The organism is Achromobacter sp. JCM 18799 (assembly GCF_055395645.1).
On record NZ_AP043866.1, the window covers coordinates 115,343 to 168,927 of the forward strand.

59 protein-coding genes and 1 tRNA gene (2 of these 60 running past the window's edge) are annotated in these 53,585 nt (G+C 65.4%); 41 read left to right on the plus strand and 19 right to left on the minus strand.

What is annotated here, in order from left to right; genetic code table 11:
• From thrS to ptsP, 6 genes are all read left to right on the plus strand, one after another.
• On the plus strand, positions 1–997 hold the 3' portion of the coding sequence (gene thrS / locus ACZ5YA_RS00760; protein ID WP_059380525.1) for a threonine--tRNA ligase. The gene continues 956 nt to the left of window position 1, outside the view; 997 of the gene's 1,953 nt are visible here — the last part of the coding sequence; its start codon lies off the left edge, out of view; it ends in the stop codon at positions 995–997.
• A 20-nt stretch (positions 998–1,017) separates the two neighbouring features.
• Entirely contained in the window at positions 1,018–1,569 is a 552-nt protein-coding gene (gene infC, locus ACZ5YA_RS00765) for a translation initiation factor IF-3 (protein ID WP_080551054.1), read from the plus strand.
• 154 nt (positions 1,570–1,723) lie between these two features.
• On the plus strand, positions 1,724–2,695 hold the full coding sequence (gene gshB / locus ACZ5YA_RS00770) for a glutathione synthase (RefSeq protein WP_059380526.1): 972 nt from the start codon (positions 1,724–1,726) through the stop codon (positions 2,693–2,695).
• Between the two features lie 18 nt (positions 2,696–2,713).
• Positions 2,714–3,115: a PTS sugar transporter subunit IIA gene (locus ACZ5YA_RS00775; RefSeq protein WP_054458255.1), complete on the plus strand. Its 402-nt coding sequence runs from the start codon at positions 2,714–2,716 to the stop codon at positions 3,113–3,115.
• 109 nt (positions 3,116–3,224) lie between these two features.
• Positions 3,225–3,494 carry an HPr family phosphocarrier protein gene (locus tag ACZ5YA_RS00780; RefSeq protein WP_013392913.1) on the plus strand — a complete coding sequence of 90 codons (270 nt, stop codon included), beginning with the start codon at positions 3,225–3,227 and terminating at the stop codon, positions 3,492–3,494.
• A 154-nt stretch (positions 3,495–3,648) separates the two neighbouring features.
• Positions 3,649–5,307 (plus strand): phosphoenolpyruvate--protein phosphotransferase, encoded by a 1,659-nt coding sequence (ptsP, locus tag ACZ5YA_RS00785; protein ID WP_240633337.1) that lies wholly within the window; start codon positions 3,649–3,651, stop codon positions 5,305–5,307.
• 107 nt (positions 5,308–5,414) lie between these two features.
• On the opposite strand, the gene amt is transcribed toward ptsP, so the two are convergent.
• Positions 5,415–6,653: an ammonium transporter gene (gene amt / locus ACZ5YA_RS00790; protein WP_013392915.1), complete on the minus strand. Its 1,239-nt coding sequence runs from the start codon at positions 6,651–6,653 to the stop codon at positions 5,415–5,417.
• A 28-nt stretch (positions 6,654–6,681) separates the two neighbouring features.
• Positions 6,682–7,020, minus strand: coding sequence for a P-II family nitrogen regulator (locus tag ACZ5YA_RS00795; RefSeq protein WP_054458254.1), 339 nt, complete (start codon positions 7,018–7,020; stop codon positions 6,682–6,684).
• Between the two features lie 540 nt (positions 7,021–7,560).
• Between ACZ5YA_RS00795 and ACZ5YA_RS00800 the strand changes: the two genes are divergently transcribed.
• From ACZ5YA_RS00800 to ACZ5YA_RS00845, 10 genes are all read left to right on the plus strand, one after another.
• Entirely contained in the window at positions 7,561–7,974 is a 414-nt protein-coding gene (locus tag ACZ5YA_RS00800; RefSeq protein WP_464091868.1) for a DUF5339 family protein, read from the plus strand.
• A gap of 180 nt (positions 7,975–8,154) precedes the next feature.
• Positions 8,155–8,406, plus strand: coding sequence for an accessory factor UbiK family protein (locus tag ACZ5YA_RS00805; RefSeq protein ID WP_054458252.1), 252 nt, complete (start codon positions 8,155–8,157; stop codon positions 8,404–8,406).
• Between the two features lie 183 nt (positions 8,407–8,589).
• The gene (locus ACZ5YA_RS00810) at positions 8,590–10,119 is read left to right on the plus strand and encodes a YifB family Mg chelatase-like AAA ATPase (protein WP_464091869.1); all 1,530 of its coding nucleotides are present in this window, start codon (positions 8,590–8,592) and stop codon (positions 10,117–10,119) included.
• A gap of 342 nt (positions 10,120–10,461) precedes the next feature.
• Positions 10,462–10,659, plus strand: a complete 198-nt coding sequence (rpmI, locus tag ACZ5YA_RS00815) for a 50S ribosomal protein L35 (protein WP_006218740.1) — start codon at positions 10,462–10,464, stop codon at positions 10,657–10,659.
• Between the two features lie 17 nt (positions 10,660–10,676).
• A complete protein-coding gene (gene rplT / locus ACZ5YA_RS00820; RefSeq protein ID WP_006218741.1) occupies positions 10,677–11,036 on the plus strand; it encodes a 50S ribosomal protein L20 in 360 nt (119 codons plus the stop codon).
• Between the two features lie 75 nt (positions 11,037–11,111).
• The gene (gene pheS / locus ACZ5YA_RS00825) at positions 11,112–12,134 is read left to right on the plus strand and encodes a phenylalanine--tRNA ligase subunit alpha (RefSeq protein WP_118933318.1); all 1,023 of its coding nucleotides are present in this window, start codon (positions 11,112–11,114) and stop codon (positions 12,132–12,134) included.
• 13 nt (positions 12,135–12,147) lie between these two features.
• Positions 12,148–14,565, plus strand: a complete 2,418-nt coding sequence (pheT, locus tag ACZ5YA_RS00830) for a phenylalanine--tRNA ligase subunit beta (RefSeq protein WP_280016720.1) — start codon at positions 12,148–12,150, stop codon at positions 14,563–14,565.
• 3 nt (positions 14,566–14,568) lie between these two features.
• Positions 14,569–14,910, plus strand: coding sequence for an integration host factor subunit alpha (locus ACZ5YA_RS00835; RefSeq protein ID WP_054458248.1), 342 nt, complete (start codon positions 14,569–14,571; stop codon positions 14,908–14,910).
• Between the two features lie 57 nt (positions 14,911–14,967).
• Positions 14,968–15,399 carry a MerR family transcriptional regulator gene (locus ACZ5YA_RS00840; RefSeq protein ID WP_059380532.1) on the plus strand — a complete coding sequence of 144 codons (432 nt, stop codon included), beginning with the start codon at positions 14,968–14,970 and terminating at the stop codon, positions 15,397–15,399.
• Between the two features lie 220 nt (positions 15,400–15,619).
• Positions 15,620–15,696, plus strand: a tRNA-Pro gene (locus tag ACZ5YA_RS00845).
• Between the two features lie 145 nt (positions 15,697–15,841).
• On the opposite strand, the gene ACZ5YA_RS00850 is transcribed toward ACZ5YA_RS00845, so the two are convergent.
• Complete coding sequence (locus ACZ5YA_RS00850) at positions 15,842–16,279, minus strand: acetyltransferase (protein WP_464092886.1); 438 nt, start codon at positions 16,277–16,279, stop codon at positions 15,842–15,844.
• A 142-nt stretch (positions 16,280–16,421) separates the two neighbouring features.
• Between ACZ5YA_RS00850 and ACZ5YA_RS00855 the strand changes: the two genes are divergently transcribed.
• A complete protein-coding gene (locus ACZ5YA_RS00855) occupies positions 16,422–16,868 on the plus strand; it encodes a hypothetical protein (RefSeq protein ID WP_464091870.1) in 447 nt (148 codons plus the stop codon).
• Between the two features lie 102 nt (positions 16,869–16,970).
• On the opposite strand, the gene ACZ5YA_RS00860 is transcribed toward ACZ5YA_RS00855, so the two are convergent.
• On the minus strand, positions 16,971–17,207 hold the full coding sequence (locus tag ACZ5YA_RS00860; protein ID WP_306637601.1) for a hypothetical protein: 237 nt from the start codon (positions 17,205–17,207) through the stop codon (positions 16,971–16,973).
• On the opposite strand from ACZ5YA_RS00860, the gene ACZ5YA_RS00865 reads away from it, so the two are divergent.
• Complete coding sequence (locus ACZ5YA_RS00865; protein WP_464092887.1) at positions 17,181–18,236, plus strand: rhomboid family intramembrane serine protease; 1,056 nt, start codon at positions 17,181–17,183, stop codon at positions 18,234–18,236. The two genes, ACZ5YA_RS00860 and ACZ5YA_RS00865, sit on opposite strands and share 27 nt — an antisense overlap.
• 105 nt (positions 18,237–18,341) lie before the next feature.
• Positions 18,342–19,094, plus strand: a complete 753-nt coding sequence (locus tag ACZ5YA_RS00870) for an SDR family oxidoreductase (protein WP_118933337.1) — start codon at positions 18,342–18,344, stop codon at positions 19,092–19,094.
• A 28-nt stretch (positions 19,095–19,122) separates the two neighbouring features.
• On the opposite strand, the gene ACZ5YA_RS00875 is transcribed toward ACZ5YA_RS00870, so the two are convergent.
• Entirely contained in the window at positions 19,123–19,989 is an 867-nt protein-coding gene (locus ACZ5YA_RS00875) for a spermidine synthase (protein ID WP_464091871.1), read from the minus strand.
• A gap of 239 nt (positions 19,990–20,228) precedes the next feature.
• Here ACZ5YA_RS00875 and ACZ5YA_RS00880 point away from each other — a divergent pair, with 239 nt between their 5' ends.
• The 4 genes from ACZ5YA_RS00880 to ACZ5YA_RS00895 all read left to right on the plus strand — a co-directional run bounded on the left by ACZ5YA_RS00880 (position 20,229) and on the right by ACZ5YA_RS00895 (position 25,619).
• On the plus strand, positions 20,229–21,167 hold the full coding sequence (locus tag ACZ5YA_RS00880) for an SMP-30/gluconolactonase/LRE family protein (RefSeq protein ID WP_118933313.1): 939 nt from the start codon (positions 20,229–20,231) through the stop codon (positions 21,165–21,167).
• A gap of 36 nt (positions 21,168–21,203) precedes the next feature.
• On the plus strand, positions 21,204–22,130 hold the full coding sequence (locus ACZ5YA_RS00885) for a 3-hydroxyacyl-CoA dehydrogenase family protein (RefSeq protein ID WP_059380538.1): 927 nt from the start codon (positions 21,204–21,206) through the stop codon (positions 22,128–22,130).
• A gap of 721 nt (positions 22,131–22,851) precedes the next feature.
• Positions 22,852–23,862, plus strand: a complete 1,011-nt coding sequence (locus ACZ5YA_RS00890) for a Bug family tripartite tricarboxylate transporter substrate binding protein (protein ID WP_118933312.1) — start codon at positions 22,852–22,854, stop codon at positions 23,860–23,862.
• 20 nt (positions 23,863–23,882) lie between these two features.
• On the plus strand, positions 23,883–25,619 hold the full coding sequence (locus ACZ5YA_RS00895; RefSeq protein WP_251880861.1) for an IlvD/Edd family dehydratase: 1,737 nt from the start codon (positions 23,883–23,885) through the stop codon (positions 25,617–25,619).
• Positions 25,620–25,621: 2 nt separating this feature from the next.
• Here ACZ5YA_RS00895 and ACZ5YA_RS00900 read toward each other — a convergent pair whose 3' ends face one another.
• On the minus strand, positions 25,622–26,515 hold the full coding sequence (locus ACZ5YA_RS00900; RefSeq protein WP_464091872.1) for a LysR family transcriptional regulator: 894 nt from the start codon (positions 26,513–26,515) through the stop codon (positions 25,622–25,624).
• Between the two features lie 134 nt (positions 26,516–26,649).
• On the opposite strand from ACZ5YA_RS00900, the gene ACZ5YA_RS00905 reads away from it, so the two are divergent.
• On the plus strand, positions 26,650–27,639 hold the full coding sequence (locus ACZ5YA_RS00905) for a 2-hydroxyacid dehydrogenase (RefSeq protein ID WP_464091873.1): 990 nt from the start codon (positions 26,650–26,652) through the stop codon (positions 27,637–27,639).
• Between the two features lie 19 nt (positions 27,640–27,658).
• On the opposite strand, the gene ACZ5YA_RS00910 is transcribed toward ACZ5YA_RS00905, so the two are convergent.
• Both ACZ5YA_RS00910 and ACZ5YA_RS00915 read right to left on the minus strand, forming a co-directional pair.
• Positions 27,659–28,297, minus strand: a complete 639-nt coding sequence (locus tag ACZ5YA_RS00910; RefSeq protein WP_464091874.1) for a hypothetical protein — start codon at positions 28,295–28,297, stop codon at positions 27,659–27,661.
• A gap of 86 nt (positions 28,298–28,383) precedes the next feature.
• Complete coding sequence (locus ACZ5YA_RS00915) at positions 28,384–28,815, minus strand: hypothetical protein (protein ID WP_464091875.1); 432 nt, start codon at positions 28,813–28,815, stop codon at positions 28,384–28,386.
• Between the two features lie 141 nt (positions 28,816–28,956).
• On the opposite strand from ACZ5YA_RS00915, the gene ACZ5YA_RS00920 reads away from it, so the two are divergent.
• Both ACZ5YA_RS00920 and ACZ5YA_RS00925 read left to right on the plus strand, forming a co-directional pair.
• Positions 28,957–29,862, plus strand: a complete 906-nt coding sequence (locus tag ACZ5YA_RS00920; protein WP_306633152.1) for a PhzF family phenazine biosynthesis protein — start codon at positions 28,957–28,959, stop codon at positions 29,860–29,862.
• Positions 29,863–30,111: 249 nt separating this feature from the next.
• Complete coding sequence (locus ACZ5YA_RS00925; protein WP_059378415.1) at positions 30,112–30,546, plus strand: GNAT family acetyltransferase; 435 nt, start codon at positions 30,112–30,114, stop codon at positions 30,544–30,546.
• Positions 30,547–30,576: 30 nt separating this feature from the next.
• On the opposite strand, the gene ACZ5YA_RS00930 is transcribed toward ACZ5YA_RS00925, so the two are convergent.
• Together ACZ5YA_RS00930 and ACZ5YA_RS00935 are read right to left on the minus strand one after the other, a co-directional pair.
• Entirely contained in the window at positions 30,577–31,530 is a 954-nt protein-coding gene (locus ACZ5YA_RS00930) for a M14 family metallopeptidase (RefSeq protein WP_464091876.1), read from the minus strand.
• 11 nt (positions 31,531–31,541) lie between these two features.
• Positions 31,542–32,540, minus strand: coding sequence for a Bug family tripartite tricarboxylate transporter substrate binding protein (locus tag ACZ5YA_RS00935; RefSeq protein ID WP_464091877.1), 999 nt, complete (start codon positions 32,538–32,540; stop codon positions 31,542–31,544).
• A 117-nt stretch (positions 32,541–32,657) separates the two neighbouring features.
• Here ACZ5YA_RS00935 and ACZ5YA_RS00940 point away from each other — a divergent pair, with 117 nt between their 5' ends.
• The 3 genes from ACZ5YA_RS00940 to ACZ5YA_RS00950 all read left to right on the plus strand — a co-directional run bounded on the left by ACZ5YA_RS00940 (position 32,658) and on the right by ACZ5YA_RS00950 (position 34,687).
• The gene (locus ACZ5YA_RS00940) at positions 32,658–33,521 is read left to right on the plus strand and encodes a MurR/RpiR family transcriptional regulator (RefSeq protein WP_251880854.1); all 864 of its coding nucleotides are present in this window, start codon (positions 32,658–32,660) and stop codon (positions 33,519–33,521) included.
• Positions 33,497–33,973: a hypothetical protein gene (locus tag ACZ5YA_RS00945; RefSeq protein WP_464091878.1), complete on the plus strand. Its 477-nt coding sequence runs from the start codon at positions 33,497–33,499 to the stop codon at positions 33,971–33,973. The genes ACZ5YA_RS00940 and ACZ5YA_RS00945 overlap by 25 nt, the downstream gene beginning before the upstream one ends.
• A gap of 120 nt (positions 33,974–34,093) precedes the next feature.
• Positions 34,094–34,687 carry a BPSL1445 family SYLF domain-containing lipoprotein gene (locus ACZ5YA_RS00950; protein WP_059378409.1) on the plus strand — a complete coding sequence of 198 codons (594 nt, stop codon included), beginning with the start codon at positions 34,094–34,096 and terminating at the stop codon, positions 34,685–34,687.
• A gap of 68 nt (positions 34,688–34,755) precedes the next feature.
• Here the strand turns inward: ACZ5YA_RS00950 and ACZ5YA_RS00955 are convergent, their stop codons facing one another.
• Positions 34,756–34,989 carry a hypothetical protein gene (locus ACZ5YA_RS00955; RefSeq protein WP_059378407.1) on the minus strand — a complete coding sequence of 78 codons (234 nt, stop codon included), beginning with the start codon at positions 34,987–34,989 and terminating at the stop codon, positions 34,756–34,758.
• 100 nt (positions 34,990–35,089) lie between these two features.
• Positions 35,090–35,560 (minus strand): Lrp/AsnC family transcriptional regulator, encoded by a 471-nt coding sequence (locus ACZ5YA_RS00960; protein ID WP_006226939.1) that lies wholly within the window; start codon positions 35,558–35,560, stop codon positions 35,090–35,092.
• Positions 35,561–35,720: 160 nt separating this feature from the next.
• Here ACZ5YA_RS00960 and ACZ5YA_RS00965 point away from each other — a divergent pair, with 160 nt between their 5' ends.
• The 6 genes from ACZ5YA_RS00965 (at position 35,721) to ACZ5YA_RS00990 (ending at position 39,884) form a co-directional block, all read left to right on the plus strand.
• Positions 35,721–36,632: a DMT family transporter gene (locus ACZ5YA_RS00965; protein WP_059378405.1), complete on the plus strand. Its 912-nt coding sequence runs from the start codon at positions 35,721–35,723 to the stop codon at positions 36,630–36,632.
• A 98-nt stretch (positions 36,633–36,730) separates the two neighbouring features.
• Positions 36,731–37,477, plus strand: coding sequence for a sulfite exporter TauE/SafE family protein (locus ACZ5YA_RS00970; protein ID WP_059378404.1), 747 nt, complete (start codon positions 36,731–36,733; stop codon positions 37,475–37,477).
• Between the two features lie 70 nt (positions 37,478–37,547).
• A complete protein-coding gene (locus ACZ5YA_RS00975; protein ID WP_059378402.1) occupies positions 37,548–37,772 on the plus strand; it encodes a hypothetical protein in 225 nt (74 codons plus the stop codon).
• Positions 37,773–38,097: 325 nt separating this feature from the next.
• Positions 38,098–38,310, plus strand: a complete 213-nt coding sequence (locus tag ACZ5YA_RS00980) for a hypothetical protein (RefSeq protein ID WP_008159938.1) — start codon at positions 38,098–38,100, stop codon at positions 38,308–38,310.
• A gap of 148 nt (positions 38,311–38,458) precedes the next feature.
• Entirely contained in the window at positions 38,459–39,565 is a 1,107-nt protein-coding gene (locus ACZ5YA_RS00985) for an AGE family epimerase/isomerase (protein WP_059378425.1), read from the plus strand.
• A gap of 103 nt (positions 39,566–39,668) precedes the next feature.
• Positions 39,669–39,884, plus strand: a complete 216-nt coding sequence (locus tag ACZ5YA_RS00990; protein ID WP_042792993.1) for a hypothetical protein — start codon at positions 39,669–39,671, stop codon at positions 39,882–39,884.
• A 99-nt stretch (positions 39,885–39,983) separates the two neighbouring features.
• On the opposite strand, the gene ACZ5YA_RS00995 is transcribed toward ACZ5YA_RS00990, so the two are convergent.
• Entirely contained in the window at positions 39,984–40,916 is a 933-nt protein-coding gene (locus ACZ5YA_RS00995; RefSeq protein WP_118933303.1) for a LysR substrate-binding domain-containing protein, read from the minus strand.
• Between the two features lie 112 nt (positions 40,917–41,028).
• Here ACZ5YA_RS00995 and ACZ5YA_RS01000 point away from each other — a divergent pair, with 112 nt between their 5' ends.
• From ACZ5YA_RS01000 to ACZ5YA_RS01010, 3 genes are all read left to right on the plus strand, one after another.
• A complete protein-coding gene (locus tag ACZ5YA_RS01000; protein ID WP_054458219.1) occupies positions 41,029–42,018 on the plus strand; it encodes a Bug family tripartite tricarboxylate transporter substrate binding protein in 990 nt (329 codons plus the stop codon).
• Positions 42,019–42,020: 2 nt separating this feature from the next.
• Positions 42,021–42,890, plus strand: coding sequence for an N-formylglutamate amidohydrolase (locus ACZ5YA_RS01005; RefSeq protein ID WP_251880846.1), 870 nt, complete (start codon positions 42,021–42,023; stop codon positions 42,888–42,890).
• A gap of 72 nt (positions 42,891–42,962) precedes the next feature.
• The gene (locus tag ACZ5YA_RS01010) at positions 42,963–43,295 is read left to right on the plus strand and encodes a hypothetical protein (protein WP_059378397.1); all 333 of its coding nucleotides are present in this window, start codon (positions 42,963–42,965) and stop codon (positions 43,293–43,295) included.
• A 194-nt stretch (positions 43,296–43,489) separates the two neighbouring features.
• On the opposite strand, the gene ACZ5YA_RS01015 is transcribed toward ACZ5YA_RS01010, so the two are convergent.
• Positions 43,490–44,332 carry a LysR family transcriptional regulator gene (locus ACZ5YA_RS01015; RefSeq protein WP_118933302.1) on the minus strand — a complete coding sequence of 281 codons (843 nt, stop codon included), beginning with the start codon at positions 44,330–44,332 and terminating at the stop codon, positions 43,490–43,492.
• Positions 44,333–44,439: 107 nt separating this feature from the next.
• Between ACZ5YA_RS01015 and ACZ5YA_RS01020 the strand changes: the two genes are divergently transcribed.
• On the plus strand, positions 44,440–45,423 hold the full coding sequence (locus ACZ5YA_RS01020; protein WP_464091879.1) for a bile acid:sodium symporter family protein: 984 nt from the start codon (positions 44,440–44,442) through the stop codon (positions 45,421–45,423).
• 34 nt (positions 45,424–45,457) lie between these two features.
• On the opposite strand, the gene ACZ5YA_RS01025 is transcribed toward ACZ5YA_RS01020, so the two are convergent.
• Together ACZ5YA_RS01025 and ACZ5YA_RS01030 are read right to left on the minus strand one after the other, a co-directional pair.
• Complete coding sequence (locus ACZ5YA_RS01025; RefSeq protein ID WP_118933301.1) at positions 45,458–45,847, minus strand: Rieske (2Fe-2S) protein; 390 nt, start codon at positions 45,845–45,847, stop codon at positions 45,458–45,460.
• A 51-nt stretch (positions 45,848–45,898) separates the two neighbouring features.
• A complete protein-coding gene (locus ACZ5YA_RS01030) occupies positions 45,899–47,704 on the minus strand; it encodes an ABCB family ABC transporter ATP-binding protein/permease (RefSeq protein WP_165867890.1) in 1,806 nt (601 codons plus the stop codon).
• 335 nt (positions 47,705–48,039) lie between these two features.
• On the opposite strand from ACZ5YA_RS01030, the gene ACZ5YA_RS01035 reads away from it, so the two are divergent.
• Positions 48,040–48,867, plus strand: a complete 828-nt coding sequence (locus tag ACZ5YA_RS01035) for an aldo/keto reductase (protein ID WP_059378391.1) — start codon at positions 48,040–48,042, stop codon at positions 48,865–48,867.
• Positions 48,868–48,900: 33 nt separating this feature from the next.
• On the opposite strand, the gene ACZ5YA_RS01040 is transcribed toward ACZ5YA_RS01035, so the two are convergent.
• Both ACZ5YA_RS01040 and ACZ5YA_RS01045 read right to left on the minus strand, forming a co-directional pair.
• On the minus strand, positions 48,901–49,086 hold the full coding sequence (locus tag ACZ5YA_RS01040; protein ID WP_054458208.1) for a hypothetical protein: 186 nt from the start codon (positions 49,084–49,086) through the stop codon (positions 48,901–48,903).
• Entirely contained in the window at positions 49,083–50,258 is a 1,176-nt protein-coding gene (locus ACZ5YA_RS01045; RefSeq protein WP_059378389.1) for a PepSY-associated TM helix domain-containing protein, read from the minus strand. Before ACZ5YA_RS01045 ends, ACZ5YA_RS01040 begins: the two co-directional genes overlap by 4 nt.
• Positions 50,259–50,435: 177 nt before the next feature.
• Between ACZ5YA_RS01045 and ACZ5YA_RS01050 the strand changes: the two genes are divergently transcribed.
• Positions 50,436–51,149 (plus strand): metallophosphoesterase, encoded by a 714-nt coding sequence (locus ACZ5YA_RS01050; RefSeq protein WP_059378388.1) that lies wholly within the window; start codon positions 50,436–50,438, stop codon positions 51,147–51,149.
• Between the two features lie 36 nt (positions 51,150–51,185).
• Here ACZ5YA_RS01050 and ACZ5YA_RS01055 read toward each other — a convergent pair whose 3' ends face one another.
• Positions 51,186–53,585 carry the 3' portion of a penicillin-binding protein 1A gene (locus ACZ5YA_RS01055; protein ID WP_464091880.1) on the minus strand. The gene runs 198 nt beyond the window's last position, so the window shows 2,400 of its 2,598 coding nt (coding positions 199–2,598); its start codon lies beyond the right edge, outside the window; its stop codon occupies positions 51,186–51,188.

Genomic DNA, 53,585 nt, shown 5'->3' on the forward strand with positions numbered 1-53,585 from the left:
AAACATGTTCACGACGGAGTCCGAGAACCGCGTCTACGGCCTGAAACCGATGAACTGCCCGGGCCACGTGCAGATCTTCAATGCCGGCCTGCATTCCTATCGCGAGCTGCCCCTGCGCTACGGCGAATTCGGCCAGTGCCACCGCAACGAACCCTCGGGTTCGCTGCACGGCATGATGCGCGTGCGCGGCTTCACGCAGGACGACGGCCACATCTTCTGTACCGAAGAACAGTTGCAGGACGAGTGCGCCGATTTCACGGCGTTGCTGCAGAAGGTCTACCGCGACTTCGGCTTCACGGAAGTGTTGTACAAGGTCGCCACGCGTCCGGAAAAGCGCATCGGCACGGACGAAGTCTGGGATACGGCGGAAGCCGCCCTGATGGAGAGCCTGCGCCGCACGGGTTGCGAATTCGAGATCTCGCCGGGAGAGGGCGCCTTCTATGGCCCCAAGGTGGAATACACCCTGAAGGACGCCATCGGCCGCCATTGGCAGTGCGGCACGATCCAGGTCGATTTCTCCATGCCCGTGCGCCTGGGCGCCGAGTACGTGGACCAGAACGACCAGCGCCGCCCGCCGGTCATGCTGCACCGCGCGATCCTCGGTTCGCTGGAGCGTTTTATCGGCATGCTGATCGAAAACCACGCCGGCGCCATGCCTCCCTGGCTGGCTCCGGTGCAGGCGGTCGTGTGCTGCATTTCCGAACCTTCGGCCGATTATGCGGCTGAAATCACGCAAAGCCTGAAAAAACAAGGCTTTAGAGTAGAGTCCGATTTGCGCGGTGAAAAAATCACTCGTAAAATTCGGGAGCACAGCCTGCAAAAGGTGCCGTACATCCTCGTCGTCGGCGACAAGGAAAAGCAAAACGGCACCGTAGCCGTACGCGGACTGGGCGGATTGGATCTTGGAGCCATCGCATACGACGAGTTCGTCGCGCGTTTGTCCGAGGACGTTTCCACCCGTCGCGACGTCGTTCATCCTGATAGCAGCGCTGCTTAACATTTCTAGGAGCTTTCAACATCGCCACTGAAAAAGCCAATCGCATCAACGGTGAAATCCGCGTCCCCGAGGTGCGCCTGATAGGTCTGGACGGAGAACAGCTCGGCATCGTCAAGATTGCCGACGCCTTCCGTCTTTCCGAGCAAAGCGACGTGGATCTGGTGGAAATCGCGCCGAACGCCGAACCGCCGGTCTGCCGTTTGATGGACTACGGCAAATTCAAGTACCAGGAGCAGAAGCGCCAAGCCGAAGCTCGTTCCAAGCAGAAGGTCATCCAGGTCAAGGAAGTCAAATTCCGTCCGGCCACCGACGAGGGCGACTACCAGGTCAAGCTGCGCAACCTGCGCCGCTTCCTCGAAGAAGGCGACAAGGCCAAGGTGACGCTGCGTTTCCGTGGCCGCGAAATGGCTCACCAGGAACTCGGTATGCGGGTGCTTGAACGTGTGCGCGACGATCTGCTGGAACTTGCCCAGGTCGAAGCCATGCCGAAGCTCGAAGGCCGTCAGATGGTCATGGTGCTGGCGCCGAAGAAAAAGGCCGTGCCTGCGGGCAAGCCTGAATCGGCTGCCTGAGCTCCTGCCGTAGTCTCCCCAGGGAGGCTACGCCGCTTGTGCGATCTGCCGCCAGCCATGGCGCCGGCGGGTTCGCTAATTGGGCGGCTCTGCGCTACGATGTCATAAAGCCGCCTTCCCGCGAGGGAAGGCGGTGTCCGTTCAGGGTGTCGCGATGCATGTATTGTTCGTTTTGGATCCCTTGCCGCTGCTCAAGGCGTACAAGGACAGCTCTGTCGCCATGATGCGCGCCCTGGTGGCGCGCGGCCATACGTTAAGCGTGGCCATGCAGGGCGATCTCTATATCGAGGCGGGCACGGTCAAGACCGCGGCCACCCCCATCGAATTGGTCGCGGACGCCGATCTGCACGGCCACGACTGGTGGCGCGAGTCTGCCGCCCAGGATCTGCCGTTGGCGGAATTCGGCGCGGTGGTCATGCGCAAGGATCCGCCGTTCGACATGGAGTATGTCTACTCCACGCACCTGCTCGAGTACGCCGAGGCGCAAGGCGCCCGCGTCTTCAATAGCGGCGCGGCGATCCGCAACCATCCCGAAAAGCTGGCCATCACCGAAATCAGCGAGTTCACCGCGCCTACGCTGGTGACCCGCAGCATGGCCCGCCTGAAGGCGTTCCACGACGAGCATCGTGATGTCATCGTCAAGCCGCTGGACGGCATGGGCGGCACGGGCGTGTTCCGGCTGCAGCCCAAGGATCCCAATCTCAACGCCATCCTGGAAACGCTGACGGACAATGGCGCGCGCACCATCATGGCGCAGCGCTACATTCCCGACATCGTCAAGGGCGACAAGCGCATCCTGCTGATCGGCGGGGTGCCGGTGCCGTATTCGCTGGCCCGCATTCCGCTGGCCGGTGAAACCCGCGGCAACCTGGCGGCCGGCGGCCGCGGGGTGGCCCAGGAACTTTCCCCGCGCGACCGCGAGATCGCCGAGGCCGTGGCCCCCAAGCTGGCCGCCCGCGGCCTGCTGCTGGTCGGCCTGGACGTCATTGGCGATTACGTTACCGAAGTCAACGTCACCAGCCCCACCTGTTTCGTGGAAATCGCGGAGCAAACCGGTTTCGACGTCGCGGGCATGTTCGTCCAGGCGCTGGAAAAGGCCGTGGCGACCCCTGCCGCTGCCGCTTGACCCGCCAGGATTCCTGTCATGACCACCGGTATAGTCATCGTCGTGCACGCGCCCCTGGGCGCAGCGATACGCGATTGCGCCAGCCACGTCATGGGCAACCTGGACGGCATGCTGGCCATACACGACATCCAGCCTGAAGACCGGCCGGACGATCTGGCGCCGCAAGTCCTCAAGGACATCCTGGAGCAGGAGCACGGCGCGGGCGTACTGGTGCTGACCGACCTGATCGGCGCCACGCCCGCCAATATTGCCAAGCGCGCCGTCTCCGATGCCCAGGCCCAGGGCATTCAGTGCTGCGTGCTGGCCGGATTGAACACCCCGATGCTGCTGCGGGCCCTGACCTATCGCAATCTGCCCTTGGCCGAAACCCGCGAGAAGGCGCTGGCCGGGGGGCTTCAGGGTGTCTTACGTGTAGACTGACGGGCGGAAGTTTGCCCTATTATGTCGGCTATCCATTCAGGCCGATTGACGGTTCGACGGTTTGCTGTGATCAACACTGCGGCCTCATGCCGCAGCCATAATATTTCCTATGCCTAATACAGACATCGTCATCAGCAATAAACTGGGCCTGCATGCCCGGGCGGCGGCCAAGCTGACGCAGCTGGCCAGCAAGTTTTCCAGCGAGATCTTCATCTCGCGCGGCGCGCAGCGCGTGAACGCCAAGAGCATCATGGGCGTCATGATGTTGGCGGCCGGGCTCGGTGTGACGGTAAAGCTGGAGGCCTCCGGCAATGACGCCGATCAGGCCCTTTCTGAAATTCAATCATTGTTCGATAGCAAATTCGGTGAGCAGGAATAGAATTTCTTCCGAATCCGCCGGCCTGAGCATCGCCCAGGCCGGCGCGTCTACGACCCTCAATGATGCACCCAACGGGGCTGGCTTTGCCGGCCCCGTTGTCTGTTTGTACGGCAAAGGCGTCGCCAAGGGATATGCCATCGGCCGCGCGGTCGTCATGGGCGCGGCGGCGCTGGAGGTCGCGCACTACCGCATCTCGCCCGAGGATGTGCCTGCCGAAAGCAGCCGGCTCACCGATGCGCTGGCTTCGGCGCAGCAGGAACTGCTGCAGCTGGCCGATACCTTGCCGGCCGACGCGCCGCGCGAGCTCGGCGCCATGCTCAACGTGCACAGCCTGCTGCTGGGCGACCCGCTGCTGGCCGAGCAGACCCTGGCGCTGATCGCCGAACGCCACTACAACGCCGAATGGGCCTTGACGACTCAGGGCCAGATCCTGGGCCAGCAATTCGACGCCATGGAAGACGAGTACCTGCGCGAGCGCGGGGCCGACGTGCGCCAGGTCATCGAACGGGTACTGCATGTGCTGGCCGGCACCTCGGCGATCCTGCCCGACATGTCTCACATGGGCGGCGACGACGCGCTGGTGGTCGTGGCCCACGACATTTCGCCCGCCGACATGCTGCGCCTGCGCGGCGGCCGCTTTGCCGCCTTCGTGACGGACCTGGGCGGTCCTACTTCGCATACCGCCATCGTGGCGCGCAGCATGGCCGTGCCCGCGGTGGTCGCCATGGGCAACGTGCGGGAACTGGTTCGCGACGGCGACATGCTGATCATCGACGGCGCGGCCGGCGCGGTGATCGTCAATCCGTCCAGCCGCATTCTCGAGGAATACCGCCGCCGCCAGTCGGCCTATGCCGACGAGCGCGCCGAGCTGAGCCTGCTGCGCGACGAGCCTTCGGTCACGCTGGACGGCATCGATGTGGTGCTGCACGCCAACATCGAATTGCCTGAGGAAGCCGCGCTGGCGCTGGCTTCCGGCGCGCACGGCATCGGCTTGTTCCGCAGCGAATTCCTCTTCATGGGACGTCCGGACCTGCCGGGCGAGGAAGAGCAGTACGAAGCCTATTCGTCGGTGGTCAAGGTGATGGCCGGCAGGCCCGTCACGATCCGCACGCTGGACATCGGCTCGGACAAGACGCTGGACGGCGAGGCCACCGTGGCCACCAATCCCGCGCTCGGCCAGCGCGCCATCCGCTATTGCCTGGCGCGCCCGGAGATGTTCGCGACCCAGTTGCGCGCCATACTGCGGGCCTCGGCACACGGGCCCGTGCGCCTGCTGATTCCCATGATCGCGCACATGCACGAGGTGGTGGCGACCAAGGCTGCCATCGAATCCGCCCGCCGCGAGCTCGATGCGCGCGGCCAGGCCTACGCGCCCCACATGGACGTGGGCGCCATGGTCGAGGTGCCCGCCATCGCCATCGCCATCGAACCGTTCGCGCAGGCGCTGGATTTCCTGTCTATCGGCACCAACGACCTGATCCAGTACACGCTGGCGATCGATCGCGGCGACCACGACGTGGCGTCCCTGTACGATCCGCTGCATCCTGCGGTGCTGCGCCTGGTTGCGCACACCATCAATGCGGGCGAGCGCGCCGGCAAGCCGGTTGCCGTGTGCGGCGAGATGGCGGGGGATTCGCGCATGACCCGGCTGCTGTTGGGCCTGGGCCTGACCGAGTTCTCCATGCACCCCCAGCAGCTGCTGGACGTCAAGCGCGAGGTCCGGCGCGCGCACTCCAACGCCTTGCGCGTGAAGGTGGCCAGCGCCCTGAACCGCGCCTTGCCGGTGGACCTGGACACGCTGGACCTGGCCTGAGGCGGTTCGCCGCTGCATGAAAAAAGGCGCCGGGGCGGAATGCCCCGGCGCCTTTTTTATCCCCGCCCGCCCATGCCATCCGGCGGGCGGGGGGAGAGGCTTCTGACTTAGCTGTGATACGCCGATTCGCCGTGGCTGGTGACGTCCAGGCCTTCGCGCTCCTGGTCTTCCGGCACGCGCATGCCGCACAGGGCGTTGGCGATCTTGTAGGCGATCCACGCCACCACGCCGGACCAGACAATGGTCAGCAGCACGCCTTCCAGCTGGACCCACAGTTGATGGCCGATCATGCCCGGCTCGGCCAGGCCGGGACCGCCGAGGATCTGCGCATTGAACACGCCAGTCAGCAGGGCGCCCACGATACCGCCCACGCCGTGTACGCCGAATACGTCCAGCGCGTCGTCGGCGCGCAGCAGGCGCTTCAGGCCGTTGACGCCCCAGACGCAGACGATGCCGGCAATGACGCCGATGACCAGCGCGCCCACCGGACCCACCAGGCCGGCGGCCGGGGTGATGCCGACCAGGCCGGCGACGGCGCCCGAGGCGGCGCCCAGCATCGAGGGCTTGCCCTTGACGGCCCATTCGGTGAACAGCCAGGACAGCACGGCGCCGGCGGTCGCGATCATGGTGTTGAAGAAGGCCAGGGTGGCGTTCTCATTGGCGGCCAAGGCGGAGCCGGCATTGAACCCGAACCAGCCCACCCACAGCAGCGCCGCGCCCACGAAGGTCATCGGCAGGTTGTGCGGCTGCATGGCTTCGCGGCCGTAGCCGACGCGCTTACCCACCACGTAGGCGCCCACCAGGCCGGCCACGCCGGCGTTGATGTGCACCACGGTGCCGCCGGCGAAGTCCAGGGCGCCCTTGGCGTTCAGCAGGCCCGGCGCCGTTTCGGACGCGAACCAGACCATGTGGGCAATCGGTACGTAGGCGAACGTGAACCAGATCACCGTGAACACCAGCACCGCCGAGAAGCGGGCGCGTTCGGCGAAGCTGCCGACGATCAGCGCGCAGGTAATGCCGGCGAAGGTGGCCTGGAAGGAGGCGAACAGCAGTTCGGTCAGCGAGTTCGACATGGCGTACTTGCCGTCTGACGGGGTGAACATGCCGGAGAAGAAGGCGCGCGACAGGCCGCCGAAGAAGGCGTTGCCTTCGGTGAAGGCAAGGGAATATCCGTAGATGAACCAGAGCACCAGGCCCAGCACGAACGTGCACAGCACCTGCAGCAGCACGGACAACACGTTCTTGCTGCGCACCAGGCCGCCATAGAACATCGCCAGACCGGGTACGGCCATCATCAATACAAGCAGGGTAGAGACGAGCAACCAGGAGATATCTGCTTTATCCATTTTCAGGCTCCATTGAGTCTTTATTTATTTACAGCGCAGCTTCGCCGGATTCACCCGTTCTGATGCGGATCACTTGTTCGAGCGGCGCGGCGAAGATCTTGCCGTCGCCGATCTTGCCGGTGCGGGCCGCCTGTTCGATGGCTTCAATGACCTGATCGACCAGATGGTCAGGCACGGCGGCTTCGACGCGCAGCTTGGGCAGGAAATCGACGGCGTACTCGGCGCCGCGATACAGCTCGGTATGGCCCTTCTGGCGGCCAAATCCCTTTACTTCAGTGACAGTCAGACCCTGGACGCCGATCCCGGATAGAGCCACCCGCACTTCGTCGAGCTTGAAGGGCTTGATGATGGCGATGATGAGTTTCATGGCATTTCCTCTCATGGTTGCACGTTGGCCTCACCTATCAAGCAAATTCCATGCCATGTCGGACATGGCCCAGCGGAGGAGGTTGGTGCGCTGAAGGTGTGCCTGATTGCACCGATTTGGTGCTTCATGCACCTCTGGTCGGCTTCAAGTTGGTGCGCCGCGCCAGCCCTTGGGGCAAGCAACAAGATATGTTTCTCAACCAATATTTGTAGCAAATTGATGCGTGTTTTATTGCGTTTTATATTGGCATATCAGCTTATTTATAGAGCCATCGACGGACCGCCTGTTGCCCGCAGAGCCATGCGTGGCGCGCCTCTGGCGCAAATCGACAGACATGCGGCGAGACGTCGGAGCGCGCCGGAATCGGTGCGGCCGGCGCGGTCGCGTGATACGAGGGTTTACACCCGTCGGCTTGTTGCCGAAGAGCGGCTGCAGAAGAATCGATATCAGTTCAAGCCTGTCCCCAAACAGGCTGGGCCGCAGGCGGAGCCTCCGCGTCGACGGATCTCCAAGAGAAAGCAGGAACGGGAAGGGGTAGTCATGAAGATCCACCGCAAGGCTTTCTGCACTTTGGCCCTGGCCGCGTCGCTCGCCGCGCTGGCCGGTTGCAACAAGAGCGAAGAAAAGGCCGCCACGCCGGCCGCCACCGCTCCTGCGCCCGCACCTGCGGCTCCCGCGACGCCGCCTCCACCCGCAACTCCGCCTTCCTCGGCTGCTCCAGCGGCAGGCGCTGCAGCGTCCGTTCCCGCCGAGTGCGAGGCCTACGTCGCCAAGATCAATGCCTGCATGGACAAGCTCGGCAGCGGCAATCCGGCTGCCGCCGCGATCAAGGAGCAGCTTGACGCGGCCAGGGCGCAATGGGGTGCGGTCAGCGACAAGGCGCAGCTGGCGGCGCAATGCAAGCAGTCGTCGGATGCGTTCACGCAGTCGGCAAGCCAGATGGGTTGCCCGTAACGATGTTGGTAGGGGGTTGCCGCCATGGCAGCCCGGTTTTCTCCTGTGCTTTGAAGGGCGGTCACCGCATGCGGCCCGCCCTCTTTTTTTGGATCGAGGCGGCCCTTTTTTGCCGGACGGGTCCGGAAACGGCATTCCGACGCACTACACTTGAGGCATCAAGAACACAGTGAGGCCGTCATGAACAATCGCACCCAGTGGATGGAAGACATCCAGAAGAACATCTCCGACCTGATCGCCCGCAGCCCGGCCGCGGATGTCGAGCGAAACGTGCGCGCGATGATGACGCAGGCATTCTCCAAGCTGGATCTCGTCACGCGCGAGGAATTCGACGTCCAGGCCGACCTGCTGGCGCGTACCCGCGCCCGGGTGGATCAATTGGCCGCGCAGGTGCAGCAGCTGGAGTCGCGCTTGTCCGCGCTGGACAAGTAAGCGCTGGCGGCCGCATCGCGGCCGGCAGGGAACGCTTCCCGGAAACGGCCGCGATCAGCGGCCGTTTTCCATTTCCGCGTGCGCATCTGTGGCGGGCGGGCGTGATGCTTCTGTCACGGCCGCCGCCGCGGACGCCTCGCGTTTGCGGATACTGGCGGACCCAGCTCTTACTCGGAGGCCGCCTTGACGCTAGCCGTACTTGCCAGCCGCGCCCTGTGCGGCCTGGATGCCCATGCGGTCCGCGTGGAAACGCATCTGGGCCCGGGCCTGCCCAGCTTCAATGTGGTCGGCCTGCCCGATACCGAAGTGCGCGAAAGCCGCGAGCGCGTGCGCGCGGCCATCCTGAATAGCGGCTTCGAGTTCCCGCCGGGCAGGATCACCGTCAATCTTTCGCCCGCCGACATCCCCAAGGAGTCGGGGCGTTTCGACCTGCCCATTGCCCTGGGCCTGCTGCTGGCCTCCGGCCAGTTGGCCGCGCCGGCGGACGTCCGTGATCCGGAATCACCCGTTCGCGATCCGGCCCTGGCCGACCTGGTGCTGGCCGGCGAGCTATCCCTGACTGGCGCGTTGGTGCCGGTCGCGGCGCCGCTGGTCATCGCGCTGAGCGTCGCCCGGGAGGCGCCCGGCGCCACGCTCATCCTGCCTGCGGGCAGCGCCGAGCAGGCAGCCTGGGTTCCCGGGCTGCGCGTGCTGTCGGCGCGCACATTGGCCGACGTGGCTGCGCACGCCGCCGGTGCTTGTCTGTTGCCCAATGCCGTACCCCGGCCCTGGCCGGCGACTGCGCCCGGGCCGTGCCTGTCGGACGTTCGGGGGCAGCCGGGGGCGCGGCGGGCCCTGGAGGTTGCTGCGGCGGGCGGACATAGTCTCTTGATGATAGGGCCGCCGGGGGCGGGCAAGAGCATGTTGGCGGCGCGCCTGCCGGGGCTGCTGCCGCCGCTGGCGCGCGGCGAGGCGTTGGAAGTTGCCGCCGTTGCCGCGCTGGCTGGCTTGTCCGACGCGCCCGTGGGCCAGCCTCCGTTCCGGGCGCCGCACCATTCCGCCACGGCGGCGGCGCTGGTGGGCGGGGGGAGCCGTCCCCGTCCAGGCGAGATCAGCCTCGCGCATCATGGGGTGCTGTTTCTGGATGAATTGCCGGAGTTCAGCCGCCGTACGCTGGAGGCCCTGCGCGAACCCCTGGAGACGGGCAGGGTGGTCATCGCACGGGCGCTGCGCGCAGCGCAGTTTCCTGCCCGTTTCCAGTTGGTGGCGGCCATGAATCCGTGTCCTTGCGGTTGGCGTGGGCACCCGGGGCGGCCCTGCGCCTGCACGCCGGATCAGGTGGCGCGCTATGCAGGCAAGATATCGGGTCCGTTGCTGGACCGCATCGATCTGCACGTGGCCTTGCCGCCATCCGACCCCGAATGGATGGGCAAGCCGCCGGGGGAGGCGTCCGGCCCGGTCCGCGAACGTGTGGCGCGTTGCCGCCAGCGCCAGCAGGCCCGCCAGGGCAAGCCCAACGCCGCGCTGGCGGGAGCGGAACTGGACGAGCATTGCCTTCTGGATGACGAAGGCCAGGCCCTGCTGCTGCAGGCCATGCGCCGCCTGGCGGGCTCGGCCCGCGCCATGCACCGGGCGCTGCGGGTGGCGCGCACGATCGCCGATCTGGAAGGAGAGGACGCCCTGGGCGCCCGCCACATTGCCCAGGCGGTGCAGTACCGGCGGCCGGGCGTATGAGACTCCCTGCGGACGCCCAATGAGCCTGGGTTGCGCTTTGCCGGCTGCCTGGCTCGACAAAATGCAGGAAATCACCATATAATCAAAGGCTTTCCCGGATCCGGATCAGATTTGACCTGCTCTGGGGAGAATCCGCTTGGCAGCGATGCTGGCGGAAAGTACCCCGGAAGTACTTCGAGAAGTATCCCAAGAAGTACCCCCCGGAAGTACCCCAAGTAGTACCCCAAGAAGTGGCAACAGGTCTCCAAGTTTTGTCGCCATGGAAGGTTTCATCGGCCGTCCATGCGTCAAGCACCTGGTGTCATGCATATCAACAATGAGTGTTTAGTTTAGGGAATCAACATGCCCAAGATGAAAACCAAGAAAAGCGCCTCCAAGCGCTTTAAGGTTCGCGGCAGCGGCTCCATCAAGCGCGGTCAGGCGTTCAAGCGCCACATTCTGACCAAGAAGACCACCAAGGCCAAGCGTCAACTGCGCGGCTCGACGGCGGTCCATGAATCCAACGTGGCCTCCGTCAAGGCCATGATGCCTTTCGCTTGATCTAAGGGAGATCTACTATGCCTCGCGTCAAACGCGGCGTAACCGCCCGCGCACGTCACAAGAAAGTCATTGCCGCCGCCAAGGGTTACCGTGGCCGCCGCGGTAATGTGTTCCGTATTGCCAAGCAAGCAGTCATGCGCGCTGGCCAATACGCCTACCGCGACCGTCGTAACAAGAAGCGCACGTTCCGTGCTCTGTGGATCACGCGTATCAACGCCGCCGTCCGCGAACATGGCGTCAGCTACAGCGTGTTCATCGCCGGCCTGAAGAAGGCTTCGATCGAACTCGACCGCAAGGTTCTGGCCGACCTGGCCGTGCGCGACAAGGCCGGCTTTGCCGCCATCGTGCAGCAAGCCAAGGCTGCCTTGGCTGCCTGATCGCGCTTTAACTCATCGCGCATCGCTGCAAACGGGGCTGTAATGGCCCCGTTTGCGTTTTGAAGGCTGGATTTCATGACTCAAACGGTTGACGACCTGGTCTCCCAGGCGCAAGAACGCTTCGCCGCGGCCTCCGATGCCGCCGCGTTGGAAAATGCAAAGGCTCGGTTCCTGGGCAAGGAAGGCGCGCTGACGGTGCTGCTCAAAGCCCTAGGCAAGCTCGAACCCGAGCAGAAGCGCGAGATGGGCGCCCGGATCAATCAGGCCAAGCAACAGGTCGAAGAGCTCCTGAACCTGCGCCGCGCCGCGCTGGCACAGGCTGAACTGGACGCCCGCCTGGCATCCGAAACCATTGACGTCACCCTCCCGGGCCGCGGTCGCGCGCCGGGCGGCATCCATCCGGTGATCCGGACCTGGGAACGCGTGGAAGAGATCTTCCGTTCCATAGGCTTCGACGTGGCCGACGGCCCCGAAGTGGAAAACGACTGGACCAATTTCACCGCTTTGAACAACCCGCTGGACCATCCGGCGCGTTCCATGCAGGACACGTTCTACGTCGACATGAACGACGCCGACGGCCTGCCGCTGCTGTTGCGCACGCACACCAGCCCCATGCAGGTGCGTTACGCCCGCATGCACAAGCCGCCCATCAAGGTCATCGCGCCGGGGCGCACCTATCGCGTCGACAGCGACGCCACGCACTCGCCCATGTTCCACCAGGTGGAAGGGCTCTGGATCGCCGAGGACATCTCGTTTGCTGACCTCAAGGGCGTGTACACCGATTTCCTGCGCTGCTTCTTTGAAACCGACGACCTGGCCGTGCGTTTCCGCCCGTCGTTCTTCCCGTTTACGGAGCCGTCCGCCGAAATCGACATGATGTTCACCTCGGGTCCGAACCGCGGCCGCTGGCTGGAGATTTCTGGCTCGGGCCAGGTGCATCCGCAAGTGGTGCGCAACTTCGGCCTCGATCCCGAACGCTACATCGGCTTTGCCTTCGGTTCCGGACTTGAGCGCCTGACCATGTTGCGCTACGGCGTCAACGATCTGCGCCAGTTCTACGAAGGCGATTTGCGCTTCCTGCGCCAGTTCAACGAATAACAGACGGCTGATCATGCAATTTCCCGAATCCTGGCTGCGTACGCTGGTCAACCCCGCCATCGCCACCGATGAACTTGCACACCGGCTTACCATGGCCGGCCTGGAAGTCGAAGACACCGTGCCCGCCGCGCCCGCCTTTACCGGCGTGGTCGTGGGCCACATCGTCGAAATCGCGCCGCACCCCGACGCCGACAAGCTGCGCGTCTGCAAAGTGGACGACGGCTCCGGCGAACTGCTGCAGATCGTGTGCGGCGCGCCCAACGCGGCTGCCGGCCTGAAGGTGCCGCTGGCGCGCGTCGGCGCCGAGCTGCCTGGTGGCATGAAGATCGGCGTGGCCAAGATGCGCGGCGTGCAGTCCTCGGGCATGCTGTGCTCGGCCCGCGAACTGGGCCTGTCGCAAGACCATGCGGGCCTGTTGGAACTGCCTGCCGACATGACGCCGGGCCAGTCGATCCGCGAGGCGCTGGATCTGGACGACACGCTCTTCACGCTGAAGATGACGCCCAATCGCGCCGACTGCCTGTCCATCCTGGGCGTCGCGCGCGAAGTGGCCGCCCTGACTGGCGCACCGCTGTCGGTACCCACGGCCGTCGCCGTGCCCGTCACCCTGGACGAGCGCCTGCCGGTCAAGGTCGAAGCGCCCGATCTGTGCGGCCGTTTTGGCGGCCGCGTGATCCGCGGCGTCAACGCCCGCGCCGCGACTCCTGAATGGATGAAGACGCGCCTGGAGCGCGCCGGCCAACGTTCGGTGTCGGCGCTGGTGGACATCTCCAACTACGTCATGCTCGAACTGGGCCGCCCCTCGCACGTGTTCGACCTGGACAAGATCCGCGGCGACCTCAGCGTGCGCTGGGCCCGCGAAGGCGAGACGCTCGAACTGCTGAACGGCCAGACCGTTGCGCTGGACTCCAAGGTCGGCGTGGTCGTGGCCGGCGACCAGGTGGAAAGCCTGGCCGGCATCATGGGCGGTGAAGCCACCTCGGTCACGCTCGATACCCGCAACATCTATCTGGAAGCCGCGTTCTGGTGGCCGCAGTCGCTCGCCGGCCGCGCGCGCCGCTACAAGTTCAGCTCGGAAGCCAGCCACCGCGGCGAGCGTGGCGTGGACTACGCCACCATCCCCGAGCACATCGAATTCATCACGCGCCTGATCATTGACATCTGCGGCGGCGAAGCCGGCCCGCTGGATGATCAGATCGTCAACCTGCCCAAGCGCGAACCCGTGCGCATGCGCCTGGCGCGTTGCCACCGCGTGCTGGGCGTGCCCGTCACGCAGGCCGAAGTCGCCAAGATCTTCGGCAGCCTGGGCCTGGACTTCAAGATCGAAGGCGACGACTTCGTCGTCACGCCGCCGTCCTACCGCTTCGACCTGGAGCTTGAGGAAGACCTGATCGAGGAAGTGGCCCGCATCTACGGTTTTGAAAACATTCCGGCCGAGCCGCCCATGGCGCGCGCCAAGATGTACTCGCAGCCGGAGATCCGCCGTGGCGCCCACGCGCTGCGCCGCCTCACCGCCGCGCAGGACTACCAGGAAGTCGTGAACTACAGCTTCGTCGAAGCCGATTGGGAACGCGACTACGCCGGCAACGAGACGCCGGTGCGCCTGGTCAACCCGATTGCCAGCCATCTGTCGGTCATGCGCTCCAGCCTGATCGGCGGCCTGATTGCCAACATCCGCCACAACGCCAATCGCAAGCAGACGCGCGTGCGCCTGTTCGAACTGGGCCGCGTATTCATGCGCGATGCGTCCGCCCAGGATGGTCCGCTGGAAGTGGCCGGCGTGCGCCAGCCCATGAAACTGGCGGGCGCGGCCTGGGGGCCGGCCGTGGAAGAACAGTGGGGCGCCGCAACGCGCCAGGTGGACTTCTATGATGTGAAGATGGATGTCGAGGCGCTGTTCGGCGCGCGCGGCAGCCGTCTGCGCTTTGAAGCCGCCTCGCATCCCGCTCTGCATCCGGGCCGCGGCGCCCGCATCGAACTGGACGGCAAGCATGTCGGCTGGATCGGCGAGCTGCATCCGCGCTGGGCGCAACAAGCCGACCTGGCGCACGCGCCTGTCGTGTTCGAACTGGACGTCGCCGCGCTGTCCGAAGGCGAACTGCCGCAAGTGCGTGAACTCTCGCGCCAGCCCGTGGTGGTGCGCGATCTGGCGCTGTGGGTCGATGCTCATGTGTCGGCGCAATCCATGCTCGACACCGTCGCCGCGGCCGTCAAGGCGGACCCGCAGCTGTCGGTGGTGCAGGACGCGCGCCTGTTCGACGTGTGGCGCGAGAAGGCCCAAGGCAGCGAGCCCGTCTCGGAGAAAAGCCTTGCTTTCCGTTTCTGGCTACAGGACACTGAGGTCACGCTGGACGAGGCCCGCGTGGCGGATTGCCTGGCACGCATCAAGGAAGCCTTGGTGGCTGCGCACGGCGCTCGCCAACGCGCTTGAACCATGGGGAACAGTATGCTTGCTGCCGAGCCGCGCACTCTGACCAAGGCTGAACTGGCCGAACTGCTCTTCGAGCGGGTCGGCCTGAACAAGCGCGAAGCCAAGGACATCGTCGATACTTTCTTCGAGGAAATCCGCGACGCCTTGGCGCGCGGTGATTCCGTCAAGCTCTCCGGTTTCGGCAACTTCCAGGTGCGCGACAAGCCGCCGCGCCCTGGCCGTAATCCCAAGACCGGCGAAACCATTCCCATCGCCGCGCGCCGCGTGGTTACCTTCCACGCGAGCCAAAAGCTCAAGAGCGTGGTGGAGCAGGCAGCGCCCGCAGCACCCGACGCCGAGGAGTGATACGCTTTGTCGGCAATTGTTATCGGCACCTGACGCATCGCGGCATAAAATCCCCTTATGACACGTACCGAATCCACCGTTACCTTACCGCCCATTCCCGCCAAGCGTTACTTCACCATCGGTGAAGTCAGCGACCTGTGTGGCGTCAAGCCTCATGTCTTGCGGTATTGGGAACAGGAATTCACGCAGCTCAAGCCGGTGAAGCGGCGCGGCAATCGCCGCTACTACCAGCATCACGAAGTGCTGCTGATCCGCCGCATCCGCTCGCTGCTGTATGAGCAAGGCTTCACGATCAGCGGCGCGCGCAATCGCCTGGGCGATGCGCGCGACGTGCCGCATGATCAGGACGCGGCAGTGCGCCTGTCGGGCGCCGAGATGCAAGCCTTGCGTAATGAGCTGGGCAACGTCTCGACGATGCTGTCTGAAGCCTTGGGCACGGCGGCGAACGCTGCAGGCGCAAGCGCCAGCAACGCCAGCCCCGCGGCCTGAACGCGGCGCGTCGTCTTTCCCAATATTGTTTGAACGCAGTACCTGCAACGCGCGGCTCATGCCGCGCGTTGCATTGAGCAGTACCTCGCGCTGCAATCATCGATGCGCATGCGGTTGATGCACTCGATGAACGCAGCGCGAAAATTTTTTTGAGTATTCAGCACTTTTTTTGCACGAATGCGTGCAAACAATTTTTTGTTCTGCTATACTCTTTTTCTTTCGGGGCGTAGCGCAGCCTGGTAGCGCACTTGCATGGGGTGCAAGGGGTCGCGAGTTCGAATCCCGCCGTCCCGACCAGTAGTTCCAAAGGCCGTCAGTGAGAAATCACTGACGGCCTTTTCATTTTTGCTGCTCTATTTTCGATGCGAGCAACGCAAGCCCAATGCATCGGCGCCTGCCAAAAGAAAGCCACCTGATGCAGGTGGCTTTTGTTTTCTTCCGATCAGCTTCGATACGCCAGATGGATCAGCGGGTATGGCCTGCCTTGATCATCAAGCGGCGAACGCCCTGTACGCTTGAAGCCCATCCTTTCATAGAAGCCTACCGCCTGGCCATTCTGTTCATTGACGTCCGTCGTCATGTTGGGATGAAGCGAGAGTCCGTGCCGCACCAGCGCGGCGCCGATGCCTGTGCCGCGGCAGGCGGGATCGACGAACAACGCCTGCATGTGGCCGTCGTCGATCAGCATGAATGCCTGCGGATAATCGTTGGCGTCGACCGCAAGCCAGAGCGGCACTTGGGGGAGAAAGCCGCACACCATCTCGTCGATGGCCCGGCGATCCTCGGGTGAAAGAAAGTCGTGCGTGGCGTCCACCGCATTGCGCCAGATTTCGACGGCGCGCGCGCCTTCGTCGGGGCGGGAGGTTCTTATCGTAATCATCGGCGCAGAGTATTGGATTTCTTTTCGCGCCGTCAAACCGACGACGATCGGTTCCGCACCTGAATGGTATAAGTGCACGGCAGCGCACTTACGGTGCGCTTGGCGGTCACTGATTATTCCAGGCGGTCTGCGGATGAAAGTCATGAGAACTTTTGCGGTGCTCTTATTGTTGACGCTGCATGCGGCCGGGGCCAATGCCGAAACGCAGGCAGACGCGTCGACCACGCGCGTGGTGCAGGGCGGTCGCTGGGCCGACGGCGTGGCTACGGGCGCGTACCGGATCGTCGTGGAAGAGGTCGGCTTCGAACACGTCAGCTGCCGCGTCCAGATTCAATGGATCGCTTCCGCGCCCTCTGGCCGCCCTGCGAAGCTCATTGCGGAACAGACCTTCGCGGAACTCTCAACCACCTTCTGGAGTTGCGGGCAGGGCAAGCAGAGCGTGCTCGTCGCGGGCAATGTGCTGAAAGTGCAGGCCACGCACGCGTATTCCGGCGAGTCCTGCACATTTACGGCGAGGCTCGGCAAGCCGGGCCGATATCAATACGAAGGATGCAGCAACGAGAAGCCTGCAACCAAGGCTGGCGGTTGAGTCGCTCACCGCGGAAGTAAATCGCGCACCGCGAACCCCTGCGACGTCACGCCCGGCTTGGTTAAGATAACGCCCACTCTTCGATATGCCTACCTGATGCCTCTATCCCAACGCCGGCCCCTGCTCAAAAGAATATTCGCCAGCAAGATCACGCTTCTGCTGATTGCCTGCAATGTCGCGGTGTACGGCGTGGCGGGATTTTTGGACTCGCGGGCGTTCGAGAGCCTGAGCGAAACCTCGTTCCTGATCGATTGGGGCGGAAACGTGCCCGCCTTGACCTTGTCCGGGGAATACTGGCGCCTGTTCACCAGCATGTTCCTGCATGTCGGCTTCCTGCATCTGGCAATCAACATGCTGGCGCTGTGGTCGCTGGGGATCATTCTGGAGGCGCGTATGCGCTCCTGGGTGTTCCTGGGCGTGTATCTGCTATCTGGCCTGTGCGGCAGCCTGGCTACGGCGCTATGGCATCGCGACGATTTTTTCCTGAGCTGCGGGGCTTCCGGCGCGATCCTGGGCATTTTCGGGGCGGCGATCGTTTATGGCCTGCATGACCGGCGCATGGGCCGGCCGCACATCCCTCCCGGCAATCTGCTGTTCAGCCTGGTGCTGACCTTCGGCGCCGGCTTCGCGTTCGACGTCGACAACGCGGCGCACCTGGGCGGCTTGCTGTCGGGAGCACTGCTCGCGGGTATCGCGCTATACGGCGAGCGCTTGCGGCCGATGACGGCGGCGGTGGTCCTGGCCGCGACGGGCATGCTCAGCGCCGCGGCGCTGGCTGCGGTGACGCTAGCCAATCATGACCGCGACATGCAGGAACAGCTTGCCGCCGCCCAGTTCGGGCGCACGCTGGGAAAAATGGGATTGCTGGGCTCGGATCAGGCGCTATGGAAGGCGCCGTCGCTGGATGAGTGCATTGCCGGCGCGTTGTCCGCCGCTGCGCGCGACGGATCGCAAACGCCGGATCTGCGAGCTTGCGCGAAACCCGGCGACAGGGATCTGGCCTTGTTGGCGAGGTTCATGCCGCAGCAATACCAAAGCTGCCATGCGCAGATCGCAGGGTTGCGGAAACTCTACACGGCTGCCGCTGCGCAAGAGGCATTGACCGCGGCAGACCAGTACTGCGAACTTCAAACCCGGATCTATGGCGCGGTCTTTCAAAAAGACGGCGCTGAGATCGATCCTGAAACAGCGCGCCAGACACGTTTGAAGATGAACTTCCTGCTCGACACGAAGGGGATGTATCGGACCGATTCGGCGCAATTGCGGGCGCAGGCAGCAGCCCTGAAGGCGATACTCCGGCGGCCGGGTGAACTCGCATTGGCGGTCATCAGCCGGTCTGGTTGCCCATACTGGAGTTGCGAGCGCTAGCGCCAGCGACCGGGGCCATAAGCAAACGCAGCAATAAACGGGAGGACAAGGCGCCCAGGCATTCGTAGGATGCAGGCATTGTTCATGTGCCTGGAGCAGACGCCGATGTCTTTATCTCTTGCTGGAAAAGTGGCTTTGGTGACGGGCGCGTCCTCGGGCATCGGGCGCGCGGTGGCGTTGCGCCTGGCAGCCGAAGGCGCGGCGCTGGTGCTGACGGCCAGGCGCCGTGATCCGCTGGAGCAGGTGGCCGATGAGATCAGAAGCGCTGGCGGGCGGGCCTGCGTTGCGGCGGGAGACGTCGCCTTGCCGGACACGCACAGACTGGCGGCGCAGAGCGCGCAGCGCGAGTTCGGCGGCCTGGATATCGCGATAAACAATGCCGGCACCATCGGGCCCTTCAAGCCGCTTGCGGAAGTGGCCCTGGACGAATGGGAACACACGCTGAGCGTCAATCTCACGGCGGCGTTCCTGGGAGCGCGGCATCAGATCCCGGCGATGCTGGAGCGGGGCGGCGGCGCGCTGGTCTTCGTGTCCAGCTTTGTGGGGACGAGCGTGGGCCTGCCCGGGATGGCTGCCTACGGCACGTCGAAAGCCGCGCTGATGGGCTTGGTCAAAGGCATTACGGCGGACTACGGCGCGCAAGGCATCCGCGCCAATGCGCTCTTGCCTGGTGGAGTGGACACCGAGATGGCCGGGAATCAGGAGCAGAAGGACTGGGCGGCCAGCCTGCACGCGATGAAGCGGATTGCGCGGGCCGATGAAATCGCCTCGGCGGCGCTGTTCCTGGCCAGCCCGATGGCAAGCTTCGTGACGGGGTCGGCGCTTTATGCGGATGGCGGCAACTCCGCGGTGAAGTGAGCGCGCGGCAAGCGCTCGCCGCGTGCGCTCAATCGTGCAAGACCGGCGCTTCGTTGGCAACCGCCTGCCGGCGCGAGTACATGTCCAGGGCTTCCTTGGCATTGACGCCCAACGGCCCGAGGACGCTATCCAGCGCCTTGGCATTGCGGGCAAGCTGATCGCGGCCGGGTAGTTCGCCATTGACCGCCATGATGACGCGATTGCCTGTTTGCGGATTGAAGAACTCTCCGAACACCGCGGCATAGGTCGCCGATTCGCGCGCGTATAGCTGGCTCTCGGTGAACGTGTTCGCCACCGCCACGCCGCCCGGAGCGAGGATGCCGCGCACGTGTTGCAGAAATTCCAGCGTCATCAGGTGTTCGGGGATGTAGTCGACGTCGAACGCGTCCAGCATCACCATGTCGTATTGCAGGCCGTCGCGATGGGCGCGTTCGATGTAGGCGCGGCCGTCTTCCAGGAAGAGGCGTTGCCTGGGGCCTTCCTGATAGCCGAAGTAGCGCGCCGCGACCTTGCCCACGGCGGGATCGATTTCAACGGTATCGATGACGGTGTCGGGCAGGAGCGCGGCCAGGGTCTTCTGCAGCGTGGCGCCGCCCAATCCGACGATCAGGATGTTGCGCGGCTTGGGATTGATGTAGAGCGCGGTCATCATCATGCGCGTGTACGAAAACACCAGCTGCCCCGGATGCGCAAGGCTCATGCAGGTCTGGCGGCCGACGTCGTGCATGGAGTTGAAGTTCATGCAGCGCTCGCCGTTTTCCTCGAACACGAGCAGCTTGCCGAACTGCGAATCTTCGCTGTGGATCAGCTGGGGGCCGCCCGTGCCTCGCAGCAGCACCAAGGCGGCGCTGGCGATGACAAGGACGAGAATGGCGCGCAGGGCAATACGGAGCATGTAGCGGCAAGCAACAAGTGGGGGACGCGTCATCGTATCGTGCGCCGGGACCCGCGCGGCACATTGGCGCGAGTCCCTGGCCGGCAAGGCTCCGCCAGCGTCGGGACGGCAGAAATCAACGATCGTTTTTTTGGAAAGACACGTTCGATATATTTCATTTCCTTAAATGCTCGGCTCTCCTTAGAATTTTGCTCGAAACGGGGCATAGATTCCCGTCCGGAAAATCAGAGGAGACCCGCATGTTCTACGATCCCGTCCCCAGGATTCAGGCCAGCGTATACGCCCGGCTGCCCGACGAGCTGAAGTGGCAAGGCCAGGACCTGAACGAGTGGGTCGCCAGCCAGCCGCAGGGCAATCCGCCGCGCTCGTTGCTGGAAGGGCCTTCCTTCGGGCCGGACGGCTTGTTGTATTGCGTGGACGTGATCAACGGCCGCGTCCTGCGTGTCGACGCGCGCGGCGAGTTCGAGCCGCTCGTGCAGTACGACGGCTGGCCCAATGGCCTGAAGTTCCATCGCGACGGCCGCATCTTCATCGCCGACTACAAGCACGGCATCATGCAGTTCGACCTCGAGCGCCGCGAGGTGCGTCCGGTGCTCGAACGCTACAACATCGAGCGCTTCAAGGGCGTGAACGACCTGTTCTTCTCGCAAGCGGGGGACCTCTATTTCACCGACCAGGGCATGACCGGCTGGCAGGATCCGACCGGCCGCTTGTTCCGCCTGCGGCCGGACGGAAAGCTGGACTGCCTGCTCGACTGCATCCCCAGCCCCAACGGCCTGGTGATGGATCTGGACGAGCACGCGCTGTATGTGGCGGCGACGCGGGCCAATGCCATCTGGAAGGTGCCGCTGCTGCGCAACGGCCAGGTCGGCAAGGTCGGCACCTTCATCCAGATGTCGGGCGGCGGCGGCCCGGACGGCCTGGCGCTGGATGCCCGGGGAGGGCTGTGCATCGCCCACGTGGGCCTGGGCACGGTGTGGTGCATGGACCCCCTGGGCCAGCCGGCCCTGCGCATCCAGTCTCCGGAAGGGCTGCACACCACCAACGTGGCCTTTGGCGGGCAGGGCGGGCGCACGCTCTACATCACCGAGTCCAGTTCGGCCAGCATCCTGCGCGTCGAACTCGACGTGGCGGGCAAACCCATGTACCTGCCGGCGCCGCAGGCGCAGGCTCTCTGAACACCACATACCCCAACTACCAAAAGGACGGAAAAGATGGATCAGGCAATTGTGCTGGGCGCGGGCACCATGGGGGCCGACGTCGCCGCCGGCTTTCATGCGGCCGGCTGGCGCGTATGGCTGGTGGAGCCCGACGCGGCGGCGCGCGCGGCGGCGACGCGGCGCGTGAACGCATCCAGCGAAATGATCGGCGGGCAGGCGGACGCCGGGCGCATCGTCACCAGCGCGACCATGGAGGAAATCGACTGGCGCGATACCCGCATCGTGGTCGAGTGCGTGCCGGAACTGCTGGAAACCAAGCGTGCGGTGTTCGCCCGTCTGGAACAGCTGGCGCCCGCTTCGATTCCCTTGACCAGCAATTCGTCGAGCTTTCCCATCAGCGCCATCGGCGAGGGCTTGCAGACCCGCGCACGCATGGTGGGCCTGCATTACTTCATGCCGGCCCATTTGGTGCCCGCCGTGGAGGTGATACGCGGCGAGGCCACCGATGAAGCCATGGCCCAGGAAGTCAGCCGCATCATGCGCGATACCGGCAAGAAGCCGGTGCAGGTCAAGCGCGATGTGCCAGGGTTTCTTGCCAACCGCATCCAGCACGCGCTGATGCGCGAGGCGATCGCGCTGGTCGAGGAGGGCTTCGCGTCCGCCGAGGACGTGGACACCGCCGTGCGCTACGGGTTCGGATTCCGCTACATCGCGGCCGGCCCGCTGCTGCAGAAGGATCTGGCCGGCATCGACATCCATTGCGCGGCGGCTGCGACCATGTATCCGCATCTGCGCACGGACGACAGGCCCAGCGCGCTTATGCGCGAGCTGGTCGAGCAGGGCAACATCGGCGTCAAGTCGCCGTCGCTGAAGGGCTTCTATCAATGGACGCCGGACCGTGTCGCCCAGGAGCAGCGGCGCTACCAGGTCGCCCTTGGCAAGGCCATGCAGATACTGAAGGATGAGGAAGCGTTGGCCTGAGGCAGATTGCGACCGGGCTTCGAGCTTGCAGATGTCAGGGTTCTTTAGCCGCCAAGGCTGCCCTGCGCCATTCCGATGCTCGCCCCAATGGGGCTGCGCTTCGGATGGCTCCGGGCTACCTCGGCTGACAGTCGCCTAATGCGTTGGCTTCAGCCCCCGTTCATGGGCAGATGCCGTAAGCCGGTGGCCGGGCGGAGGGATCCGAAGCGCAGCCCCACCCGGGGCGAGCATCGGAATCCCGCAGCCCGGACGCCGGCGACTCAAGAACCCTGCTTCACCAAACCGAAGTGCGGTGCGGCAGGGCTTCGAACTCGCAGATGTCAGGGTTCTTTAGCCGCCGAGGCAGCCCTGCGCCATTCCGATGCTCGCCCCAATGGGGCTGCGCTTCGGATGGCTCCGGGCCGCCTCGGCTGACAGTCGCCTAATGCACTGGTTTCAGCCCCCCGTTCATGGGCAGATGCCGTAAGCCGGTGGCCGGGCGGAGGGATCCGAAGCGCAGCCCCACCGGGGCGAGCATCGGAATCCCGCAGCCCGGACGCCGGCGACTCAAGAACCCTGCTTCACAACACCGAAGTGCGATCCGGATTTTCCTCATCCGAACGCCCCAGGACTCGCATGGATTTTTTTGACAGAACATAAATTTTTTTCTCTTTTCGCAGACGAGAGTTTGCGAACATGCGCCTAGAGCTTTCAAGCCATAAGAACGCATCGGGAGACAACAATGTTCTGTAAGAATGCCGCGCGCAAGCGCATTCACATCGCCGTGGCCGCCTTCATCGCGGCAGCCGCCTTCACCGTTCCTGGCCATGCCTACGCACAGGGCGCCGATAGCTATCCCGGCAAGCCCATCCGCCTGATCATTCCGTACCCGCCGGGAGGCGCGACTGACGTGATCGGGCGCATCGTCGGCCAGCGCCTGAGCGAACAGATCGGCGGCCAGGTCGTGATCGAGAACCGGGGCGGAGCGGGCGGCAATATCGGCGCGGCCGAAGTGGCGCGCGCCCAGCCCGACGGCTACACATTGTTGATGGGGGCGCTGACTTCGCATTCGGTCATGGCGACCCTGGAGAAGGACACCATTCCCTACGATTTGCGCAAGGACTTCGCGCCCGCCGGGGTGGTCGGTTTCGTGCCGCTGGTGGCCGTGGTCAATCCCAAGCTGCCGATCAACTCGTTGGCCGATCTGGTGAGCTACGCCAAGGCGAATCCCGGAAAACTCAATTTCGCCTCGTCGGGCGCGGGCGCGCCGCAGCGCATGGCGATGGAACTCTTCAAGCAGATCGCGGGCGTCAACATCGTGCACGTGGCCTATCGCGGCAGCGGCCCGGCCATGACGGACCTGGTCGGCGGCCAGGTGGAGACGATGACAGAGACGGTGCCCGCCGCGATCTCCTTCATCAAGTCCGGCCAGCTGCGTCCGCTGGCCGTGCTGACGCCGCAGCGCGTTTCGATGTTGCCGGATATCCCCACCGCCGAGGAACAAGGCTTCAGCGGCTTCAACGTCAGTTCGCTCTTTGGCGTAATGGCGCCGGCCGGCACGCCGGCTCCCATCGTCGCCAAGATCAACAAGGCGCTGACCACGGCGCTGGCCAAGGACGATGCCAAGGCCCAGCTGTTGCAGCAAGGCGTCTACGCCGATGCGTTAGACGTCGAAGCCTCCAAGGCGCGCCTGAACGCTGAAATCGAGCAGTGGGCCAAGGTCATCCGCGACGGCGGCATTACCGCAAATTAACTGGAAGCAGCTTGAACAAGATGAGCAAGAAAAACACCGAGGCGTCGCAGGGCGAGGCCGGCGGCCTGCGCAAAGGCCTCACCAGCTATGGCGACAGCGGCTTTTCGCTGTTCCTGCGCAAGGCCTTCATCAAGGGCGCGGGCTACACGGACGGCGCGCTGGACCGGCCGGTGATCGGCATCGCCAACACGGGCAGCGCCTACAACCCCTGCCACGGCAACGCGCCGCAGCTGCTGGAGGCCGTGAAGCGCGGCATCATGTTCGCCGGCGGGCTGCCGATGGACTTCCCGACCATCTCCATCCACGAGAGCTTTTCCTTTCCCACCAGCATGTACTTGCGCAACCTCATGTCCATGGACACCGAGGAGCTGATACGCGCCCAGCCCATGGATGCGGTGGTGCTGATAGGCGGATGCGACAAGACCGTGCCCGCCCAGCTCATGGGGGCCGCGTCGGCGGACATCCCGGCGATCCAGCTGGTGACGGGGTCGATGCTGACGGGTTCGCACCGTTCGGAACGGGTGGGCGCATGCACGGATTGCCGCCGGTACTGGGGCAAGTACCGCGCCGAAGAGATCGACGCTCAGGAGATCGCAGACGTCAACAACCAGCTCGTGGCCAGCGTGGGCACCTGTTCGGTCATGGGCACGGCAAGCACCATGGCCTGTATCGCCGAAGCGCTGGGCATGACCGTGCCTGGCGGCGCCACGCCGCCGGCCGTCACGGCGGACCGAATGCGTATCGCTGAACTCACGGGCGCACAGGCCGTCGAGATCGCCAGGCAGCGCCTGTCGGTCTCGAAGATCCTGACCGCGGATTCCTTCGAGAATGCCATGCGCGTGCTGCTGGCCATCGGCGGGTCCACCAACGGCATCATCCACCTGACCGCCATCGCCGGCCGGCTGGGCCTGGACCTGGATCTGCAGGCGCTGGACCGCATGGGGCGCGAGACGCCCGTGCTGGTGGACCTGAAACCGTCGGGCCAGCACTACATGGAGGACTTCCACAAGGCGGGCGGCATGGCCACGCTGCTGCGCGAACTCAAGCCGCTGTTGAAGCTCGACGCGCTGACCGTGACCGGCAGGACGCTGGGCGAGGAGATCGAGCGCGCGGGGCCGGGGTTCCCGCAGACCGTGGTCAGGACCAGGCAGAACCCGATCTATCCGCAGGGCGGGATAGCGGTGCTGTCCGGCAACCTCGCGCCCGAGGGCGCCATCATCAAGCAGTCTTCCGCCAACGCCGGGCTGATGGAGCACGAAGGCCGCGCCGTGGTGTTCGAGAACGCCGAAGATCTGGCGGGCCGCATCGACGCCGCCGATCTGGACGTCACGCCGCAGGACATCCTGGTGCTGAAGAACATCGGTCCCAAGGGCGCGCCCGGCATGCCGGAGGCGGGCTACATCCCGATCCCCAAGAAACTGGCGTCGCAGGGGGTGAAGGACATCATCCGGATTTCGGACGGCCGCATGAGCGGCACCGCCTTTGGCACCATCGTGCTGCACGTCACGCCGGAAGCGGCCATAGGCGGGCCGCTGGCCTATGTCAGGAACGGCGACCGCATACGCCTGAGCGTGAGCCGGCGCGAGATCTCCCTGCTGGTGCCGGACGAAGAGCTGGACCGCCGCCGCCGCGAGCAGCCGGTCACGCCGCCGACGGCCGAGCGTGGCTACAAGAAACTCTTCCTCGATACGGTGACCCAGGCCGACAAGGGCGTGGATTTCGACTTCCTGCGCGGCGTGCCGGGCAAGTCGAAGTAGGGCTATGGCGTTGCCCGGCGTGCTTCCATATTGCCGAAGAGGGTCCGGGCATCCTGGGAAATCGACGCGGCCATCTTGGCATGATGGCCGCGGGTATTCCAGATCAGGCCGTTCCGGCGCACGGGCGCGCGGTTGGGCAGCGGGATGCGCGCCACGTCGAGCGACTTCCACATGGACGACCAGTCCGGAATCAGCGCAACGCCCAGGCCTTCGTGCACCAGCGCGACGATGGCAAGCAGGCCGTCGATTTCCAGCCGCTGCTTGGGCCAGATCTGATGGTCGCGCAGATAGCGGTCGGCCAACTGGGCGCCGTAGATGTTGCGGTCATACCGTATGAAGGGTTGGGTCGACAGCAGGGTGTGGGCGTCCTGGTCCGCAAGATGGGACGGCGCCACCACGACCAGCGGCTCTTCCATGAACGGCTGCCAGAGACAGCTCTTGGGCACGGCGAACTGCGGTTCCACCACGATGGCAGCGTCCAGTTCGCCGCTGACCACCTTGCCGCACAGGTCGATGGAGCCGCCGGGCGTGACGAAGACGCAGGCGTCCGGATGCTTGCGATACAGCGATTTCAGTATCGGCGGCAGCACGTTCGTCAACGCGGACACGAAACAGCCGATGCGGAATTCGCCCGGCTGGTCGCCGTCGACGGCCATGGCGCGCAGATCGCGGATATTGCGGATGGCCGCCTTGGTGCCTTCGAGGATGCGCATGCCGCTCTCGGTCGGCCGCACCGAACGCCCGGAGCGCTTGACCAGCGCCACGCCCAGGTCCATCTCCAACGCCTTGATGCGCGCGGCGATGGCGGCCGAGGTCAGATCGAGCTTGCGCGCCGCTTCGGCGAATGAACCGGCTTCGACGACCGCGACGAAGCTCTGCATGCACTTGATGTCCATGATGCGATGGGCCTATTGCCCTGAAAGGAGAAACTTCAGGTTGAAGATCGCACGAACCGCTACGAACCCGGCTGCGATGGTTGCAGGCTTATCGCGCCAATTTTCCGTATGTTATAGCGTCGAGGTTGAAATCCATGATCGAGCATGAACTGGCCCAAGCGCGCCAGGCAGCAGCAAATGGCCCCGGCAAGGGGGACGGCAGGTTTCCCCCTCTGCTCAAGGTAGGGGTTTTTCCCGAGTCGGTGGAAGCGCAGTTCCGTTCGAGGTTCACGTTGATCGACGAGGAGGCGCTGAAAAACGATCCCGCGCAGGCCGAGGCGATCGGCGGCATTGTCACGCGCTCGAACTACCGGATTCCCGCCGAGCTGATGGATCGCTTGCCTGGGCTGCGCATCATCGCCACCAACGGCGTCGGCTACGACGGCATCGCGCTGGACCGCGCGCGTGAAAAGAACATCGTCGTGACCAACACGCCGGACGTGTTGAACAAGGCCGTGGCCGAATTGGCGGTGGGGCTGTTGCTCGCCCTGCTGCGCAAGCTGCCTGCGGCCGACAGCTTTGTGCGCGCGGGCGCGTGGGAGGCCTCGCCCTTTCCGTTGGGGGCGAGCCTGGCGGGCAGGAAGGTCGGCATCGTCGGTTTAGGGCGCATCGGCAAAGAGATCGTCCAGCGGCTCGTGCCGTTTGAAGTGGACCTCAGCTACTTCGGCCGCACGCGCCAGGAGGCGCCGTGGCGGCATTTTGATTCTCTGCCTGCCATGGCCAGCCATGTGGACGTGCTGGTCCTGTCGTGCCCCGGCGGGGCGGCGACGCACCATATCGTCGACGCCGACGTGTTGAGTGCGCTGGGGCCGGAGGGGCTGGTCGTCAACGTCGCCCGCGGCTCGGTGATCAACGAGGCCGACCTGTGCCATGCGCTGGCCAACGGCATCATCCAGGGCGCCGCGCTGGACGTGTTCGAAAGCGAGCCGTTGGGCGAGAGCCCGCTGCGGCACCTGTCCAACGTGATCCTGGCGCCCCATATCGGCAGCGCCACGCACGAAACTCGCCGCCAGATGGCGGAGCTGGCGATACGGAACCTGGTGTCGTTCTTTACGACGGGGAGGGCAGTTACGCCAGTGGCGTAGCTGGACGTTGGGCTGCCCGCTAGAACCACACCGTGGCAATCAACAGCGCGCAGCCCGCCGTCGCGGTGGCTGCCATGATGACGGCCAGGCGCAAGGCGATCTTGCGTTCCTTGCGGCCGACGTTGGGGTTGCCGACGTTGGCGGAGCGCAGTTGTTCCCAGGTCCACGCGGCGCCCGCTTCGCGGCTCTGCAAGGCCGAGGCGGCGTTCGCCGTGGAGCGGGAAATGCGAGTGAGCCGCAGCGCCGGATAGGCCAGCAGCAGCCCGGCCAGGAACAAGGCGCAGGCGCTGATTGCGCCCGCCGTGAAGGCCGAGCTGTCGCGCGCGGCGAACAGGATAAGGGATGCCGCCAGGCCGATGAGGTTCAAGCCGGCCAAGGCTTTCAGCGCCTGGATTCCCCAGGGGCCAGTGGCTTCCTCGGTGAAGTCTCCGACCGAGCGCCAGTAAGCGGCGTCGTTGGATGCGGCCTGGAAAAAGAAGGCGAGATCCCTCAGGAGCACGTCGCCTTGCCTGTCGTCGGGGCTCGTGTCCCGGTGCCATTGGGTGGCGAACTTCCGGCTTCGATCGGCGTCCGCGTGATGCGCGCGGGCCCAGTTCTCTGCCAGACGTACCGCCGCTTCGACGGTAAGAGCCCCCGCGGGTCTTGCACTGTCTTTCATCTTTTTCATCCCCATATATGGGACATTGTACTAGGCCTGCGTGGGGGCGAGTTGATGCAAGACAGGAGGGCGATGCGCCGCGGAGATCAAGGCAGGGCGGCGCCCGGACCTGGGGCAGGCCGGGAGAAACACACTTCGAGCAGACTGTTGCTGCGCAATTTGATGGTGACGTCCATTCGTTGCCTGCCCGGGGCGGTGGCTGCAAGCAGTCCGAGGCCCAGGGCGCCGATCCAGGCGGGAAGAAAACTGGCCAGATCCCAACCCGTGATGCCGGTGTTGTAGGGCTGCTTGAGCACCCGAGCGGTCAGTCCGTGTTCATGGCAGAACGCCTGCATCGCCGCGGCGGTTTGATCGATGTCGACGATGTTCTCAAGAAAGAACGGCTCCTGCGCCAGCATCAGGCGGACAAGTTCACCAGCAGGCAGGCGGTTCTCGAAGTAGGTGCGTACCGTGGACATATGGCGGGTTCCGGGCGTGAGCAAATCGTCATGTACCGGTGGCTGGAAAGAGGCAAGCATGCCAGTCTTGGGGAATAGTCTATGCCAAATCCCCCCGCTGTTACGGTCCCGATTCACCGCCTCTGTGTCTGGCGGGCCACACGCTGGCCCCGCAAACTTTACCGGTCGCCGCGCAGTCCGCGCGGTTTGAGAGGACGTTCCATGCGCTACCGTTATGTCACCGCCGATGTGTTCACCAGCCAAGCGTACGGCGGCAATCCGCTGGCCGTCGTGTTCGACGCCCAGGGGCTGAGTGCGGCGCAGATGCAGCGCATCGCGCGCGAGTTCAACTATTCCGAAACCAGCTTTGTGCTGCCGCCGCGGGATCCGGCCCATACCGCTTGGGTGCGTATCTTCACGCCCGACCGCGAAGTGCCGTTCGCGGGGCATCCCAACGTCGGTACGGCCGTGGTGCTGGCACGAGAAATGGCTGCCTCCGGTCGGACTGTGCCGGAAACCTTTGTGTTCGAGGAAGAGGCGGGACTGGTGCGCATTGCGCTGCGCACGGGCGCAAGCGGCGCAGCCGGTGCGCAACTGCTTGCGCCGCAACCGCTGTCGCGCGCCAGCGAGGCGCCGGCCGCCGCGGTCGCGCGGGCCTTGAGCCTGGAGCCTGCGGACATCGATACCTCCACGCATGCGCCGCAGGTGGCGTCGGTAGGCCTGATCTTCCTGGTGGTGCAATTGGCCAGCCGCGACGCCTTGCGCCGGGCCGTGCCAGACCCGGCAGGCTACGCGGCCTTGCTGCCGCTGGACGGCGCAAAGTCCATCTATGCCTACACCACCGATACGGGCGCGGGTGCACAGGCGGATGTCCAGGCTCGCATGTTCACGGGTCGCATGACCGAAGACCCCGCGACCGGCAGCGCGACGGCGGCCATGACGGCCTTGCGCACGGCCCTGCGCGGCGCGGGCGCGCTGCGCCTGCGGGTGGAACAGGGCGTGGACATGGGACGCGCCAGCGTGCTGCTGGCCCACGCCGAACCGCGCGCAGATGGCGTTTGGGCGGGTGTGGCGGGAGAGGCCGTGGTGGTGATGGAAGGTACGCTGGCGGCCCCTGATGTGTCTTGAGCCTGGCGGCTCCGCGTGGCCTCGTGTATGCTGACCGCATGAACGCACCGCATTTCGCGCCGATCTCCGGCGCAACCTGCCGACGAATCGCTCGACGTTTACGTTGAGTGGCCAGTCACGTCCAGGCGCCGAACCCTCGGCGCCTATCCCTGAAAGCCACGATACTCCTCGTGGCTTTTCTGTTTCTGGCTGGTCCCGCTGTCGAGGCGTATCGCAAGGCTTTCGTTGCCATCCTTGAAGGAACGAAGCATGAGTGCGCAAGACCTCGCCATCCGGCCCTACCATTCGACCGATGAAGCCGCGATCATCCAGCTGTGGCATGACTGCGGCCTGACCCGCCCATGGAACGATCCGCGCAAGGACATCGAGCGCAAGCTTGCAGTGCAGGCGGATCTGTTCCTGGTGGGAGAGGCGGACGGCGCGATCGTCGCGACGCTGATGGGCGGCTATGACGGCCATCGCGCCTGGATCAACTACCTGGCGGTCTCGCCCGCGCATCAGCGCCGCGGCCACGCGACCGCGCTGATGCAGGCAGTCGAACGCAGGTTGCTGGAAATGGGCTGCCCCAAGATCAATCTGCTGATCCGGTCCGGCAATGCCGCGGTGAAGGATTTCTACGCGACCCTGGGCTTTCAGCAGGACGAGGTCATCAGCCTGGGCAAGCGCCTGATTCCGGACCTTTGACGGCACCGGACCAGGCGCGCGCGGCAGCGATCAGATCGCCACGGTCAGGTATACCGCTTCGCGGCCCACGATGGGCATGCGGGTGGGCATGAAGATGGTGCAGTCATCGCAGGGCGAACGGATTTCCTCGGTGCCGTTCATGGCGATGAGTTCACCCTTGGCGAAGGTCTCGAAGCCGATCACCGGACGCGTGAAGGTGAAGTCCTCGGACTTCACCATATGCACTTCGAGCAGGCGGTAGCGTTGCGGCGCGGGCGGGGGCGGCGTGCCGGCAGGCATGTCGACCAGGCCCGTGTGCGCCAGGAAGCGCAGCGTGACGTCCGTGGCCAGGTCGGCGGCGGATTGCGCGAAGTGCTGGCCGCATTCGACCACCAGCGATCCGCTGCTGTCGGAGTGCGGATCGCCATGGCGGCCGTAGCCCATGACGCCGGTGCCAGGGAAAAGGTCGGGAGGCATCACCAGATGCACCTGCGGCACGCCGACGGCGCTGGCCAGCGCCGTGTTGCGGTCCATCTCGGTGTAGACCCAGAAGGGCTGCACCGGCGCACGCGTGGAGTGGATGTCGAGCACGAAGTCTGCGGCGTCGAGCACCGGACGCAGCTCGCGGGCGCGGCGCAGTTCGGGGCTGTCTTCCGGGCCGTCCAGCATGGCTGCCGACCAGATGCGGTTCAGGTTGTGGACGAGCTGGCGGTTCTCGTAGGGGTTTTCGATATCGAAGGCTTCATAGGCTTCGACGTGCGCGAAGCTGACGGTGAGCGTGCCGATCTTGGGGCGCACGCCGCTGTCCAACAGATGGGTCGCAGCCACCATGCCGCAGATTTCGTTGCCGTGCGTGATGGCGTTGATCAGCACATGCGGGCCGGGGCGGCCCGACTCGAAACGGTGCACGTAGGGAATGCCGACATTGCCCTCGCGGTAGGCCGAGAGATCGCGCGGCAGGACTTCGAGCGGAGCGGTGTCGGGTTCGAAAGCGGGATTTTTCATGGGAGTAGGGCCTATTCAGGACGGATGCCGGCGCGGTCGATCAGGTCTTTGTACAACGCCAGGCGCTCGGACATCATGGCGGTGAACTGCTGCGGAGTCTGGTTCTCGGGGGGCAGCGCGCCGGCCTTTTCCAGGGATTGCGGCATGCCGTCCTCGGTGGCGGCGGTGCGCACGGCGGCCAGCAGCTTCTGGACGATGTCGGGCGGCGTGCCGGCGGGCGCGGCCAGGCCGATCCACGACATGGAGTTGAGCACGGGATAGCCCAGTTCCTCGAAGGTCGGCACGTCGGGCAGGGAGTCCAGGCGCTTGGGGGCGGCCACCGCCAGCGCGCGCATCTTGCCGACCTGGATGTGGGGCAGGAAGGGCGCCAGGTTGTCCAGCGCGAACTGCGCCTGGTCGGACAGCAGCGCGTTGATCAGCGGCGCGCCGCCGCGATAGGGCACGTGCACGGCCTGCAACTGCAAGGTGTTCTTCAGCAGTTCGGCGTTGAGCTGACCCATGCTGCCGATGCCCGCGGTGGCATAGTGCAGCTGGTCGGGGCGCGCCTTCAGCAGCGCCACGAATTCCGCCAGGTTGCGGGCCGGCACGGCGGCGTTGGTCACCAGCACATTGGGCGTGCGCGACAGCTGCGAGATCGAGACGAAGTCCTTGATCGGGTCGTAGCCCAGGTCGTTGCGCATCAGCGGGTTGGCCAGGTGCGAGCTTTGCGAGGACGCGACCAAGGTGTAGCCGTCCGGCGTGGCGCGCGCGACGCGCTTGCTGCCGATGGCGCCGCCCGCGCCGTCGCGGTTCTCGATGATGACGCTGGTACCCAGCGCCTTGCCCAGGGCGTCCGCGTACAGCCGGCCGATCAGGTCGACGGAGCCGCCCGCAGGAAAGGGGACGACCAGCGTGATGGGGCGCGAAGGATAGGCGTTGGCGCGCGCGGCCAGCGGCAGCAAGGCGGCGCCCAGGCCGGCCAGGACCAGGCTGCGGCGGGTCAAGGACGGCCCCTGGGGGTGATGCTTCATGGAACTCTCTTGTGATGTCTGCGGGTTTGGTCTAATTTGCAATGAATATTGCAGGCTGCAATATAAGATGCAATGTGTGTTGTGAGATTTGGGGTTATCACCTAGGGCCATGCAAGGATGAACCTGCACCAACGTATCGCCGGCTACGGCCGCAAGCTCAGCAAGAGCGAACAAATGCTGGTCGAGGAAATGCAGGCGCGCTATCCGCAGAGCTTGCTGGAATCGGCGACGGCGCTGGCCAGGCAGGTCGGCACCAGCGCTTCCACCGTGGTGCGCCTGTTGGCCAAGCTCGGCTACGAAAGCTATGCGCAGGCGCAGATGGAGGCGCGCGCGGAGGTGACGGCGCGCCTGGCCTCGCCCGGCGAACGCGCAGACGCGGTAGGCGCCGACAAGCCGTCGCCGCGCGCCTGCCTGCACAACGCCTTGCTGCACGACCAGCACAACCTGAAGGAGACTTACGCGTCGATCGACGTGGCGGCTTTCGAGGCCGCCGTGCGGCTGCTGACGCAGCGCAAGGGGCGGGTGCACGTGCTGGGGTTGCGCCAGGCCGCGCCGCTGGCCAGCCACGTGGCCTTGTACCTGAACCTGTGCCTGCCTTCGGTCAGGCCCATGGTCGCCGCCGGTCCGTTGTTCCTGGAAGACCAGCTGCTCTGGATCGACGAGGCCGACGTGCTGCTGGCGTTTACCTTCAGGCGCTATTCAGTTGCCGCGGCCAAGGCGGTGCAGTACTTCCGGCAACGCGGCGGCAAGGTGATCCTGATCACCGATTCGGCGTCGGCGCCCGCTGCGGCGTCGGCACACCACGTGCTGATCGCGCGCAGCTCCAGCGCATCGCCTTTCGATTCCTACACCGCGGCCTTTTCCGTCTGCAATGCCTTGCTCGCGGCGGTGGCGCAGCGCAGCAAACAGGCCTTGGGCGCGGCGTTGGAGCGCGGCGAAGGCTTGTGGGATGCGCAATGGATACGCCCGCCCGGCGGCTGAAAGACGCGGCCCGCACCGTTGTGCGCGGCGAGTGCCAAAGGCCTGGATTCGAACCGATTTTCGGCCATTTGGAGGCGCGGCAAGATGCGTTCGCACTACCTGCTCTAGTACTCCATAACTCCTTGAAAACATTGCTTTTCAAGCTAAAAATTTTTTGGCATATTGCGGCCGGGAAAAGCAATTTCGAGGAGCAAGGAATGGGCGCGTGGCCACAGCGTCATATTGATGGATTCGAGGTGGAATGCCAGGTCATCCGGCTGGATACCGGCATGTTGGCGATCGAGGTTGCGGTATGCCGCAGGGTGGCAGGCGAATTCGAGCGCCGCTGGTCGCTGCCGCGCTTCGTGACCTTCGAGGATCCCGGGACGGCCAGACGCCATGCCGAACTGGTGCTGTCCGGCATCGTGTCGGTGGATGAAGCCACGGGCGAACCGCGCTACGGCATCCTGTAGCGGCGGGCCCGACCCGCGGCGGCAGGCAGGTTTTTGTTTCTTTTCACACAATCGCATGCTTTGCGCTGGCGGATTTGCCCGGTACATTGGTGTAGGGTGACAACAACAAAGGAGAGTTCCATGTTTGATACTTTTCCTGTCTTGCGCCGCGCTGGCCTGGCCGCCGCGGCGATCGGTGTGGCCGGCCTGATGTTTACCGGCTGCACCACCACCAGTCCCAAATCCTCGGCAACCGCGACTGAACAGCGCCAATCGCTGAACAGTGCGGCCGACGCCACCTTGGGCAAGCTCTATCAAGCCTCGCCGCAGTCCAGGGAACTGGTCGCGCGCGCCCGGGGCGTGCTGATCTTTCCCGATGTGTTGAGCGGCAGCTTCATCATCGGCGCCGAACATGGCAAGGGCGTGCTGCGCGTGGGCAGCTCCACCGCTGGCTACTACAGCACCACGGCGGGTTCCGTCGGCTTCCAGGCGGGCGCGCAGTCCAAGGCGATGGTGCTGTTGTTCATGACGGACGAGGCGCTTGCCAAGTTCCGCAACAGCAGCGGCTGGACCGTGGGCGCCGACGCGACGGTCGCGGTCGTCAACGTTGGCGCCAATGGCCGCATCGACACCAACACGGCGCAGCAGCCCATTGTCGGTTTCGTGATGAACAACGGCGGCCTGATGGCAGGCGTGTCCCTGGCTGGCACCAAGATCTCCAAACTGGATCTTTGAGCTGCCTGCCAAGCAAAACGCCGCGGATGGTCTCCGCGGCGTTTTTGTTTGGCGCGTCAGCCGGCGCTTCAGCCCATGAGCGTATCGCCGTTGTTACGCACCGAACTCTCGCGCTGCATTTCGGCAGCTTCGATGTCCGGGTCCAGGCCGCGCCAGCGTTTGATGCGGCCGCGATCCTGCTCGGGCTCCCAGCCGAGCAGGCCGTAGCGCGTGATTTCGGTTTGACCCGTTTCGAATTCCACTTCGAAGTAGCCCTGACGATCGGGTAGCGTGCCGCCGGGGAACCAGTCGGTTTCAGGCATGGTGTTCTCCTTGCTAGGCGATGGGAGGGGCGCCGGCGCGGGGCGCGGCGCTTTCATTGTGGAGGGGCGTCGCGGATCCCGCAAGTTGCCGCCGCAGGCCTCACGCGAGCGGGACGGCAGTGGTGTACAGCACCTGCTTCAAGGCAAAGCTGGAACGGATGCTGGCTACGCCGGGGATGCGGGTGATGTGTTCGACGATCAGCCGCTCCAGTGCGTCCACGTCGGGCACCAGGGCGCGTATGAGGTAGTCGGCGTCGCCTGACATGAGGTAGCACTCCATTATTTCCGGCAGGACCGCGATCTCGCGTTCGAACACGTCCAGCGCCGCCTTGCGCTGCTTGTCCAGCGAGATCTGGATGAACACGTTGACCTTCAGGCCCAGCTTGCGGGCATTGAGCAAGGTGACGCGGCGGTCGATCAGGCCCTCGGTTTCGAGCCGGCGCACGCGCGCCAGACAGGGCGAGGCGGACAGGTTCACGCGCGCGGCGAGCTCGACATTGGTCAGCCGCGCATCGCGTTGGAGTTCGTTGAGGATACGGATGTCGGTGGCATCCAGGTTGATTTCCGGCATAAGTCACCCAGGTATGGTCATTCAGCAATTCATCTGTGCTGAGTATGACGGGTATCGCCCTTGAATGCAGTGAAATATGCTGGGGTTAACCCTATAGACTATTCCATCGTTTGGCAATTGTGCCAAAGCGCGGAATATTCAAGCAGTAGATTGGGCAGTAATGAGTCAGCAGAGCACGTTGGGCAGGTTTTTGCCGCTGGTCGGCGCGGTAGCCATCTGGGGCGGCAATTGGCCCGTCATGAAGCTGGGGCTGACGCACATGAGCCCGCTCTGGCTGGCCGCCAGCCGCTTCGGCTCGGCCGCGCTGATCAGCGCGCTGGTGCTGGGCATGCTGGGCCGCCTGCGCCTGCCCACGCGGCAGGAAATGCCGCTGGTGGCCGGCGTGGCGTTGCTGCAGATGGGCGCGTTCACGGCGCTGGCGCTGTGGGCGATGCAATACGTGGCGCCGGGGCGCGCGTCCGTGATCGCCTACGCCACTTCCATCTGGGTCATTCCGCTGTCCTCGCTGATCCTGAAGGAACGCCTGTCGATGGCGCAATGGCTCGCGACGGCGCTGAGCTATGCCGGCATCGCCGTCATCGTCGCGCCCGCGTTCAGCCCCTGGCAGGCGCACACGGTGGTCGGCCTGGCGATGCTGCTGGGCGCGTCCTTTGCATGGGCCTGCAACATCATCCAGCTGCGCGGCTACCGGCATATCCGCCTGGGCGCGGACATGATTCCCTGGCAGACCGCCATCGCGGCGCTGCCGCTGGCCGCGCTGGCGTGGATGCGCGATGGCGCGCCCGTCTTCCTGGCGCAGCCCGAGGCATGGCCGGTGATCCTGTACACCGGCCCGCTGGCTACCGCGCTGACCTTTATTGTGGTGCTGGGCATGACGCAGAAGATGCCGCCGGTGGCGACCTCGATCGCCATGCTGTGCGTGCCGGTGATCGGGCTGATCGTGTCCTCGCTGGTATTCCAGGAGCGCATCTCGGCCGACCTGGCGCTGGGCCTGGCCCTGATCGGCGCCAGCGTGGCGGCGTCGGCGGCGGCGACGCGCCTGAAGCGGCCTTTGGCGCTGCGCGCTTCGTAGTCCGGCTGCACGCCGCCGCCGCGAAGCCAGCCAGCGATGCGGTCTAGAATGTCGAGCGCCGGAACCGTTCCGGCTTCTCTAGCAGGCATGCGGCGGGTATGGATTCCTTATATGTGCTGGTCGCGGCGGGCGCCATGGCCGCCGGGTTCGTGCAGGGCCTCTCGGGCTTCGGCTTCGGCATGGTGGCCATGTCGTTCTGGGCCTGGACGATAGATCCGAAACTCGCTGCCGCCATGGTGGTGTTCGGCTCGCTGACTGGCCAGTTGCTGGCCGCCTTTACCATGCGCCGCGGATTCGCGGCGGTGCATCTGCTGCCCTTCGTGGCAGGCGGATTGCTGGGGATTCCGTTGGGCGTCAAGCTGTTGCCATACCTGGATCCGCTGATGTTCAAAGCGCTGGTGGGCGGGCTGCTGGTGGTTTGGTGTCCGGTGATGTTGTTCGCGACGCGCTTGCCTCCCATCAAGGCAGGGGGGCGATTGGCCGATGGGGTGGTGGGCGCGATGGGCGGCGTCATGGGCGGCATAGGCGGATTCACCGGCGTCATTCCTACCTTGTGGTGCACCTTGCGCCGCTTTGACCGCGACGTACAGCGCGCGGTGATCCAGAACTTCAACCTGTCGATGCTGGTTGTGACGATGGCCAGCTATGTCTACACCGGTGTGGTGACGCGCGACATGCTGCCGCTGTTCGCGGTGATCGTGCCGGCGATGCTGGTGCCAACCTTATGGGGCACGCGCGTGTACGTGGGCATCAGCGACGTGTCTTTTCGCCGCATCGTGCTGGGCCTGCTCACCGTGTCGGGCGTGGCGCTGCTGGCGTCATCCTTGCCCAAGCTGCTTGCCTAGCGTCCCTTACCGGTCATCTGGGCGGGACCGGCGACATGCTATCGTTGGGTATTCAAGAGAGAATCACCGCATGGCATTGCACCGTTTCGAGAAAGGCGAGTTGGGACATTGGCTGCGCATCGTGGCCGACAATTGCGCGCCCGGCGCCGTCCAGACCGAAGTGCCCGCGCACGTCGCGCAGGCGCTGGAGACGCTGCGTTGCATTGCAGCCGACGCCGACGGCCGCTGGCTCATCACCGAGAAGGGCAAGCTCGCCCTGCGCATGGAAGAGCCAGGCGCCATCCACGTGCGCTGACCCGCGAATCCGATTATGTCGACAGCAGCGGCCCGGGGCCGCTCTCCGCGTTTCGCTGCGTCTTGACCGTTTGGCGCGGGAATTTCCACACAATTTGCGAATGTTTTCGCAGTATTTCGCGAGTTCGCGACGACTAGGGCCGTGCTACGGGAATTTCCTGAGACGGAATGCGCGATTTGGCTGCTTTTCGACGTATCGCAGGCCACGAGTCGCCAGTAAGATGAACTTGCGTGACGTTTGCAGGTCTATTCATTTGCGCGGGGATTCTGCCCCCGCAACGTCACGCGTGGTTCACGCGTTTAGGTAACCGACTGGGAGGTAGCACATGCAGCATCGTGACCAGGAAGTTCTGATCGACGTTTCCACAGCGGCCATGGATACCGGCGGATATGGCGTACTGCTGACGGTTACGGCCGAGGGCGGCACCGAAGTGGATGCCGCGTTTTCCCACTTGGGCAACTGCGCTTCGTTGGACGAAGCACGCGATCGCGCGGAAGTATTCGCGCAGAACTGGGTAGAGGAAAACATCTTCCGATAGGGCGCCCCGCCCTGGACGGAGCTGATTGGCTGGACCGGTCTGTGTGAGCATGACGCTTCGGAGAATACTCAAAGGTTTGCGACGAAAATTTCGGTTATCGTTGCTGCTCCAAAATCTGGGGCCCTCAGTGGGTATGCGCCGTTCCAAGATGACTGCCGCACAGACCAACTCTTCACTTGCGGAACACATCCGCGCATTCCGCGACCATTTTGATTCCGTTGTCCTGCCTCTTTGGATGGGGCAGGGTTTCAATGGCGCGCTGGGTCTGCCTTTTGAATCGCTGGACGCAGCTACCGGCCGCCCGCTGCCGGCCGAGCGCTACCGCGCCATGGCTTGCGCGCGCCAGCTCTACGTTTTTTCAGAAGCGTCTGGCGCCGCCGCGCGCGCGCATGCCGATGTGCTGTTCGAATCGCTGCGCCGCGTATTCCGCGACGAGTCCCATGGCGGATGGCGCTACAGCGTGGACGCCGCCGCACATGCGCTGGACGACACGCAGGACCTGTACACCCACGCGTTCATCGTGCTGGCCTGCGCCGCCTATTTCCGCCGCAGCCGCAATGCCGATGCGCGCAAGCTCATGTTGTCGACGTCGTCGACCATCGAGGCGCGCTTCAAGACTGCCGACGGGCTGTATCACGCGGCGCTCAGCGCCGACCTGAGCCAGCCGCTGCGCGCGCCCGCGCAGAATCCCATGATGCATCTGACCGAGGCATATCTGGCGGCGGCCCAGGTCGCGGAGCCGGCGCTGTACGCGCAGCGTCTGCGCGGCCTGGCGCAAGGCATCAGCCATTTTTTCGTGCATGCGGCCTCCCAGTGCATCTCGGAACAGCGGCAGGGTACGGCCGGCAACCGGCTGGAGCCCGGGCATCAGTTCGAGTGGCTGTCGCTGGTGCAAGGCTCGGCCGAGGTTTTCGACGGCCTGGAGCTGACGGAGTCGCTGCCGCGCGCGGTGCGCTGGTCGCGCCGCCATGGCGTGGACGCGGGCGGGGTGGCGGCATCGCTGGACGAGTCCGGCGCCGTGATCGACGATACGCGCCGGATCTGGGCGCAGACCGAGTATTTGCGGGTGCTCGGCGTGCTGGGGGATCTGCCCGCGCTGGAGGCCGGCCTGGCCATGTTCCGCGCGCGTTTCCTGCACGCTGGCGGCTGGTACGAATGCCTGGACGCGGACGGGGCGGTGGTGCGCGCGGACATGCCTTCGACCTCCCCATACCACCTGGCTACCTGCCTGTCCGCCATGCCGACCGTTGTTTAATTGTGGCGTTAACAATTATTTTTGGATTTATCGTCATATATTGATAGAAAAGTATTGGTGGAATCCCTTACAATTTGGTTACTATGTTTGTAGGGAAGCATCAATGAGCGTTATGTGCCTGGCTTGCCAACGCATTAACCCTGGGCTTGCTGGCGTTGCGCCGCATGCCCATCTGGGGCATCAGGGATTCACCAACCCGACGCAGAAGGGCCGGGAAGAAAGCCGTGAAGACCACTTCCGCTGCCTGAATTGCGGGGCGAAATGGCTGCGTGAAACCGACAAGTGGGGCGTGGACCTGGGGTTCAAGCTCGCACCCTGAGCTATTCGCTGCGCCATCCAGACGGGCTCCTCAGGAGCCCGTTTTCATTTCGTCGCAGTTGTTCTCCGTCACACGAAACCACATGTTGCTTGCTGCCGCTCAACCCGGGCCGGCGGCCACCACGTCGGGATCCTGCCCGGCAGTCTCCAGCAGCCATAGCCGGAAGCAGGCCAGCGCATAGTGGTCGCGGCGCTGGGCCGGCGCGCATAAGTGATAGCCGCGGGCGATGCGTATGGGCAGGTCGGGAAACGGGGCCGCCACGCGTCCCGCCTGCAGGTCGTCGCGGACCAGGCAGCGCTGCAGCACGGCAATGCCCATGTCGGCCATGACGGCGCGGACCAGGATGGAAACCTGGTCGAAACCATTGGACAGCTGGACCGAGGCGCGCGGCACGCCAGCAGCGGCCAGCCACTGCATCCAGTTGTCCATGCCATTCGAGTGATACAGCAGCGGCTCCCCAAGCAGGCCGGCCGGGGTCTCCCAGAGTCCCTGCGCGCGCCGCGCCGCCAGCCGGGCGGGGTGGCAGATGACGACCAGTTCGCGCCCGATCACGTAATCCACCTGCCAACCCGGCCATTGCTCGGGCAGGCCGGACAGGATGCTGGCATCGGGCGTCGCGCCCGAAAAGTCCTCGTTGCGGCGGTAGGCCGCGAAGCCGAGCTGGATATCCGGATGGCGCGCGTGAAAGTCGGACAGGCGGGGCACCAGCCAGGCGCTGGCCAGCGTCGGCACCGTCGACAGCGTCAAGCGCAGGCGGCGGTCGTTGGCGCGCAACCCGGCGCTGAGCGATTCGATCTGCTGCAGCGGGCCTTGCGTGCCGTCGTACAGGCGGCGTCCGGTTTCAGTCAGGGTCAGGCCATGGGCGTTGCGATGCATCAGCGGCTGGCCGAAATGCGCTTCCAGGCGGGAAATGGCGCGGCTGACGGCGCCCTGGGTGACGCACAAGACCTCCGCGGCGCGGGTGAAACTGCCCAGGCGTGCCGCCGTCACGAAGGCGTGCAGTTCGGACATGGAGGGCGAGTGCAGTCGCATCTAGCATGACCATTGGTAATGAAGCCGTGCAATATAGTCGTTTGAAAGGGGATCGTAAAGTTCGGACACTGGCGGCCTTGTCGACTGACCTTCAACTTTCGGAGTCATCCCCATGTCCCGCCGCCTTCTGGGCCGATCCGCGCGCTTCGCGCTCGCCGGCATGTTCGCTACCCTGTCCTTCGCCGGCATCGCCCAAGCCGCCGACTATCCCGCCCGTCCCATCAAGCTGGTGGTGCCGTTCGCCGCCGGCGGTTCGACCGACATCGTGGCGCGCCTGGTGGCCGAGTACGCCGGCCGTGACCTGAAGCAGACCATCGTGGTCGAGAACAAGGCTGGCGCCGGCGGTTCCATGGGCATGGAGCAGGTGGCCCGCGCCACGCCCGACGGCTACACCATCGGCATGGCCACGATGAGCACGCATGGCTCGAATCCGGCCGTGTTCCGCAAGATGAACTACGACCCGGTGAAGGATTTCGTGCCGGTGGCCAACGTGGTCGCCGTGCCCAGCATCTTCGCGATCAACCCGGGTCTCCCGGCCAAGAACATGGCCGAGTTCGTGGCCCTGGCCAAGAAGCAGCCGGAACGCTATAGCTTCGCTTCGCCGGGCGTGGGTTCGCTGGGTCACGTGAACATCGAGAATTTCATGATGCTGTCCGGCATCAAGCTGCTGCACGTGCCGTACCGCGGCGCCGGTCCGGCGCTGAACGACGTGATGGGCGGCCAGGTGGACGCGATCACCGACAACCTGTCCTCGACCCTGCCGCAGGTGCAGGGCGGCAAGCTGCGCGCGCTGGCCGTGCTGGGCGCCGAACGCTCGCCACTGCTGCCCGACGTGCCGACCTACATCGAGCTGGGCTACCCCGACATGGGCACGGGTGGCTGGTTCGGCCTGGTGGCGCCCGCCGGCACCCCGCCGGCCGTGATCGAGCGCCTGAACAAGGCGGTGCGCGCCGCCCAGGACGATCCGGAATTCCGCAAGAAGGCCGAGGAAGTGGGTGGTACTCTGGTGCGGACCACGCCCCAGGAATTCGAGGCGCAGATCCAGCAGGCCCTGGCGCGCTACGCCAAGGTCGCCAAGACTGCCAACATTCAGGCTGATTGACGATGACCCACGCCGACTTCGACGCTGTTTCCGTACACGAGCCCACCGGCCCGGCCTTGCCGCTGGTTTGCGATTCGCCGCATAGCGGCGAGCGCTATCCCGACGATTTCGGCGCCGCGGCCACCCTGGCGCAATTGCGCCAGGGCGAGGACACGCACGTGGACGCGTTGTGGTCGGCGGCGCCGGCCCTGGGCGCGACGCTGATTGCCGCGAACTTTCCGCGCGTCTATATCGATCCGAACCGCACGTTGCAGGACCTGGACCCGGAGCTGCTGGCGCAGCCCTGGCCCGAACCCCTGGACCCGGGCGAGAAGACGCGCCTGGGCAAGGGTCTGATCTGGCGCAGGATGGACAAGTCCACGCCGATCTACGATCGCAAGCTGACGCTGGCCGAAGTGCGCCACCGCATCCAGGCGTACTACGAGCCCTACCATGCTGCGCTGTCCCAGGCGATTCAGCAGGTGCGGCAGCGTTTTGGCGCGGTCTGGCATCTGAACCTGCATTCCATGCCCAACGACGCCTACGAGCGCCTGGGCCGCCAGAGCGAGCATCCGCTGGCGGACTTCGTGCTGGGCGACCGCGACGGCACGACCTGCGAACCCGAGTTCATCGCCCTGATCGAGACCGCCTTGCGCGACAAGGGTTACACCGTGGCGCGCAACGACCCCTACAAGGGCGTGCAGCTGATCGCGCAGATCGGCCAGCCGGCCTTGAACCGCCACAGCCTGCAGGTGGAAATCCGCCGTCCGCTGTACATGGACGAAGCCACGCGCGAGCGCAACTCGGGCTTTGCGCCGCTGCAGACCGACCTGTCCGACGTGCTGGCCCAGGTGGCGGCCTACGTGCGCGCGCGCCAGGCGGCGCCGGCTTAAGTTTCCCCGCGGCTGGCCGTAGTCGGTAACAAGGAACCGCGCTTTTTTTGGGCGCGGCCACACGGAACCGCAATGGCTGAGAAGATCATCAACGGATTTTCGGTGCTCGCGTACGCGACCCAACCCGAGGGGCGCGTGCCGCCGCGCGCTTTCATCGAAACGCGGCGGCTGCCGAAGAAAAAGAGCCAGGCCGAACTGGACGCGCAAGCCGCGACCCAGGCTGATGCCTCAGCGCCGCCGGATGAAGCCGCGCAGCAGGAAGCCGAGCCCGACACCCAGGCTTTCGAGATCTTTATCAGCCGACGCTTCCGCAGCACGGTCGAGGCCATGTCGGCCGCGCGCAACGCGCTGGACCGCGTCAAGCTGGTCGATGAGGACGGCGTTCCGGACCACTTGCCCGAATAGTCCGGCCATGGGGCGGCAACGCGCCGCTCATATTGTTATCCCGCCTTTGTATTTGTCGAGCCCCAGAGCGCAGGCCGATGATGCCGCATGGCAAGCATCGCCATGGGGTCGTTCCGGATAGACGCCGCGAACATTGGCCGCGGCGCTTGCCCGAACACATGCCAACCCCAAGCGAGGCAGTCAGAAAGAAAGCCTCAGGTCAGCGTGCTGCGCATCAGGATCTCGGTCAGCGCCCGCGTGGGCTTGTTGGGCGCGGGCGCCGAGATCACGATGAATTCCACCTGTGGCAGCGCAGGCAGCTGCGCGGCGCCCGCCGGAGCGGCAAGGCCCAGGGTGGACAGGTGCGAAGGCTGCACCGTGATGCCCAGGCCGGCGCGGGCGGCCGCCTGGCAGCCGGCGTAGCTGGTGCTGGTGCACACGATCTGCCAGCTGCGGCCGGCGCGGGCCAGGGCGTCCAGCGTCAGGCTGCGGGTCACGCTGGGTTCGCGCAGCAGGATCAGCGGCAGCGGTTCGCCGGGAGCCACGCGCAGGCCTTCCTTGGCCTGCCACAGCAGGGCTTCCTTGTGCAGGGTCTGGCCGCGCCGGTCGCCCTTGCGGCGCTTGCCTATCATGACGTCCAGGCCATTGTCGTCCAGCAGCTTGTAGAGCTCGCTGGTGACGCCGATGGTCAGGTCCAGTTCCACCTCGGGGTGGGCCAGCCGGAAGGCGGCCAGCACGTCGGGCAGCGGGCCCATCGCCAGGTCGTCCGAGGTGCCCAGGCGCACGCGCCCGCGCAGGCGGGGCGCGTCGAACAGGCGCTCGGCACGCTCGTGCGCGTCAAGGATGATCTGCGCATGCACCAGCAGGCTGCGGCCGTCGCTGGTGAGCGCGAGCGAGTGCGTGTCGCGCTGGAACAGGCGCCGGTTCAAGGCCTGTTCCAGCTGACGGATGTGCTCGCTGACCGTGGGCTGGGTCAGCCCCAGCCGCCGGGCGGTTTCGGTGAAGCTGGGCGCGGCGGCGGCAGCGGCGAAGGTCTTGAGCCACAGAGGATTGAGCATGGCGGCCTGGTCATAGGAAAGTCCGATGACAGTTAAAGTACCTAGTGGGCTTCACGATGGCAAGCGCCGTGCCTATAGTTTCCGCAATCCCTACGGAAATCTCTGTCATGCGCCGCTTCCTGCCCGACCAATTCACGCTCATCCTGATCGCCACGGTGGTCTTCGCCAGCTTTTTCCCGGCCGTGGGCAAGGGCGCGGCGTTCATGACCGTGGCCAGCAACATCGCCATTTCGCTGCTGTTCTTCCTGCACGGCGCCCGGCTGTCCACCGATGCCATCGTGGCCGGCGTGAAGGACGTGCGCCTGCACGCGCTGATCCTGGCTTGCACCTTCCTGCTGTTTCCCGCGCTGGGGCTGGGTTTGCGGGCGCTGTTTCCCAACCTGTTGACGCCGTCGCTGTGGCTGGGCGTGCTGTTCGTCTGCACCCTGTCGTCCACCGTGCAGTCGTCGATCGCCTTCACCTCCATGGCGCGCGGCAATGTGCCGGGCGCGATCTGCGCGGCCACCGCGTCGAACCTGCTGGGCACGGTGCTGACGCCGCTGCTGGTGGCGGTGCTGCTGCACCGCCAGGGCGGGGGCCACGGGCTGGCCGACGCCGGCCGCATCCTGCTGCAGCTGCTGCTGCCGTTCGCGGTGGGCAGCCTGCTGCGGCCCTGGATCGGCGCCTGGGCCCAGCGCAACAACCGCACGCTGTCGAAAGTGGACCGCAGTTCGATCCTGCTGGCTGTCTACACCGCGTTCAGCGAGGCGGTGGCGCAGGGCATCTGGCACGCGTTCCCGCCCATCGACCTGGCCTCCATGGTGCTGGTGAACGCCTTGTTGCTGGGAACGGTGCTGCTGATCACGACCTGGGGCAGCCGCAAGCTGGGGCTGTCCAAGGAAAACGAGATCACGCAGGTGTTCTGCGGCTCGAAGAAGTCGCTGGCCTCGGGCATTCCGCTGGCCACGGTGCTGTTCGGCACCTCGCAGATGGGCGTGGTGGTGCTGCCGCTGATGATCTTCCACCAGATGCAGCTGATGGTCTGCGCGGTGCTGGCGCGGCGCTACGCGGAACGGCAGGCGCCGGCGGAAGCGGCGGCGGCGCGGGCGTGAAATCCGCGCAAGGGTTCTGCTGGAGCGTACCGTTCTAGGCGGCCGCGTCTTCCCAAGGACGGATCTTGCCGGCCGGCTGCCAGTAGACCGCGCCGTCGCGTTCCTCGACGGCCAACGCGGTCAGGCGGCCGTTCTTACAGGGGCCGCCCACGCATAGCCCCGTGTCCGGCTGGTAGGTGGCGCCGTGGCGCGCGCACATGATCAGGTCGCCGGCGCGGGTGAAGAAGCTGCCTTCCCAATCCAGTTCCACGCCGACGTGCGCGCAGCGGTTCAGATAGCCGTGCACGCGGTCCTGATAGCGCACGAAGAAGGCCGTGGTGCGGCCGGCGGCATCCGACACGGGGAGCTTCACGCCCAGGCCGCCGTTGGCGAGGTCGGAGGAAGCGCAGACGCGGACGGCGGGGACGGGGGCTGAATCCTGCATGGTGGGCCTGGAAATCAAAGGGTGCGATGTTCGGACAGGGGGAAGGGCTTGTCAATCCGGCGCGCCGGTCAGGGCGCTTTGCTGCTGGCGGGCCCACATGCCGGCGTAGATGCCGTCCTGCGCCAGCAGCTGCGCATGGCGGCCGCGTTCGACGATGCGGCCTTCGGCCAGCACGATGATCTCGTCCGCATCCGCCACGGTGGACAGGCGGTGGGCGATGATCAGCGTGCTGCGGCCCTGGCTGACTTCGCGCAGATTGGCCTGGATTTCGCGTTCGGTGTGGGTGTCCAGCGCGCTGGTGGCTTCGTCGAACAGGAAGATGGGCGGGTTCTTCAGGATGGTCCGGGCGATCGCCACGCGCTGCTTTTCGCCGCCGGACAGCTTCAGCCCGCGTTCGCCCACCATGGTCTGGTAGCCGTCCGGCATGGCCATGATCAGGTCGTGGATGTGGGCCAGGCGCGCCGCCGCCTGGATCTCTTCCTCGCTGGCGCCGGGGCGGCCGTAACCGATGTTGTAGAGGATGGTGTCGTTGAACAGCACGGTGTCCTGCGGCACGACGCCGATCGCGGCGCGCAGGCTGGCCTGGGTCACGCTGCGCACGTCCTGGCCGTCGATGAGGATCGCGCCGCCGTCGGCGTCGTAGAAGCGGAACAGCAGGCGCGCGATGGTCGATTTGCCGGCGCCGGAGGTGCCGACGACGGCCACGGTCCTGCCCGCGGGGATGGTGAAGCTGACGCCCTTCAGGATGGGGCGGCGCGCGTCGTAGCCGAAATGCACGTCGCGGAACTCCACTGCGCCGCCCGCCACGCGCAGGGGCTGCGCATCGGGCCGGTCGGCCACTTCGCGGTCCTGTCCCAGCAGTTCGAACATGCGCTCCATGTCGATGATGGCTTGCTTGATCTCGCGGTAGACGAAGCCGAAGAAGCTCAGCGGCTGGTACAGCTGCAGCAGGTAGGTGTTGACCAGCACGAAATCGCCCAGCGTGTAGCGGCCCTCGGCGATGCCGGTGGCAGCCATCCACATGACCAGGGTGAGGCCCACCGAGATGATGGCGGCCTGGCCGATGTTGAGGATGGACAGGCTGACCTGGCTGCGCACGGCGGCGCGTTCATAGCGCTTGAGCGACGCGTCGTAGCGGCGCGCCTCGTGTTCCTCGTTGCCGAAGTATTTGACCGTCTCGTAGTTCAGCAGGCTCTCGATGGCCTTGGTGTTGGCCTCGGAGTCGGTTTCGTTCATCTGGCGCCGGAACTTGGCGCGCCATTCCGTGACCAACAGCGTGTACGCCATGTACAGCGTGACGGTGGCGCCGGTGGCCAGCGCCAGCCAGATGTCGAACATCTTCCACAGCACCACGCAGACCAGTCCGATCTCGAAGAAGGTCGGCAGGATGCTGAAGAGCAGGAACGACAGCAGGGTCTGGATGCCCTTGGTGCCGCGCTCGATGGCGCGGTTCAGGCCGCCGGTCTGGCGCGTCAGGTGAAAGCGCAGCGCCAGCGCATGCAAGTGGCGAAAGACCTGCAGGCCGACCGCGCGGATGGCGTGCTGCCCGACGCGCGCGAAGATGGCGTCGCGCAGTTCCGAGAACAGCAGCGAAAGCACCCGGGCCGTGCCATAGGCCAGGATCAGGCCCAGCGGCACGGTGACGGAACCCGGGGCGCCCTGGCCCAGCTCGTCGATGGCGTGCTTGTACAGCAGCGGGACATAGACCGTGGCCACCTTGGCCGCGAACAGGCACAGCAGGGCCGCGATCACCCGCGTTTTCAGGCCCGTCTCGCCGGGCGGCCAGAGATAGGGAAAGAGGGTGCGCAGGGTGGAAAAGCCGCCGCGGCGTTCGGGCCGCGTGTCAGGAGCGTTCATGGTCAGGGGGGATGCATGGGCCGTCGGGCCGTCGGAAGCGCATTATCGGCCACAGGCGCCAATTCTGCCGCAGCACCGCGCCCAGGGGCGAAAACGCCTGCTTTGGCAGAGGGCATTCAGGGATTTTGCGGCTCTGGGGGTAATATCGGCCTCACGACCCCTGGGATGTGTAGACCTCTCCCGGGGGTTTTCAATCCGGCATGGTGACTCGGGCGCAGCCTGGCGGGCCCGTTCTTTACTGTCTCAACCAAGGATGAAGCCTGGCTGCCCCTTGGTTGCGCGACCCGGCGCATATTCGCCGCGCGGACGTCGCGTCGCAAGCTACGGAGGGTCTTATGGCGAAAGTACCGGCAATGCAATTGAACGACGGCGGCAAGATTCCCCAGCTGGGCCTGGGCGTCTGGCAGGTGCCGAACGATCAGGCCGCCGCAAGCGTGAAAGAGGCGCTGGCGGCAGGCTACCGCTCGGTGGACACCGCGGCCATCTATGGCAACGAGGCTGGCGTGGGCGCGGGCTTGCGCGCGGCCGGCGTGGCGCGCAAGGATCTGTACGTCACGACCAAGCTCTGGAACGACAGGCACGGCTACGACGAGGCCCATAAGGCCATGGACGAGAGCCTCGAAAAGCTGGGCCTGGCCTATGTGGACCTGTACCTGATCCATTGGCCCGTCGCCGGCAGCACGAAGTTCCTGGATGCCTGGAAGGCCATGATCGAAATGAAGGAAGACGGCCGCGCGCGCTCGATCGGCGTGTCCAACTTCACCCAGGCCAACCTGGAGCGGCTACTCGACGCGTCCGGCGTGACGCCGGCCGTGAACCAGGTGGAACTGCACCCCGGCTTTACCCAGCAGGCGCTGCGGGCTTTCCACGCCAAGCACGGCATCGCGACGGAGTCATGGAGCCCCTTGGCCCAGGGCGGCGTGGCCAAGGACAAGGTCATCCTGGAATTGGCCAGGAAGCACGGCAAGTCGCCGGCCCAGGTGACGCTGCGCTGGCATCTGCAGCACGATCTGATCGTGATCCCGAAGTCGGTGACGCCCGCCCGCATCCGCGAGAACATCGACGTCTTCGACTTCGAACTGTCGGCGGCCGACATGGCCGCCATCGACGGCATCAAGCAAGGCGCGCGCCTGGGGCCGGACCCCGAGACCTTCGGCAAATAATGCCGGACGCCGGCACGGGCCTGGCGGTCGCGTCTAGCGCTGCAGCGGGAACACCCAGTAGCGCACGATGACCGCCAGCAGGATGGCCAGGGCGATCCAGGACGCCCAGTGCCAGCCTCCCGTGCCCAGCAGGGCGGCCAGCAGGCCGAACACGCTGAGCACGCCCAGCAGGATCGGCGCGCCCCAGACAAACATGAAACCACGGGCCGTCTTGCTCATGCGGGGGTCCTTTTCGGGATGGCGGCGGCCTGGTGCTTGCGCACGAGTTCGGCGATGCGCGCCTCGGTGGCGCGGCGGCGGGCCAGCCAGAGATAGAGGCCGCTGACCAGCACGATGATGGTGATGACGTCCAGCAGCGCCCAGATGATCTTCAGCGGCATGCCGCCGTAATCGCCGAAGTGCAGGGGCCGCGACAGTTCCAGCGCGGTCAGGTACCAGGGCATCTTGGCCACGGTGGTCAGTTCGCCGGTCTTGCCGTCCACCAGCACGGGCGTATTCAGCTTGGAGGTAAGCGGCGTGTCGCCGCGCATCCAGGTGATGTAGTGGTGGGGACTGCCGAAGGCGTTGCCGGGGAAGGCGATGAACGATACCTCGTTGCCGGGCAGCGCCTTTCTGGCCGTATCGGCCGCGCCTTGGGCCGAGGCCAGCTCGGTGGGGACGCTCTGGCCCTTGTAGGGTTCCAGGATGCGCACCAGTTCGGTGGACTGCCACAGGCGGAACAGCGGCGTGGAGAGTTCGTTGATCACGCCGGTCACGCCCACCACGAAGGCCCAGACCAGCGTCACGATGCCCAGCAGGTTGTGCAGGTCCAGCCATTTCAGGCGGGTGGAGCGGGCGACGCGTACCGTGCCGAATTCCAGCTTCTTCATGAAGGGGCCATAGAGCACCACGCCGGAAACGATCGCCACGCAGAACAGCAGCCCCATGAAGCCCAGGAACAGCTCGCCGGGCAGTCCCGCGAACAGGTCCACGTGCAACGCCAGCATGATGCCCATGAAGGAAAACTTGTCCTGGGTGTAGAGCGGGCCGTCCAGCAGCACGTCGCCGGTGCGGGCGTCCATGCGCACCGCGTGGCCGGATACCTGGCCGTCGCCGGGCGTTTTCGCCATGCCCACGTAGACCTGCGGCTCGTCGGGATCGAAGAACAGATAGTCGACGACCTCGCCCGGATACATGGCGCGGGCGCTGCCGACCAGCTTGTCCAGGTCGGCGCGAGGGGTCGAGGCCGGCACGTCGGACAGCGGCTTGCCGTCGTCGAGCCAATGTTCGATCTCGTGGTGGAACACCAGCGGCAAGCCGGTAAGACAGATGACGAGCAGGAATATCGTGCAGACCAGGCTGGTCCATTTATGGACCAGATACCAGGTTTTGATGGTGGACGCGGCAGTCATGGGGGAGGGCGGGGCCCTTGCAGGCGCGGATTTGAGAAAGCTGAATATTATCGCGAATAGTTTCGATTCTCGTAACCAAATTTTGACCATGACGGGGCAAAAGGGGATGGATGGGGCGGCGCGAAAGCGGGTTAAAAAGAGGGATCGAGCATCAACCAGTGGTAGCCCCGGATCATCATGGAGCAGCGTTTTCTCAAAGTCCCGCGCAACGAGCTAGGCCGCGATTTCGCGGTGGGCGATCTGCATGGGCATTTTTCCCGCCTGCAGGAAAGCCTGGACGAGTTCGGCTTCGATCCGTCCCGGGACCGCCTGTTTTCGGTCGGCGACCTGGTGGACCGGGGGCCGGAAAGCGAGGCCGCCCTGGAGTGGCTGGCCCGGCCATGGTTCCACGCGGTCCAGGGCAATCACGAGGATTACGCGATCCGCCACGTGCGTACGGGGCAGGTGGACGTGGACAACTGGCGCGGCTACGGCGGCGGCTGGTTCCTGGATCTGCCTGCTGATCGCCAAAAGGTCTTTGCCGAGGCTTTCGCGCAATTGCCCATCGCCATCGAGGTTGAAACCCTGGACGGCGCGGTGGGGCTGCTGCACGCGGATTGTCCGGTGCTGTTCTGGCCGCGGCTGGAATCCGCCTTGCAGGATCGCTACCGGCGCACCAGCGCCGCCTGCCAGTGGTCGCGCGACCGCCTGCGGCAGATGGACCGCACCGGCATCCGCGGGGTGCGGGCGGTGGTGGCCGGACACACGCCGGTCCCGGCGCCGCTGCTGCTGGGCAACGTCTACCACATCGATACCGAAGGCTGGAAATCCGGCTACTTCACTTTCCTGGACCTGGAATCCCTGCGGGCCTGGCCGCGCGAGGTCGTGACCGAACTCGCGGAGCAGGAATAGCAGGCCTGGTTTCTCGGCGGCTGGCGCCGGCCGCGATCAGAGCGGCCGGGCGGCCACCGGCGCGGCGCCACTGACGGCGCTGGCGCGGGCGGGGGCGTCCGCGTCCACGCGCGGCACGGGGATGGGCGGGATGGCGGGCGGCGCATTGCCTGCCGGCGCGCCGCCCGCAGGGGCCACGGGAACGGGCACGGCCATCGGCGGTTGGGCGGGACTGCTTTGCGGCATTGCGCCGCCGCCGGGCGGCAGGGGCTTGACCGAGGTGTCCACGCCGTCCGTCGAACGGTTGTTGTTCAGGAAATCGGTCAGCGCGTCGCCCGAGGACAGGTCCAGCGAGGCCACGGCCTGGCCCGGCGGGAATTCCGAGAAATAGTATTCGCCGTTGTCCACGATCAGGCCGTCCGGCCGCGGCGCGGGCTTGGCTTCCGGCACGCCCTTCAACGCCGGCTGCATGTAGTCCAGCCAGGTGCTAAGCGCCAGGCCGCTGCCGAATTCGTTGGTGCCCAGCGACTTGGGCTGGTCAAAGCCCATCCAGACGGTGGTGGCCAGGCTGGGCGTGAAGCCCGAGAACCACACGTCCACGGCCTCGTTGGTGGTGCCGGTCTTGCCGCCGATGTCGTTGCGCTTGAGCACCTGGTGCGCGCGGGCGGCGGTGCCGCTGACCGTGACGCCGCGCAGGATGTCGTCCATGACCCAGGCGGTGCGGGGATCGATGGCGCGCGCCAGGGCGTCGCCGGCGACGACCGGCTGCGCCTGCATCAGCACGTTGCCCGAACGGTCGGTGACGCGGTCCACCAGATAGGGGGTGACGCGGTAGCCGCCATTGGCGAATACGCTGTAGCCGTTGACCACCTGCAGCGGCGTGGCGCCGCCGGCGCCCAGCGCCAGCGGCAGCACGGCCGGCCAGCGCGATTTGTCGAAGCCGAAGCGGGTCAGGTAGTCCTGCGCATACTGCGGCGAGATGGCCTGCAGGATGCGGATCGACACCATGTTCTTGGAACGCATGAGGCCCTGGCGCAGGGTCAGCATGGGTTCGTACTTGTTGCCGTCGTTCTTGGGCTGCCAGGCCTTGGAGCCGGTCTGCTCCGCGGTCAGCATGAAGGGCTGGTCGGAGATCTGGGTGGCCGGGGTCAGGCCGCGCTCCAGCGCCGCGGCGTAGACGAAGGGCTTGATGTTGGAGCCGGGCTGGCGCCAGGCTTGCGTCACGCGGTTGAAGCCGCCGCGGTTGTAGTCGAAGCCGCCGATCATGGCGCGGATGGCGCCGTCCTGGGGCACCATCGAGACCAGCGCCGCCTGCAGCGTCGGCATGTTGATGATTTCCCAGCCGTCGCCGTTCTTGTGGATATAGACGACCGAGCCGCGGCGCAGCCGCTGGCTGTCGCTGGCCTTGGGGTTGAGGGCGCGCGCCACCACCGCCAGCGCCTTCTTGTCATTGATGGTGATGATGTCGCGCGCGCTGCGCGCCAGCGTCACTTCGGTGGGGCTGGCGGCCAGCACCACGGCGGTCAGCAGGTCTTCGCTGTCAGGCGTTTTTTCCTGCACGCCGTCCAGGATTTCATCCAGCGCGGCCGGGTCCTGCTCGACGCCCTCGGGCAGGTCGATCTGGTCTTCCGGACCCGGATAGACGGCGCGGCGCGTGTAGTCCATCACGCCGTCGCGCACGGCGCGGTAGGCGGCTTCCTGATCCTTGGAATCGATGGTGGTGTAGACGTCGATGCCCTTGCTGTAGGTCTGTTCCTGGAACACGCCGTACATCAGCTGGCGCGCCAATTCGGCTGGGTAGTCGCCGTGGATCGCGAAGCCGCGCGCGCTGGCGCCGTCCGCGCCGCGGATGGTCAGGCGCTGCTTGAGCGCTTCGTCGGCCTGTTCGGGCGTGAGATAGCCCAGCGTTTTCATGCGGCCCAGCACGTAGTGCTGGCGGATCTCGGCGCGCGGGAAATTGGTGATGGGGTTGAAGCGCGACGGCGCCTTGGGGATGCCGGCGAGCATGGCGGCCTCGGCCGGCGTGACTTCCGACAGGGGCTTGCCCAGATAGGTGCGCGAGGCGGCCGCGAAACCATAGGCGCGGTGGCCCAGGTAGATCTGGTTCATGTAGAGCTCGAGGATCTGGTCCTTGGAGAGCTCGGATTCGATCTTGAACGTCAGCAGCAGTTCATAGAACTTGCGCGAATAGGTCTTTTCCGACGACAGGTAGAAATTGCGCGCCACCTGCATCGTGATGGTGCTGCCGCCCTGGCTCTTGGAGCCCTTGACGAGGTTGGTCAGCACCGCGCGCGCCACGCCCATCCAGTCGACGCCGCCGTGGCTGTAGAAGCGGTCGTCCTCGGCCGCCAGCACCGCCTGGCGCATCACGGGCGGAATTTCGTCAAAGCGCAGCACGTTGCGGTGCTCTTCGCCGTATTCGCCGATCAGCACCTTGTCCGCCGTGTAGATGCGCAG

Bases quoted from the DNA above. Each gene is read 5' to 3' on its own strand.
- ACZ5YA_RS00915 (WP_464091875.1), bottom strand. From the start codon at position 28,815: ATGCTTGCCTCTTTCCAGCCACCGGTACATGACGATTTGCTCACGCCC.
- ACZ5YA_RS00900 (WP_464091872.1), bottom strand. From the start codon at position 26,515: ATGGACATCAAGTGCATGCAGAGCTTCGTCGCGGTCGTCGAAGCCGGT.
- ACZ5YA_RS00870 (WP_118933337.1), top strand. From the start codon at position 18,342: ATGTCTTTATCTCTTGCTGGAAAAGTGGCTTTGGTGACGGGCGCGTCC.
- ACZ5YA_RS00950 (WP_059378409.1), top strand. From the start codon at position 34,094: ATGTTTGATACTTTTCCTGTCTTGCGCCGCGCTGGCCTGGCCGCCGCG.
- ACZ5YA_RS00960 (WP_006226939.1), bottom strand. From the start codon at position 35,560: ATGCCGGAAATCAACCTGGATGCCACCGACATCCGTATCCTCAACGAA.
- ACZ5YA_RS00780 (WP_013392913.1), top strand. From the start codon at position 3,225: ATGCCTAATACAGACATCGTCATCAGCAATAAACTGGGCCTGCATGCC.
- ACZ5YA_RS00925 (WP_059378415.1), top strand. From the start codon at position 30,112: ATGAGTGCGCAAGACCTCGCCATCCGGCCCTACCATTCGACCGATGAA.
- gshB (WP_059380526.1), top strand. From the start codon at position 1,724: ATGCATGTATTGTTCGTTTTGGATCCCTTGCCGCTGCTCAAGGCGTAC.
- ACZ5YA_RS00890 (WP_118933312.1), top strand. From the start codon at position 22,852: ATGTTCTGTAAGAATGCCGCGCGCAAGCGCATTCACATCGCCGTGGCC.
- ACZ5YA_RS01040 (WP_054458208.1), bottom strand. From the start codon at position 49,086: ATGAGCAAGACGGCCCGTGGTTTCATGTTTGTCTGGGGCGCGCCGATC.
- ACZ5YA_RS00795 (WP_054458254.1), bottom strand. From the start codon at position 7,020: ATGAAACTCATCATCGCCATCATCAAGCCCTTCAAGCTCGACGAAGTG.
- ACZ5YA_RS01015 (WP_118933302.1), bottom strand. From the start codon at position 44,332: ATGCTCAATCCTCTGTGGCTCAAGACCTTCGCCGCTGCCGCCGCCGCG.
- ACZ5YA_RS00935 (WP_464091877.1), bottom strand. From the start codon at position 32,540: ATGAAGCATCACCCCCAGGGGCCGTCCTTGACCCGCCGCAGCCTGGTC.
- ACZ5YA_RS00850 (WP_464092886.1), bottom strand. From the start codon at position 16,279: ATGATTACGATAAGAACCTCCCGCCCCGACGAAGGCGCGCGCGCCGTC.
- ACZ5YA_RS00855 (WP_464091870.1), top strand. From the start codon at position 16,422: ATGAGAACTTTTGCGGTGCTCTTATTGTTGACGCTGCATGCGGCCGGG.
- ACZ5YA_RS01045 (WP_059378389.1), bottom strand. From the start codon at position 50,258: ATGACTGCCGCGTCCACCATCAAAACCTGGTATCTGGTCCATAAATGG.
- ACZ5YA_RS00835 (WP_054458248.1), top strand. From the start codon at position 14,569: ATGGGGAACAGTATGCTTGCTGCCGAGCCGCGCACTCTGACCAAGGCT.
- ACZ5YA_RS00980 (WP_008159938.1), top strand. From the start codon at position 38,098: ATGCAGCATCGTGACCAGGAAGTTCTGATCGACGTTTCCACAGCGGCC.
- ACZ5YA_RS00945 (WP_464091878.1), top strand. From the start codon at position 33,497: ATGGATACGCCCGCCCGGCGGCTGAAAGACGCGGCCCGCACCGTTGTG.
- ACZ5YA_RS01020 (WP_464091879.1), top strand. From the start codon at position 44,440: ATGCGCCGCTTCCTGCCCGACCAATTCACGCTCATCCTGATCGCCACG.
- ACZ5YA_RS00920 (WP_306633152.1), top strand. From the start codon at position 28,957: ATGCGCTACCGTTATGTCACCGCCGATGTGTTCACCAGCCAAGCGTAC.
- ACZ5YA_RS00875 (WP_464091871.1), bottom strand. From the start codon at position 19,989: ATGCTCCGTATTGCCCTGCGCGCCATTCTCGTCCTTGTCATCGCCAGC.
- ACZ5YA_RS00930 (WP_464091876.1), bottom strand. From the start codon at position 31,530: ATGAAAAATCCCGCTTTCGAACCCGACACCGCTCCGCTCGAAGTCCTG.
- rpmI (WP_006218740.1), top strand. From the start codon at position 10,462: ATGCCCAAGATGAAAACCAAGAAAAGCGCCTCCAAGCGCTTTAAGGTT.
- ACZ5YA_RS00885 (WP_059380538.1), top strand. From the start codon at position 21,204: ATGGATCAGGCAATTGTGCTGGGCGCGGGCACCATGGGGGCCGACGTC.
- ACZ5YA_RS00860 (WP_306637601.1), bottom strand. From the start codon at position 17,207: ATGCAGGAAGCCGACATGCAGGAACATGCTGGTGAACAGGCGCCAGTA.
- ACZ5YA_RS00910 (WP_464091874.1), bottom strand. From the start codon at position 28,297: ATGAAAGACAGTGCAAGACCCGCGGGGGCTCTTACCGTCGAAGCGGCG.
- ACZ5YA_RS00990 (WP_042792993.1), top strand. From the start codon at position 39,669: ATGAGCGTTATGTGCCTGGCTTGCCAACGCATTAACCCTGGGCTTGCT.
- ptsP (WP_240633337.1), top strand. From the start codon at position 3,649: ATGGGCGCGGCGGCGCTGGAGGTCGCGCACTACCGCATCTCGCCCGAG.
- ACZ5YA_RS01010 (WP_059378397.1), top strand. From the start codon at position 42,963: ATGGCTGAGAAGATCATCAACGGATTTTCGGTGCTCGCGTACGCGACC.
- ACZ5YA_RS00905 (WP_464091873.1), top strand. From the start codon at position 26,650: ATGATCGAGCATGAACTGGCCCAAGCGCGCCAGGCAGCAGCAAATGGC.
- ACZ5YA_RS00940 (WP_251880854.1), top strand. From the start codon at position 32,658: ATGAACCTGCACCAACGTATCGCCGGCTACGGCCGCAAGCTCAGCAAG.
- ACZ5YA_RS01000 (WP_054458219.1), top strand. From the start codon at position 41,029: ATGTCCCGCCGCCTTCTGGGCCGATCCGCGCGCTTCGCGCTCGCCGGC.
- pheS (WP_118933318.1), top strand. From the start codon at position 11,112: ATGACTCAAACGGTTGACGACCTGGTCTCCCAGGCGCAAGAACGCTTC.
- ACZ5YA_RS01035 (WP_059378391.1), top strand. From the start codon at position 48,040: ATGGCGAAAGTACCGGCAATGCAATTGAACGACGGCGGCAAGATTCCC.
- ACZ5YA_RS00955 (WP_059378407.1), bottom strand. From the start codon at position 34,989: ATGCCTGAAACCGACTGGTTCCCCGGCGGCACGCTACCCGATCGTCAG.
- amt (WP_013392915.1), bottom strand. From the start codon at position 6,653: ATGGATAAAGCAGATATCTCCTGGTTGCTCGTCTCTACCCTGCTTGTA.
- ACZ5YA_RS00965 (WP_059378405.1), top strand. From the start codon at position 35,721: ATGAGTCAGCAGAGCACGTTGGGCAGGTTTTTGCCGCTGGTCGGCGCG.
- rplT (WP_006218741.1), top strand. From the start codon at position 10,677: ATGCCTCGCGTCAAACGCGGCGTAACCGCCCGCGCACGTCACAAGAAA.
- ACZ5YA_RS01050 (WP_059378388.1), top strand. From the start codon at position 50,436: ATGGAGCAGCGTTTTCTCAAAGTCCCGCGCAACGAGCTAGGCCGCGAT.
- ACZ5YA_RS00880 (WP_118933313.1), top strand. From the start codon at position 20,229: ATGTTCTACGATCCCGTCCCCAGGATTCAGGCCAGCGTATACGCCCGG.
- ACZ5YA_RS01030 (WP_165867890.1), bottom strand. From the start codon at position 47,704: ATGAACGCTCCTGACACGCGGCCCGAACGCCGCGGCGGCTTTTCCACC.
- ACZ5YA_RS01005 (WP_251880846.1), top strand. From the start codon at position 42,021: ATGACCCACGCCGACTTCGACGCTGTTTCCGTACACGAGCCCACCGGC.
- ACZ5YA_RS00895 (WP_251880861.1), top strand. From the start codon at position 23,883: ATGAGCAAGAAAAACACCGAGGCGTCGCAGGGCGAGGCCGGCGGCCTG.
- ACZ5YA_RS00970 (WP_059378404.1), top strand. From the start codon at position 36,731: ATGGATTCCTTATATGTGCTGGTCGCGGCGGGCGCCATGGCCGCCGGG.
- ACZ5YA_RS00840 (WP_059380532.1), top strand. From the start codon at position 14,968: ATGACACGTACCGAATCCACCGTTACCTTACCGCCCATTCCCGCCAAG.
- ACZ5YA_RS01025 (WP_118933301.1), bottom strand. From the start codon at position 45,847: ATGCAGGATTCAGCCCCCGTCCCCGCCGTCCGCGTCTGCGCTTCCTCC.
- ACZ5YA_RS00775 (WP_054458255.1), top strand. From the start codon at position 2,714: ATGACCACCGGTATAGTCATCGTCGTGCACGCGCCCCTGGGCGCAGCG.
- ACZ5YA_RS00800 (WP_464091868.1), top strand. From the start codon at position 7,561: ATGAAGATCCACCGCAAGGCTTTCTGCACTTTGGCCCTGGCCGCGTCG.
- ACZ5YA_RS00975 (WP_059378402.1), top strand. From the start codon at position 37,548: ATGGCATTGCACCGTTTCGAGAAAGGCGAGTTGGGACATTGGCTGCGC.
- ACZ5YA_RS00865 (WP_464092887.1), top strand. From the start codon at position 17,181: ATGTTCCTGCATGTCGGCTTCCTGCATCTGGCAATCAACATGCTGGCG.
- ACZ5YA_RS00985 (WP_059378425.1), top strand. From the start codon at position 38,459: ATGACTGCCGCACAGACCAACTCTTCACTTGCGGAACACATCCGCGCA.
- ACZ5YA_RS00805 (WP_054458252.1), top strand. From the start codon at position 8,155: ATGAACAATCGCACCCAGTGGATGGAAGACATCCAGAAGAACATCTCC.
- ACZ5YA_RS00995 (WP_118933303.1), bottom strand. From the start codon at position 40,916: ATGCGACTGCACTCGCCCTCCATGTCCGAACTGCACGCCTTCGTGACG.
- pheT (WP_280016720.1), top strand. From the start codon at position 12,148: ATGCAATTTCCCGAATCCTGGCTGCGTACGCTGGTCAACCCCGCCATC.